Source organism: Corynebacterium sp. HMSC035E02, assembly GCF_001836065.1.
Taxonomy (GTDB): Bacteria; Actinomycetota; Actinomycetes; order Mycobacteriales; family Mycobacteriaceae; genus Corynebacterium; species Corynebacterium hiratae.
Map to the genome: position 1 here is coordinate 1 of NZ_KV827341.1, position 56561 is coordinate 56561.

52 protein-coding genes and 3 tRNA genes (1 of these 55 running past the window's edge) are annotated in these 56561 nt (G+C 61.1%); 30 read left to right on the top strand and 25 right to left on the bottom strand.

All coding sequences use genetic code 11. The annotated features are described in order from the left end of the window. Positions 1-94 precede the first annotated feature (94 nt). From HMPREF2635_RS06510 to HMPREF2635_RS06520, 3 genes are read right to left on the bottom strand one after another with little or no spacing between them, the layout of a single operon-like run. On the bottom strand, positions 95-883 hold the full coding sequence (locus tag HMPREF2635_RS06510; protein ID WP_046648735.1) for an ABC transporter ATP-binding protein: 789 nt from the start codon (positions 881-883) through the stop codon (positions 95-97). Between the two features lie 3 nt (positions 884-886). After that, positions 887-1744 (bottom strand): ABC transporter permease, encoded by an 858-nt coding sequence (locus tag HMPREF2635_RS06515; protein ID WP_046648734.1) that lies wholly within the window; start codon positions 1742-1744, stop codon positions 887-889. Then, positions 1741-2724, bottom strand: a complete 984-nt coding sequence (locus tag HMPREF2635_RS06520) for an ABC transporter substrate-binding protein (protein WP_070821439.1) — start codon at positions 2722-2724, stop codon at positions 1741-1743. The genes HMPREF2635_RS06515 and HMPREF2635_RS06520 overlap by 4 nt, the downstream gene beginning before the upstream one ends. Positions 2725-3155: 431 nt before the next feature. On the opposite strand from HMPREF2635_RS06520, the gene HMPREF2635_RS06525 reads away from it, so the two are divergent. The 6 genes from HMPREF2635_RS06525 to trpA are packed head-to-tail and all read left to right on the top strand — an operon-like array spanning position 3156 to position 9774. Next, positions 3156-4655 (top strand): anthranilate synthase component 1, encoded by a 1500-nt coding sequence (locus HMPREF2635_RS06525; RefSeq protein ID WP_046648732.1) that lies wholly within the window; start codon positions 3156-3158, stop codon positions 4653-4655. Beyond that, the gene (locus tag HMPREF2635_RS06530) at positions 4652-5296 is read left to right on the top strand and encodes an anthranilate synthase component II (RefSeq protein WP_070547213.1); all 645 of its coding nucleotides are present in this window, start codon (positions 4652-4654) and stop codon (positions 5294-5296) included. The genes HMPREF2635_RS06525 and HMPREF2635_RS06530 overlap by 4 nt, the downstream gene beginning before the upstream one ends. Beyond that, positions 5296-6333 (top strand): anthranilate phosphoribosyltransferase, encoded by a 1038-nt coding sequence (trpD, locus tag HMPREF2635_RS06535; RefSeq protein WP_070821440.1) that lies wholly within the window; start codon positions 5296-5298, stop codon positions 6331-6333. Before HMPREF2635_RS06530 ends, trpD begins: the two co-directional genes overlap by 1 nt. Then, entirely contained in the window at positions 6311-7693 is a 1383-nt protein-coding gene (gene trpCF, locus HMPREF2635_RS06540) for a bifunctional indole-3-glycerol-phosphate synthase TrpC/phosphoribosylanthranilate isomerase TrpF (protein ID WP_070821441.1), read from the top strand. The genes trpD and trpCF overlap by 23 nt, the downstream gene beginning before the upstream one ends. 45 nt (positions 7694-7738) lie before the next feature. Further along, a complete protein-coding gene (gene trpB, locus HMPREF2635_RS06545; RefSeq protein ID WP_070821442.1) occupies positions 7739-8953 on the top strand; it encodes a tryptophan synthase subunit beta in 1215 nt (404 codons plus the stop codon). Next, a complete protein-coding gene (gene trpA, locus HMPREF2635_RS06550) occupies positions 8953-9774 on the top strand; it encodes a tryptophan synthase subunit alpha (protein WP_070547217.1) in 822 nt (273 codons plus the stop codon). Before trpB ends, trpA begins: the two co-directional genes overlap by 1 nt. Positions 9775-9887: 113 nt before the next feature. On the opposite strand, the gene HMPREF2635_RS06555 is transcribed toward trpA, so the two are convergent. Both HMPREF2635_RS06555 and HMPREF2635_RS06560 read right to left on the bottom strand, forming a co-directional pair. Continuing rightward, complete coding sequence (locus tag HMPREF2635_RS06555; protein WP_246819111.1) at positions 9888-11093, bottom strand: HNH endonuclease signature motif containing protein; 1206 nt, start codon at positions 11091-11093, stop codon at positions 9888-9890. 360 nt (positions 11094-11453) lie between these two features. After that, entirely contained in the window at positions 11454-12689 is a 1236-nt protein-coding gene (locus tag HMPREF2635_RS06560) for a dicarboxylate/amino acid:cation symporter (RefSeq protein WP_070821443.1), read from the bottom strand. 156 nt (positions 12690-12845) lie between these two features. On the opposite strand from HMPREF2635_RS06560, the gene HMPREF2635_RS06565 reads away from it, so the two are divergent. From HMPREF2635_RS06565 to HMPREF2635_RS06580, 4 genes are all read left to right on the top strand, one after another. Beyond that, entirely contained in the window at positions 12846-13310 is a 465-nt protein-coding gene (locus HMPREF2635_RS06565; protein ID WP_070517670.1) for an SdpI family protein, read from the top strand. A 511-nt stretch (positions 13311-13821) separates the two neighbouring features. Continuing rightward, complete coding sequence (locus tag HMPREF2635_RS06570; protein WP_070821444.1) at positions 13822-14193, top strand: Rieske (2Fe-2S) protein; 372 nt, start codon at positions 13822-13824, stop codon at positions 14191-14193. An 80-nt stretch (positions 14194-14273) separates the two neighbouring features. After that, on the top strand, positions 14274-15233 hold the full coding sequence (locus HMPREF2635_RS06575; RefSeq protein ID WP_049155609.1) for a bile acid:sodium symporter family protein: 960 nt from the start codon (positions 14274-14276) through the stop codon (positions 15231-15233). A 6-nt stretch (positions 15234-15239) separates the two neighbouring features. Continuing rightward, complete coding sequence (locus tag HMPREF2635_RS06580; protein ID WP_049155610.1) at positions 15240-15548, top strand: hypothetical protein; 309 nt, start codon at positions 15240-15242, stop codon at positions 15546-15548. Positions 15549-15558: 10 nt separating this feature from the next. On the opposite strand, the gene HMPREF2635_RS06585 is transcribed toward HMPREF2635_RS06580, so the two are convergent. From HMPREF2635_RS06585 to HMPREF2635_RS06600, 4 genes are read right to left on the bottom strand one after another with little or no spacing between them, the layout of a single operon-like run. Continuing rightward, positions 15559-15891 (bottom strand): branched-chain amino acid transporter permease, encoded by a 333-nt coding sequence (locus HMPREF2635_RS06585; protein WP_070517644.1) that lies wholly within the window; start codon positions 15889-15891, stop codon positions 15559-15561. After that, positions 15876-16592, bottom strand: a complete 717-nt coding sequence (locus HMPREF2635_RS06590; RefSeq protein ID WP_070821445.1) for an AzlC family ABC transporter permease — start codon at positions 16590-16592, stop codon at positions 15876-15878. The genes HMPREF2635_RS06585 and HMPREF2635_RS06590 overlap by 16 nt, the downstream gene beginning before the upstream one ends. A gap of 35 nt (positions 16593-16627) precedes the next feature. Then, positions 16628-17227 carry a YqgE/AlgH family protein gene (locus HMPREF2635_RS06595; protein ID WP_070821446.1) on the bottom strand — a complete coding sequence of 200 codons (600 nt, stop codon included), beginning with the start codon at positions 17225-17227 and terminating at the stop codon, positions 16628-16630. 2 nt (positions 17228-17229) lie between these two features. Continuing rightward, positions 17230-18663 (bottom strand): CCA tRNA nucleotidyltransferase, encoded by a 1434-nt coding sequence (locus HMPREF2635_RS06600; RefSeq protein WP_070821447.1) that lies wholly within the window; start codon positions 18661-18663, stop codon positions 17230-17232. A 28-nt stretch (positions 18664-18691) separates the two neighbouring features. On the opposite strand from HMPREF2635_RS06600, the gene HMPREF2635_RS06605 reads away from it, so the two are divergent. From HMPREF2635_RS06605 to HMPREF2635_RS06645, 9 genes are all read left to right on the top strand, one after another. Further along, positions 18692-19294, top strand: a complete 603-nt coding sequence (locus HMPREF2635_RS06605) for an NUDIX hydrolase (protein ID WP_070681703.1) — start codon at positions 18692-18694, stop codon at positions 19292-19294. Next, the gene (locus tag HMPREF2635_RS06610; protein ID WP_070821448.1) at positions 19291-21432 is read left to right on the top strand and encodes a DUF6049 family protein; all 2142 of its coding nucleotides are present in this window, start codon (positions 19291-19293) and stop codon (positions 21430-21432) included. Before HMPREF2635_RS06605 ends, HMPREF2635_RS06610 begins: the two co-directional genes overlap by 4 nt. A 9-nt stretch (positions 21433-21441) precedes the next feature. Beyond that, positions 21442-24684 carry a murein biosynthesis integral membrane protein MurJ gene (murJ, locus tag HMPREF2635_RS06615; protein ID WP_070821449.1) on the top strand — a complete coding sequence of 1081 codons (3243 nt, stop codon included), beginning with the start codon at positions 21442-21444 and terminating at the stop codon, positions 24682-24684. Between the two features lie 211 nt (positions 24685-24895). Continuing rightward, positions 24896-25429, top strand: coding sequence for a YceI family protein (locus HMPREF2635_RS06620; RefSeq protein ID WP_049155630.1), 534 nt, complete (start codon positions 24896-24898; stop codon positions 25427-25429). A 186-nt stretch (positions 25430-25615) separates the two neighbouring features. Beyond that, positions 25616-28126 (top strand): aminopeptidase N, encoded by a 2511-nt coding sequence (gene pepN, locus HMPREF2635_RS06625; protein ID WP_070821450.1) that lies wholly within the window; start codon positions 25616-25618, stop codon positions 28124-28126. Between the two features lie 105 nt (positions 28127-28231). Then, positions 28232-28807, top strand: coding sequence for an RNA polymerase sigma factor (locus tag HMPREF2635_RS06630; RefSeq protein WP_210384418.1), 576 nt, complete (start codon positions 28232-28234; stop codon positions 28805-28807). Positions 28808-28861: 54 nt separating this feature from the next. Beyond that, positions 28862-29788, top strand: coding sequence for a thioredoxin-disulfide reductase (trxB, locus tag HMPREF2635_RS06635; protein ID WP_049155640.1), 927 nt, complete (start codon positions 28862-28864; stop codon positions 29786-29788). Positions 29789-29795: 7 nt separating this feature from the next. Next, positions 29796-30119, top strand: a complete 324-nt coding sequence (trxA, locus tag HMPREF2635_RS06640; protein WP_046648711.1) for a thioredoxin — start codon at positions 29796-29798, stop codon at positions 30117-30119. Positions 30120-30184: 65 nt separating this feature from the next. Continuing rightward, on the top strand, positions 30185-31369 hold the full coding sequence (locus HMPREF2635_RS06645) for an N-acetylmuramoyl-L-alanine amidase (protein WP_049155642.1): 1185 nt from the start codon (positions 30185-30187) through the stop codon (positions 31367-31369). 158 nt (positions 31370-31527) lie between these two features. Here HMPREF2635_RS06645 and HMPREF2635_RS06650 read toward each other — a convergent pair whose 3' ends face one another. Genes HMPREF2635_RS06650 through rpmH form a run of 8 tightly spaced genes read right to left on the bottom strand, consistent with a single transcriptional unit; the run spans position 31528 to position 36464 of the window. Then, entirely contained in the window at positions 31528-32103 is a 576-nt protein-coding gene (locus HMPREF2635_RS06650) for a hypothetical protein (protein ID WP_070821451.1), read from the bottom strand. A 6-nt stretch (positions 32104-32109) separates the two neighbouring features. Then, complete coding sequence (locus HMPREF2635_RS06655; protein WP_070821452.1) at positions 32110-33165, bottom strand: ParB/RepB/Spo0J family partition protein; 1056 nt, start codon at positions 33163-33165, stop codon at positions 32110-32112. Between the two features lie 6 nt (positions 33166-33171). Next, positions 33172-34020 carry a ParA family protein gene (locus tag HMPREF2635_RS06660; RefSeq protein WP_046648705.1) on the bottom strand — a complete coding sequence of 283 codons (849 nt, stop codon included), beginning with the start codon at positions 34018-34020 and terminating at the stop codon, positions 33172-33174. A gap of 10 nt (positions 34021-34030) precedes the next feature. Next, positions 34031-34660 carry a 16S rRNA (guanine(527)-N(7))-methyltransferase RsmG gene (gene rsmG / locus HMPREF2635_RS06665; protein ID WP_046648704.1) on the bottom strand — a complete coding sequence of 210 codons (630 nt, stop codon included), beginning with the start codon at positions 34658-34660 and terminating at the stop codon, positions 34031-34033. A 23-nt stretch (positions 34661-34683) separates the two neighbouring features. Beyond that, positions 34684-35673 carry a membrane protein insertase YidC gene (yidC, locus tag HMPREF2635_RS06670; RefSeq protein ID WP_070821453.1) on the bottom strand — a complete coding sequence of 330 codons (990 nt, stop codon included), beginning with the start codon at positions 35671-35673 and terminating at the stop codon, positions 34684-34686. A 9-nt stretch (positions 35674-35682) separates the two neighbouring features. Next, positions 35683-35961, bottom strand: coding sequence for a membrane protein insertion efficiency factor YidD (gene yidD / locus HMPREF2635_RS06675; RefSeq protein ID WP_175975006.1), 279 nt, complete (start codon positions 35959-35961; stop codon positions 35683-35685). Further along, complete coding sequence (rnpA, locus tag HMPREF2635_RS06680; RefSeq protein ID WP_046648702.1) at positions 35949-36317, bottom strand: ribonuclease P protein component; 369 nt, start codon at positions 36315-36317, stop codon at positions 35949-35951. The genes yidD and rnpA overlap by 13 nt, the downstream gene beginning before the upstream one ends. A gap of 3 nt (positions 36318-36320) precedes the next feature. After that, complete coding sequence (gene rpmH / locus HMPREF2635_RS06685) at positions 36321-36464, bottom strand: 50S ribosomal protein L34 (RefSeq protein WP_003847033.1); 144 nt, start codon at positions 36462-36464, stop codon at positions 36321-36323. Positions 36465-37260: 796 nt separating this feature from the next. On the opposite strand from rpmH, the gene dnaA reads away from it, so the two are divergent. From dnaA to gyrB, 5 genes are all read left to right on the top strand, one after another. Then, positions 37261-38910, top strand: a complete 1650-nt coding sequence (dnaA, locus tag HMPREF2635_RS06690) for a chromosomal replication initiator protein DnaA (protein ID WP_070821454.1) — start codon at positions 37261-37263, stop codon at positions 38908-38910. Positions 38911-39482: 572 nt separating this feature from the next. Beyond that, complete coding sequence (dnaN, locus tag HMPREF2635_RS06695; RefSeq protein WP_070821455.1) at positions 39483-40664, top strand: DNA polymerase III subunit beta; 1182 nt, start codon at positions 39483-39485, stop codon at positions 40662-40664. 5 nt (positions 40665-40669) lie between these two features. Then, a complete protein-coding gene (gene recF / locus HMPREF2635_RS06700; RefSeq protein ID WP_070821456.1) occupies positions 40670-41848 on the top strand; it encodes a DNA replication/repair protein RecF in 1179 nt (392 codons plus the stop codon). Then, positions 41841-42383: a DciA family protein gene (locus HMPREF2635_RS06705; RefSeq protein ID WP_070754292.1), complete on the top strand. Its 543-nt coding sequence runs from the start codon at positions 41841-41843 to the stop codon at positions 42381-42383. The genes recF and HMPREF2635_RS06705 overlap by 8 nt, the downstream gene beginning before the upstream one ends. A gap of 129 nt (positions 42384-42512) precedes the next feature. Further along, positions 42513-44561, top strand: coding sequence for a DNA topoisomerase (ATP-hydrolyzing) subunit B (gene gyrB, locus HMPREF2635_RS06710; RefSeq protein ID WP_070517653.1), 2049 nt, complete (start codon positions 42513-42515; stop codon positions 44559-44561). 115 nt (positions 44562-44676) lie between these two features. Here gyrB and HMPREF2635_RS06715 read toward each other — a convergent pair whose 3' ends face one another. Genes HMPREF2635_RS06715 through HMPREF2635_RS06730 form a run of 4 tightly spaced genes read right to left on the bottom strand, consistent with a single transcriptional unit; the run spans position 44677 to position 46103 of the window. Then, positions 44677-45123 carry a DUF6918 family protein gene (locus HMPREF2635_RS06715; RefSeq protein ID WP_070517654.1) on the bottom strand — a complete coding sequence of 149 codons (447 nt, stop codon included), beginning with the start codon at positions 45121-45123 and terminating at the stop codon, positions 44677-44679. 10 nt (positions 45124-45133) lie between these two features. Further along, complete coding sequence (locus HMPREF2635_RS06720) at positions 45134-45574, bottom strand: hypothetical protein (protein ID WP_070517655.1); 441 nt, start codon at positions 45572-45574, stop codon at positions 45134-45136. A gap of 50 nt (positions 45575-45624) precedes the next feature. Further along, positions 45625-45885: a cell filamentation protein Fic gene (locus HMPREF2635_RS06725; protein WP_070517656.1), complete on the bottom strand. Its 261-nt coding sequence runs from the start codon at positions 45883-45885 to the stop codon at positions 45625-45627. Beyond that, positions 45882-46103: a CopG family transcriptional regulator gene (locus HMPREF2635_RS06730; protein WP_070754293.1), complete on the bottom strand. Its 222-nt coding sequence runs from the start codon at positions 46101-46103 to the stop codon at positions 45882-45884. Before HMPREF2635_RS06730 ends, HMPREF2635_RS06725 begins: the two co-directional genes overlap by 4 nt. Before the next feature lie 79 nt (positions 46104-46182). Between HMPREF2635_RS06730 and gyrA the strand changes: the two genes are divergently transcribed. The 5 genes from gyrA (at position 46183) to HMPREF2635_RS06755 (ending at position 51656) form a co-directional block, all read left to right on the top strand. Continuing rightward, complete coding sequence (gene gyrA, locus HMPREF2635_RS06735; RefSeq protein WP_070821457.1) at positions 46183-48783, top strand: DNA gyrase subunit A; 2601 nt, start codon at positions 46183-46185, stop codon at positions 48781-48783. A gap of 3 nt (positions 48784-48786) precedes the next feature. Next, on the top strand, positions 48787-49134 hold the full coding sequence (locus HMPREF2635_RS06740; RefSeq protein WP_046648692.1) for a DUF3566 domain-containing protein: 348 nt from the start codon (positions 48787-48789) through the stop codon (positions 49132-49134). 101 nt (positions 49135-49235) lie between these two features. Next, positions 49236-49312, top strand: a tRNA-Ile gene (locus tag HMPREF2635_RS06745). 9 nt (positions 49313-49321) lie between these two features. Continuing rightward, positions 49322-49394: transfer RNA gene (locus HMPREF2635_RS06750), tRNA-Ala, on the top strand. A 492-nt stretch (positions 49395-49886) separates the two neighbouring features. Beyond that, positions 49887-51656: a hypothetical protein gene (locus HMPREF2635_RS06755; protein ID WP_070821458.1), complete on the top strand. Its 1770-nt coding sequence runs from the start codon at positions 49887-49889 to the stop codon at positions 51654-51656. 227 nt (positions 51657-51883) lie between these two features. Here HMPREF2635_RS06755 and HMPREF2635_RS06760 read toward each other — a convergent pair whose 3' ends face one another. Continuing rightward, positions 51884-52798: a polysaccharide deacetylase family protein gene (locus HMPREF2635_RS06760; protein WP_070821459.1), complete on the bottom strand. Its 915-nt coding sequence runs from the start codon at positions 52796-52798 to the stop codon at positions 51884-51886. Between the two features lie 187 nt (positions 52799-52985). Between HMPREF2635_RS06760 and HMPREF2635_RS06765 the strand changes: the two genes are divergently transcribed. Next, a tRNA-Ala gene (locus HMPREF2635_RS06765) sits at positions 52986-53058 on the top strand. 57 nt (positions 53059-53115) lie between these two features. Here the strand turns inward: HMPREF2635_RS06765 and HMPREF2635_RS06770 are convergent. The 3 genes in view from HMPREF2635_RS06770 to HMPREF2635_RS06780 are tightly spaced (at most 18 nt apart) and all read right to left on the bottom strand, a layout consistent with a single transcriptional unit that may run on beyond the window. Next, a complete protein-coding gene (locus HMPREF2635_RS06770) occupies positions 53116-53646 on the bottom strand; it encodes a GNAT family N-acetyltransferase (protein ID WP_070821460.1) in 531 nt (176 codons plus the stop codon). 18 nt (positions 53647-53664) lie between these two features. After that, positions 53665-55461 carry an ABC transporter ATP-binding protein gene (locus tag HMPREF2635_RS06775; protein ID WP_070754297.1) on the bottom strand — a complete coding sequence of 599 codons (1797 nt, stop codon included), beginning with the start codon at positions 55459-55461 and terminating at the stop codon, positions 53665-53667. Continuing rightward, on the bottom strand, positions 55458-56561 hold the 3' portion of the coding sequence (locus HMPREF2635_RS06780) for an ABC transporter transmembrane domain-containing protein (protein ID WP_070821461.1). The gene runs 471 nt beyond the window's last position; 1104 of the gene's 1575 nt are visible here — the last part of the coding sequence; its start codon lies off the right edge, out of view; the stop codon is at positions 55458-55460. The genes HMPREF2635_RS06775 and HMPREF2635_RS06780 overlap by 4 nt, the downstream gene beginning before the upstream one ends.

A 56561-nucleotide genomic window follows, 5' to 3' on the forward strand; every position in this document is an offset into this window, starting at 1 on the left:
TCCATGTCCAAAAACCCTATGGACATAACAAAAGAAACCTAGATGCTGCCGAACACAGCACCTAGGTTTCACGTGAAACAACCTCGCAGGAATGCTACTGCAGCAGCGTCCTATCGGAGGTCGCTCCCTTAATCTTTGCGAACTCCGCCATGAGATCCTCTACCGTGAGCTTCGCCTTCTGCTCGGCGTCAGCGGAATAGATGATCTCTCCCTCATGCATCATGATGAGACGGTTTCCCACTTGCAGCGCTTGCGCCATATTGTGCGTCACCATCAGAGTCGTGAGCTGACCTTGCTCCACAATGCGCTTCGTCAATGTCGTTACCAGCTCGGCGCGCTGCGGGTCGAGGGCCGCCGTGTGCTCATCCAGAAGCATCACCTTCGGGTTAGTAAAGCCGGCCATGAGCAACGACAGCGCCTGGCGCTGACCGCCGGAGAGCAGCCCTACCTTGGTCCCCAGACGCTTCTCTAGGCCGAGCTCGAGGGATTCCAACTGTTCCACGAAGATGGCCCGGCGCGCGGAGTTGAGACCCAAACCGAGGCCACGCTTCTTGCCGCGCAGGTACGCCAAGGAGAGATTCTCCTCAATCGTGAGGTTTGGTGCCGTACCCGCCATGGGGTCCTGAAAGACGCGCCCGACCTTCCTTGCACGCTTGTGCTCCGGCTGGCTCGTCACGTCCTGGCCGTCGATCGAGATCTTTCCCGAATCCGGGATGAGTCGGCCCGCGACGGAGTTCAGCAGTGTCGACTTTCCCGCACCGTTAGAGCCGATGACAGTGACAAAATCGCCGGAGGCAAGTTCCAGGGAGACGTCGCGAAGCGCACGGCGTTCGTTGACCGTACCCGGGAAGAAGGTCTTCGAAATCTTATCTACTTTGAGCATGATCTAGGCCTTCCTCTTCCCGCGCACCTTCGTCATACGCGGCACCAGCAGAGCGACAATAACCAGCAGCGCCGTGATGAGCTTCATGTCATTCGGGTTGAGGCCTACCTGAAGCGCAGCGAAGATGATGAGACGGTAGATCACGGAGCCCAACGCCACCGCAACCACGGCCATCCACAAGCGCGACTGGGGGAGTACCGCCTGTCCCAGGATGACGGATGCCAGACCAACCAGGATGAGTCCGATACCCATCGAAATGTCGGCGAAGCCCTGGTACTGCGCGATGAGCGCACCGCACAGGCCCACCAGGCCATTGGACAGGGCCAGGGTCAGGATCTTGGTGAAATCGGTGGACACGCCAAAGGAGGTGATCATCTGCTGATTGTCACCTGTTGCGCGCAGAGAAAGTCCCAGGTCCGTGGACAGGAACCACACGATCAGCAGGCAGAGCAGCACCGCACCCAGGGCGAGCAAGCCCACCCCGGCCCACGACCCCATTACTGCATCCAGCGGGGTAAACACCGAATCTTGGGAGAGCAACGGAACGTTGGCGCTGCCCATGATGCGCAGGTTGATGGACCACAGACCAATCATCGTGAGGATACCCGCAAGCAAACCGTCGATGCGGCCTTTCGTGTGCAGAAGTCCCGTGATGCAGCCGGCGATAAAGCCGGTGACAAAGCCTGCGGCCGATGCCAGAAAGGGATTAACCCCATTCGTAATGAGCACGCCGGCCGTCGCAGCCCCGGTGGTAAAGGAGCCATCGACGGTCAGGTCCGGGAAGTCAAGGACGCGGAATGTCAGGTAGACGCCCACGGCCATGACCGCATAGATGAGCCCTAGCTCGAGTGCACCAATCACAGCTTCTCAGCCTTCTCCATGATCTCCTTCGGTACCTCAACGCCCTGTGCCTTCACGGCATCCTCGTTAATGACGTAGGTGTACTCAGAGGCGGTTTCTACCGGGGTCTCGGCCGGGTCTGCGCCGTCCTGGAGGATGCGCAGCGCCATCTCACCGGTCTGGCGGCCCAGCTCCTTGTAGTCGATACCGATGGTGGCGGCAGCACCACCTTCAACGGCACCCGAGTCCGCTGCGATGACCGGGATGGTCTTGTCATTCGCTACCTTGATGAGCGAAGAAATGCCGGAAACAACCATGTTGTCGGTCGGCACGTAGATGGCATCGACATCGCCCAGCGCCTCCACGGCCTGCGGGATCTCCGTCACGGAGGTCACCGTCTGCGACTTCACCTCAATGCCCTTCGGCTTAGCGGCCTCTGCCAACTGTTCCACCTGCACCTTGGAGTTGACCTCGGCGGAGGAGTAGACCACGCCGACGGTCTTGGCGTCTGGGACCAGCTGGGTAATCAGCTCAACCTGCTCCTCGATGGGCGCGGCGTCAGAGGTACCAGTGACATTCTTGCCCGGCTTATCCAGGGACTCCACCAGCTCCGCCTCCACGGGGTCCGTCACCGCGGTGAACAGAAGCGGCTTGTCCTTGATGGACTTGCTCATGGCCTGTCCGGCCGGGGTGGCGATTGCCAGGTAGAGGTCGTGGTTAGCGTTTGCCATCTGCTGGGAGATGGACACCGCGGTGCCCTGTTCGCCATTGGCATTCTGGATGTCCCAATCCACGTCCACGCCCGCTTCCTCGAAGGCTTCCTGGAAACCTTCCGCGGCGGCGTCGAGGGAGGGGTGCTGAACCAGCTGGTTGATACCGATGGAGTAGGAGTCTCCACCACCGGAATCACCGCCGGCGTTGTCCGAGGATGAGGAGCACCCCACGAGGGCGGCGGCGCTCAGAGCGAGAGCGGAGAGAGCAGCAGCAGTTTTAGAGAACATAACGGTCCTTTTCTACTCTAGAGTGACTGTTGTGACCGTTATTTAAGCCTCTTTCCATGCGTTTAAGCAGCAGTTTTGTGAATATTTTTCCCGCACGGGGGTACTCTTAGCCCTCCAAAAGCTATACTGTGACAGTTTTAGAGTTCTATATCACATGCTTAAGCTGCATGTTTCCTATATCACCCACCTCGCTGTGGCCCTGCAGCACATAGACCCCACGGGGGTACCCGCTCACATTTATCTGTACGGCAGAAGGTATCGGTGTTAGAGTCAGTGATGTGAAGAACATATCTAACCTTTGGTGGTGGCGCGCGTAACCCGCGGGCCTCGTTGTTCTCCCATATTTAAGGCCCGCAGCTGCGGGCTTTTCGGCGTTTTGCTCTCTTTAAAAGCTCGCGGCAGCACACAACATCGTTAAAGAAAGACACCGTATGCCGTTTACAGCCAAACGCGAGGTCGGGTACACACCCGATGCCAGTGCGCTCTTTTATGCCCTCGCCACGCCGCAAGATTCCCTGCTCTTAGAATCCGCGGACATTGAATCCAAGAAGAACCTCACGTGCATTGCGATCACCAAGGCAGCGCTCAAAGTCGTCTGCCACGGCCAAGAGGTCACCGCTACCGCATTAACATCCGCTGGCCAGCTGCTCCTCGACGAGCTTCGCCAGGACTTCCGCTCCAGGATCAGCCAGGACAGCGAGGAGAGCACCACCTTTAGCTTCGAGCTTTCCACCGAACACGATGAGCGCGCCCGGCTCCGCGCTACCTCCACCGCGGATATCCTGCGCACCTTACAATTCAGCACACTGTATTCCAGCGAATCACTACCCTTCATCGGTGGCGGTTTCGCCTTCGACTACGTCGAGACCTTCGAGAAGCTACCCCCGGTTCCCGACGGACTCAACGGATACCCCGATTATGAGTTTCTCGTCGCCGAGCACGTTCTCACCGTGGACCACCTGACGGAGACCGCGAAGATAGAGGGGTGGGGCGTCGACAAGCAGGCACTTGAGGAGGAGCTCGACCGCGCCGCCCGCACCGATCCCATCACGCCCCAGCCCCCACAGCCACTACCTCACATATCCGCGCGCGCCTCCATCGACGACGCTGCTTTCCGGCGTCACGTGGAGCGCCTGCAAGGCAACGTCCACGCCGGCGATATTTATCAGGTGGTCCCTTCCCGTGCGTTTAGTCTCGACTGCCCCGATGCCTTCGCTGCCTACCGCACACTGCGTGAGACCAACCCCTCGCCGTACATGTTTTACCTGCGCGGCGCCGAGCACGAGCTGTTCGGGGCCTCTCCGGAATCCAACCTGAAGTACACGGCCACCGACCGGCAGGTGCAGCTCTATCCGGTCGCCGGCACCCGCCCGCGCGGCGCGACCCACGAGCTGGACATCCGCAATGAACTCGAGATGCGCACCGATTCCAAGGAGGTCTCCGAGCACATCATGCTGGTGGACCTGGCCCGCAACGACCTCGCCCGCGTCGCCGTCCCCGGCACCCGACAGGTCGCTGATCTGCTCCAAGTGGACCGCTATTCCCGCGTGATGCACCTGGTCTCCCGCGTCGTCGCCACGCTGCACGAGGATTTCGACGCCCTCGACGCCTACCGTGCCTGCATGAACATGGGCACTCTGACCGGCGCGCCGAAATTGCGCGCGATGGAGCTCATCCGCGAAACCGAGGGCACTCGCCGCGGCTCCTTCGGGGGAGCTATCGGTTACCTGCGCGGCGATGGATCCATGGATAACTGCATCGTCATCCGTTCCGCATACGTCAAGGATGGCACGGCCGTCGTCCAGGCCGGCGCGGGGGTCGTGCGCGATTCCATCCCCCAGTCCGAAGCCGATGAAACGGTCCACAAGGCCTACGCGGTGCTCAGTGCCATCGCCCAGGCACACAACGCATCCCTGGAGGTCATCCGATGAACCCACACGTCGTCCTCATTGATAACCACGATTCCTTCGTCTACAACCTCGTCGACGCCCTCGCCGGCTATAACACCACCGTTTTCCGTAATACGGTGCCGGTGGAGGAGGTTCTCGCCGCCCAACCCGACATCATCATCCTCTCTCCCGGCCCCGGCCATCCGCGCGACGCTGGATCGATGATGCAACTTGTCGACGCCTCCCTCGGCCGCATCCCCATCCTCGGCATCTGCCTGGGTTTCCAGGCGCTGCTCGAGCACTTCGGCGGCACCGTCGAGCCCTGCGGCCCAGTCCACGGTTCCTCTGTGCCCATGACGCTGACCGACGCTGGCGCGAAGCACCCGCTCTTCCAAGGGCTCACTACTGATTCCGAGCCAGATAATCCGAACTACGTGGGCCGCCTCGTCCCCGTTGCGCGCTATCACTCCTTGGGCTGCGCGAGCATTCCCACCCAGATGCGCAGCCTCGCGGAGACGGAGACCGACATCGGCCCTGTCACGATGGCGGCGGAAACCGTCGACGGCATGGCCCTCGGCCTTCAGTTCCACCCGGAGTCGGTGCTAACTCCGACCGGCCCCATCATGATCGAACGCTGCATTGAACAACTTTCTTCTCTACCCACCATGGAAGGAGCCAAGTAATGACCAATAACCACGCCCTCAAGACACTGCAGGAATTCCTCGATATCTCCGAACCGACCCTCGAGGAAGCAATCGAGGTCTTCACCCCGCTGACGGTGGGGGAGTATGACGACATCCATATCGCCGCCCTCCTTACCCACATCCGTACGCGCGGCGAGACCTTCGCCGATGTAGCCGGCGCCGCCCGCGCCTTCCTCAACGCCGGCCGCCCCTTCCCGGTTACCGGCAAGGGCCTCATGGATACCGCGGGAACCGGTGGCGATGGCGCGAACACCATCAACGTCACCACCGGCGCATCCCTCGTCGCCTCCGCCGGCGGGGTCAAGATGGTCAAGCACGGCAACCGCTCAGTTTCGTCCAAGTCTGGCTCGGCCGACGTCCTCGAGGCGCTCGGTATCCCGCTTGATCTCGACCCCGACCGCGCAGTCCGCCAGCTCGAGGCCTCGAATTTCACCTTTCTCTTTGCGCCGGCCTATAATCCGGCCGTCGCTCACGTGCAGCCCGTTCGCAAAGGCCTCGGAGTTTCAACCCTCTTCAATACCATGGGCCCGCTCCTGAGCCCCGGCCGTCCCGAGTTCCAGATCATGGGCATCGCTAACCCCGAACAGGGCCAGCTCATTGCTGAGGTGTTCAAGGATCTTGGCCGCACGCGCGCGCTGGTCGTCCACGGTGCGGGCACCGATGAGATCGCCGTACACGGAACCACCCAGGTCTGGGAGCTTCGCGACGGCTCCATTAGCCACTACGAGCTCACCCCGGAAGACCTCGGCATCTCCCGCCACGAGCTCTCCGACCTCGCCGGCGGCAACGGTGAAGAAAACGCAAGGGCCCTCCGGGCGGTCTTCGCCGGCACCGGTAAACCTGCCCACCATGATGCAATCGCCGCGACCGCCGGTGCAATGTTCTACCTCAATGGCACTACCGATTCCATCCACGAGGGCGTCGCGCATGCCGACCAACTCATCAAGGATGGCACCGTGGCCGCATGGCTGAAGAAGCACGAGGAGGCGAACTATGGCTCTGCCGACCGTGCTTGAGGGGATCGTCGCCAAGCGCCGCACGCACCTGGCCGCTATCCGTGAGCGCCTCGCACACGTGGACCTCGCGACGCTTCCGCGTTCGGAGCGCTCCTTCTACGATGCGCTCAACGGGACCAACCGCTTCATCATGGAATGCAAGTCTGCCTCGCCGTCACTGGGGCTGATTCGCGAGCACTACGAGCCCGGGGCCATCGCGCGGGTGTACTCGCGCTACGCTTCGGCCATCTCGGTGCTGTGCGAGCCGGATCGTTTTGGTGGCGACTACGACCACCTGCAGACCGTGGCTCTATCCACGCACCTGCCTGTCTTGTGCAAGGACTTCATCGTTGACCCCATTCAGGTCTACGCCGCTCGCTATTTCGGCGCTGACGCCATTTTGCTCATGATGTCGATCGTCGATGACGACACCTACGCGGAACTTAAGCAGATAGCTGATTCCCTTGGACTTGATGTCCTTACCGAAGCAATCACCGAGGAGGAAGTCGCCCGTGCCACTGCCTTTGGCATCGACGTGATCGGAATTAACAACCGCAACCTCCACGACCTCAGCATCGATCTCACTCGCTCCGAGCGCCTTTCGCACCACGTCCCGTCTGGCAAGGTCATCGTCTCGGAGTCCGGCATCCGCGACAACCAGACCGTTCGCCTCCTGGGTTCTCACGCCAATGCCTTCCTCGTTGGCTCCCAGCTCACTGGCACGCCCGATATCGACCGGGCCGCCCGTGAGCTGGTCTATGGCCAGAACAAGGTCTGCGGCCTCACGACATGGTCAGCGGCTCAGGCCGCCCGTGCCGCCGGTGCCGTCTACGGGGGATTCGTCTTCGAGGAGGCCTCCCCGCGCAATGTTTCACGTGAAACCGCGCTCGACATCATCGCCCACGAACCCGACCTCAACTACGTCGCGGTCTCTCGCCGCACCTCCGGCTGGGAGGAGCTTGCCTTCGACGGCATCGCCGCCCTACAACTCCACGCACCCTTCCAGGGAAGCACCCAGGCCGAGCTCGAACTCATTGAGTCCGTCCGCGCAGTAGCAGGGGAGCGCCAGGTGTGGCGCGCCATCGACATGACCGCACCCCACGGCTCGGCCCTCGCCGCTGCGCTTGCCGACGCCGTCGACCTCCTCATTCTCGACTCCGGCACCGGCGGAACCGGTACCTCCTTCGACTGGACAACTGTCCCGGACGAGGTCAAAGCCAAGTCACTTCTTGCTGGGGGCCTGAATCCAGAGAACCTCACCCAGGCGCTTCGCGTCGGCACCGCCGGATTGGACATCAATTCGGGGGTCGAAGTGAACGGTCGAAAAGACAGTGCACTCATCGCTCGAGCCTTCCATATCATTCGTCACTTTACGTATTAATCCCCAACCCGATCCTTAGCAACAGCCCGAGACAAAAGGACTATCATGACCAACGATCAGGACACCAGGGAGACCATTCTTCCCGCCTACTTCGGTGAGTTTGGCGGACAATTTGTTCCCGAATCACTCATCCCAGCACTCGACCAGCTCGAGCACGCCTTCGTCGACGCCCAGAACGACCCGGCCTTCCGCAAGGAACTTGCCGGCTACCTACGAGACTACCTAGGCCGTCCCACGCCCCTCACCGAAGCCACCAAGCTCGGCGGCAAGGCGCGCGTCTTCCTCAAGAGGGAGGACCTTGTCCACGGCGGCGCGCACAAGACCAACCAGGTGATCGGCCAAGCGCTCTTGGCCAAGCGGATGGGGAAGACCCGCATCATCGCCGAGACCGGCGCCGGCCAGCATGGCACGGCGACCGCCCTCGCCTGTGCTCTGCTTGACCTCGACTGCGTGATCTACATGGGCGCGAAGGACGTCGAGAGGCAGCAGCCCAACGTCTACCGAATGGAACTGATGGGCGCGAAGGTTGTTCCGGTTGATTCCGGTTCCGGCACGCTCAAGGATGCCGTCAACGAAGCTCTCCGTGACTGGACCGCGACCTTCCACGAATCTCACTACCTCCTCGGCACTGCGGCTGGGCCACACCCCTTCCCAACGATCGTTCGCGAGTTCCACAAGGTGATTTCCGAAGAAGCCAAGGCCCAGATGATCGAGCGCACCGGCGGTTTGCCGGATCTCGTCGTCGCGTGCGTCGGCGGCGGTTCGAACGCCATTGGTATGTTCGCTGACTTCATCGATGAGGAATCCGTCGAACTCGTTGGAGCGGAACCCGGGGGAGAGGGACTCGACTCCGGGCACCACGGCGCGACCATCAACAACGGCACCATCGGCATCCTCCACGGCGCCCGGTCCTATCTCATGCGCAATGCCGACGGCCAGGTTGAGGAATCCTATTCCATCTCCGCTGGCCTCGACTACCCGGGCGTCGGTCCACAGCACGCGCACCTCGCTCAGACGGGGCGCGCAACCTATGTCGGCATCACCGACGCAGAAGCCCTCGAAGCCTTCCAGCTCCTTAGCCGCCGCGAGGGCATCATCCCCGCCCTCGAATCCTCACACGCGCTGGCCTACGCACTCAAGCGCAAGGATGAAGACATCACCATCCTCGTTTCCCTTTCTGGGCGCGGCGACAAGGACATCGACCACGTCCGCCGAACCCTTAGCGAGCACCCCGAACTCAAGATCACGGAGGACAAGTAATGAGCCGTTACGAGAAACTCTTCTCCACCCTAGCCGCACGCGGTGAAGGCGCTTTCGTTCCTTTCATCATGCTCAGCGATCCCGATCCCGAGACCGCACTCACCATCGTCCGCGCGGCCGTCGCCGGTGGCGCCGACGCCCTCGAGCTTGGTGTCCCGTTCTCGGATCCTGTCGCCGACGGCCCAACGATCCAGGCCTCCCACATTCGCGCGCTCGCCGGCGGTGCGACGGTGGATTCCGCTATCGAGCAGATCCGTCAGATCCGCAGTGAATTCCCGGACCTGCCCATCGGCATGCTCATCTACGGCAACGTTCCCTTCACCCGCGGGCTCGAGACCTTCTATTCCGAATTTCACGAGGCCGGCGCCGATAGCATCCTGCTTCCCGACGTCCCCGTTCGCGAAGGCGCCCCCTTCGCCGCTGCAGCCGACAAAGCAGGAATCGATCCCATCTTCATCGCACCAGCACAAGCCTCCGAGAAAACCCTCGAGGGCGTCGCGAAGTATTCCAAGGGCTATATCTATGCGATCTCCCGCGACGGCGTTACCGGCACCGAGAAGGAGTCAGAGACACGCGGGCTCGCTGACGTAGTGGACAACGTGAAACGTTTCGGAGGTGCACCGATTCTCCTTGGCTTTGGAATCTCCACCCCGCAACACGTTGCCGACGCCATTGCTGCTGGCGCTGCGGGAACAATCACCGGTTCCGCTCTGGCCAAGGTCGTTGATGCCCACCTCGACGATGACAACCGCCCCAACGACACTCTCGCCGCTGCGGTCACCGACTTCGTATCCACCATGAAGGCAGCCACCAAACAGTAGCCACGAAACAGTAGCCGGCTTCGACAGGCACGCCTCGCAACGGTCTCTTTCCGTCAGAATCCGCGCCTACGCGCGGCAGAGCGGAAGGGGGCCGTTTCACGTGAAACACTTCCCTAGAAGGGAATCTCCTCTCCGCCATTCGTGTAGCGATCTGCCGGATCAGTCATGTCGAATACTTCGACCATGGTTCCGTTATCCATTTCCACCTTCAGAGCCTGCGCGGCTTCGTGCATCTTGCGACGGTGAGCAACGACGTCTTCCGCAATGGTCCGGGCCCACACCTTCGAGGCTGGTGCCAAAGGGCCGGTCGCTTCCGTGACCGCCCAGGTTCCGTCCTCGTACAGCCACACGACATCGCCGGTTGCGGGATCCAGGATGTAAAAGGCCCGCCCATCTGTCTTCATATTGTGATGGTGCTGGCAAAGGGCCACCATGTTATCCGGATGCGTCGGGCCGCCATCCGCGTAGTTAATCCGGTGATCCAACTGGCAGGCCCATGCAGGACGATTACAACCAGGCGCCCGGCATGTGCCGTCGCGGCCTTCGACATACTTTCTCAAGAATTCCGACGGCTGGTAGCCCTGACAAGCTTCCGGGGCAGTGGTGAAATCGCGCCTCACGGTCTTCGAAGCCGGAACGCCCTCGCCGTTCCACCCATGTCCTTGGACATAGACCGGCGCACCCTCGACGTCTTTTGCCTTGTATTCGTGGACGACGACCTTACCCGCCTCTGGCTCGATCTTGCCGGTAATGAGCAGTACCAGCGCATCGGCCATGGAGACGCCATGTTCCTTTGCTGCCAACTTGATGGTTTCGTGGATGACGACACCCACGTTGCTATCCACTTCTAGCTCGATTAACCCACGTTCCCCGCGGGTGAGAAGAGAGTAGCGATTCTTCTTGCGCTTGTCACGGAAGGATACGGAGTCATCGAGCACCTTGCAGATGTCTCGAACCTTGCGCCGTATCTTCTCTACTGAGGGAAAGACTTGATTCGGCTTGGTCGGCGTTAACCAGACGGATAGCTTCTCATCCACTTCCGCTATAACAGCCGCCGTCGGATTGCCAAGCTTTGCCATCACCTGATCGATAGCAACTAGCATCTGCATGTCCAGTAAACAGTCCGCCTTCTGCAGGGCACGGAGCTTCGGCATTTCATCAAGACGGATCAGCGCCATGACATTGCGCGCAACGTGAGCCGGAGATTTTCCGGTCTTTTGCCCGATGCGCATAAAGGCGGTATCGGAGTCCTCATCGAGTGGTGGTTGGACGCCTGACCAGAATTCGTACTCGATTCTGCGCATGAGCTGACCAGCCATGCATTCAGGATCACGCGGATTTGAGTGGGAAAAGTATGCAGTGGGAAGTGACGTAGATGATTGTGCTGTGGTTGCCATGGGTAGCTGCCCCCCTAAATTTGCGGAACAATTCGTTCCCCCACACCCAGCTATAGAATACCTGTTCTAACAATAAAGCGCAAGCCCTCTCCCAAGAAAATGGGGCTTAGGCCCGAACCGCCACGGCCAGAACCGCAGTCTACGCATCGGGCCACTAGCCCCCTACACGGCTGCGCACACTCTCCGAAATTAGGGAAAGAAAAATCCCCCTTCGCCCAACTATCCATCGCGGGTATCATGTCGGAAAAGGGGGAGTAGAAGCTTCAGGGTTTCACGTGAAACTTAGGCCTTGCTGAGCTCTTCGTCAGCAGCCTCGGCATCTGCCTCGGCCTCTAGGCCCTCAATCTTATCGCGCGCGAAGCGGTCGACGATCATGGCGATGGCGCCGTCCCCTGTAACGTTTGCGGCGGTACCCACGGAGTCAATAGCGACGTAGGCGGCAATCATCAATGCGACCATCGAGTTATCAAAGCCCATATTCGCTTGCAGAAGTCCGACCGCGACCATCACCGCGCCACCCGGAACGCCAGGAGCAGCGACCATCATGATGCCCAACAGCAAGATGAAGCCAAGGGCCTTCCCAAGGTCAGCTTCCATACCATCAGCCATGTACACGATCGCGAAAGCGTACAGGGTGAGCTTGATCATCGAACCAGAAAGGTGAATCGTCGCGCAAAGCGGAATCACGAAACCTGCCACCGGCTTGGAGATTCCATTCTTCAGTGCGGCGTCGAGAGTGACCGGAATAGTAGCCGCAGAGGAAGACGTACCCAACGCAGTAAAGTACGCCGGAGCCATGTTCTTCAGTGCAGAGAATGGATTCTTGGCCGCAATCGCGCCAGCGATAATGTACTGCAGCACCAGGTAGACCAAGGTCATCACAACCGCGAGCAGAAGCACCTTAGTGAAGGCGATCAGCACGGTACCGATATTTCCATTCATACCCAAGGAGAGGAACATACCGAAGATGTAGATCGGCAGAAGGGGGATCACGAAACCCCAAATGACCTTGATAACGACGTTCTCAAATTCCTTCGTAAGTGTGTAAAGATTGTCCGACTTCACAGTCGTCATGGCTACGCCGATACAGAAGGACAGCAGCAGCGCCGTCATCACTTCGAAAGGCGCTGGCATCTCAACCGTAAAGTACGGCTCGAGAGCTCCCGCATCGATGTCAGAAACCTCGGTATTGAGCGTTTGTCCGGCCAGCAAAGTGGGGTAGAGGACCTGGGTCAAGCCGTATGCGATAAGCCCTGCCACGATAGTCGAGCCGTAGGCAATTCCCGCAGTAATGCCCAACCACTTACCGGCACCATGCCCAAGGCCTGCGATTGCCGGGGCCACGAGCGCAAGGATAAGGACTGGAATGAAGAAGCCGAGGAAGTTTGAAAACAGGCCGTTATAGGTTGCGAAAGCCCTGCCAAACCATTCCGGGGCAAACTGGCTAACGATGATGCCCAAGACTATCGCGACGATAATCTTGAACAACAGAGAGTTGAGAACACTCTTAAATGTCATGATTGAATCTTTTCTATGGTTGCTACCACGCTGATCAGTTCGCTCGATAATAAAGTCTTTAATATCTACCAAGCGACACGAAATGTATATTACAGCAGCATGCGAATAAATTGAACTGACTTTCTCCCTAACTACGGGGCGGGATAGACTATGGGCATGCTCGTAGTCGGAATCATCTTCCTCATCGTGGCCGCCATCTTTATCGTCGTCGGCGGCCTAGCCTCGCTCCGGAAGCTCCCGGGTAATAGCGTCGTCGGTTTGCGCCTCGCGGAGATCCGCAAGACTAAGGAAGCTTGGGATAATGCCCACGCCGTTGCAGGACCGTTCTGGTTCCTCGCCGGCGTCGCTTTAGTGTTTGGCGGAATCATCGCGCTGCGGGCCGAGGGTTGGATGTGGTTGATCCCAGCACTCACGTTCGTCGTAGCTGTTCTCGCACTCTCGGTCGGTTCCAATATGGGCGCCCGCGCGGCGTATCTCTGGGATCAAGCCCACAAAGAGGATGAGGGTTGCGGTGAATCCTGCAACTGTGGCGACGGTGGGTGCGGGGGAGAGGCACCGACTGTCGACGTCTCCGCGGCCCGTGCTGCCGCAAAACGTGCCGATAACAGCAATCCTCGCTAGCAATCAATAACGTACAGTGACGTTATTATAGTGACATCTTGATTGCTCGCGTTTCGTCACTAACATTATTATTCCAAAGGCCATTCCAATGGTGGGCGATACTCACCATTGGAATGGCCCTTTGTGTGCAGACCCCAGTCTGAAAGATGACTGGGAACTCGACGCCAACTTCGTGGGAAGCCGGCATCGTCTCGTGACAACCTTTAACCTACGGCGCACTATGGATGGCATGAAGAAAAGCGTTAACACCCGAGCAATCCGAATCATCGCCGCAGCCGCACTCAGCATTAGCGTTCTGGGCGCTGGGGCAACCTATGCCTTCACGAATGATTCACGGGGCGGACGACACGTAGCTTCGCCAGGGACCATCTATAGCGATGTCGGTACATCGTACGGATCCTACGATTTCAGCGGCAGTAGGGAAGAAGAGTTACCTGTGTGGGATGGCAAACTCAGTTAAGAACGCTATACCTCACACTATGGAACACGCCGATCAGATAGAGTAAGCACCATGACTACGTGTTCCCGCCGCCTCTTCCTCCTCGGTACTGCCACCACCTTCGCTGGTGCCTATCTCGCCGCCTGCGGCAAAGAACCTACCGCCGAAATAGCCGCGACGGATATACCCGTTGGATCAGCCATCATCGTGGACAAAGTGATCTTTGCTCAACCCACGGAAGGGGAGTTCAAAGCTTACTCCCAAACCTGCCCGCACCAGGGATCCCTCATTACAAAAATCGAGGGCATGACCCCCCCCTGCACCAGCCACTATTCCAGCTTTGACCTCGGCACCGGCGAAGTGACCGGCGGTCCCAGCGCCAAACCGCTCACGGAGTACGGCGTGGAGAATGACGGGGGAACGGTACGCAACGTCACCGCCTAACGCACGGTCGAAGCTTCGGGCCGCTTCGCTCAAACCGATGTTTCACGTGAAACGGTGGGGGTGCGTCTACACTCTGTTATATGCTTGAGCGCCTCAAAAGACTCGATCCCCTCATTGTCCTCATCCTCTGCGCCGTTGCGGTCGCCATCGTTCTTCCCGCGCGAGGCAGCTTTGCAGATACCTTCGACGTCCTCACGAACATCGCGATTGCCCTCCTCTTCTTTCTCTACGGAGCTCGACTGTCAACGCGCGAGGCAATCAACGGCATCAAGCATTGGAAGCTCCATCTGACCATTTTGGTCTTTACCTTCGTGGTGTATCCGATCATCGGTCTCGCACTCCGTCCACTCACGGCTTTCATCCCAACCGATCTATACCTGGGCATTCTTTACCTCACCTTAGTTCCATCAACGGTTCAATCATCGGTAGCCTTTACCTCCATCGCCCGCGGAAACGTTCCCGGCGCAATTGTCTCCGCGTCCGCATCGAATCTGGCCGGCGTCTTTCTCACGCCCCTACTTGTCATGGCGCTCATGGGTGCCGGCGACGGCATCCACATCGATAGCTCCGTCTTCCTAGAGATTTCCGTGCTTCTGCTTCTACCTTTCGTGCTCGGCCAACTCACCAGAAAATGGGTAGGAAAAGTCGCAGCCAGCAAAGCCACCAAAGTGGTGGATCGCGGCTCCATCGCGATGGTGGTGTATGCCGCCTTTTCGAAGGGAATGGTGGACGGGATATGGGCGTCAATTAGCGTCTGGCAGATTCTGTTCCAGATTGTGTTCTCAACTGCATTCGTCTTCTTCATGCTCTGGCTGACCAAAGTGGTGAGCAGAAAGCTGGGCTTCGACAGGGAGGACACCATCGCCATCCAGTTCTGCGGTTCGAAAAAGTCCCTCGCCACGGGTCTGCCCATGGCCTCGGTGATCTTCGCCTCTGGTGGCACGTCTTTGGGGCTCCTTATCCTCCCGCTCATGATCTACCACCAGGTGCAATTGATGATCTGCGCGTCTATGGCGGCTCGCTATTCGCGGGTAGAGTGAGACCACATGAAAAAGCTTTACGTTCGCACCACCATGACTGTCCCGGAGGTCGGCACCGCCATCCACATCGCGGAACTCGAGGAAATCAGCAACGAGGCTTGCTCCATGTTGCGTATGATTGCCCTCGCGCCGAATGACGCCATCGTCGGCGCCGCAACGCCGACCGCCTCGGTGGGTGACGCCAACATCCCACAGCAAGTGGTGCCGCACCCTGACACCTACGACACGTTCCCCGACATCGACGCCGAGCTTATCGACGCCTTCCAGTTCCACTCCCTGTGGACCGAGGCCATCGCGCTATTCGGCGACTTTTAGAGCACCCGCGCTACAGTACGAGATTCACCAGCACCATGTAGAAGGCCGTCCCGCCGAAGATGGAAAGACCGGAATTGCGGCGCCAAAGGTGCAACGCGGCGGTCACAGCGGCGGCTACGAAGGGAGCAACAATGCTTCCCGTATCGCGGGCTTGACCGAATAAGGTATAGACCACCAGAACTGTCATCACGCCGACCGGCATGGTGAACCCGAGCATGCTGATGAACTGGCTACCCTTCAGGGCCTTCACGAAGGCGAAGGGAAGCCAACGCAGCACGACGGTCACAATCCCGACGGGGATCAGCACGGCGAAGATGCTGGCTAGGGTTACTCCGGCTGGCATGACGCCTCCCTCCGCAGAATCAGTGCGCTATCGACGCGAGGGGAGAGGTAGCGCACCACGAGCAACACAAAGTAGGCGGACAGCGCCACCATAAGAAGCTGACCAGGAAACAAGAAGCCCGCGAGAATCCCGAGCACCGCGGCAGACAGCGGAAGCGAGTAGTCCTTGTTGTTCTGGAAGGAATCGATGGCAAGGACGATGAACAGCGCGACGAGGGCGAACTCCAGTCCCTTCACAGAGGGCGGGATTGCCTGACCGGCCACCGCGCCAATGATGCCGGAACCGACCCACAGCACTTGGCAGTAAAACTGCACCGTGAAGACGAAGGCGCCGCTTGGGCGAGAGTCTCGGGGAAAGGCGGAGAGGACGGCATAGGATTCGTCGGTAAGCGCGTAGGTGGAATAGGCGCGGCCGAGGGGACTAGAAATCTGATCACGCGGGAAGGTCAATCCATAAAAGATGTGCCGGAAGTTGACCATGAAACCCGTGAGCGCGGCGACGGCGGGCGTCACACCGCCCGTCACCATGGAAATGGCAAGAAACTCCATCGAGCCAGCGTAAATGACGATGGAAAAGATAGGGGCCCACCACCAGTCGAAGCCGGTCTGGACCATAAGCACGCCGAAAGCGAGGCCCAGCGGCACCACCCCCACGGCGATGGGCATGCAAGTCCGTATAGCCTTGATGATCTCCGCGCGCATGGCAGAGATGTTAGCGCAGGGAGAAGTAAAGAGCTCTAATTATCTTCATCGATGTAGCGCGGGAAGGTCGCAAACAGCGGCAGGGGCATAGCTTGGCGACGCATCACGTCCGACCACGTATCGGTAGAGCCAGAGGAGACCACGTCCTGGGGCAGGGCGGGGGCCACGTACCACTCGCCGCGGTCAATTTCCTCATCCAGCTCGCCCGGGCCCCACTCAAAGAAACCGGCGAAAAAGCGCATGCCCTCCACCAGATCGGCGACATCCTCCGGGCTCACGCGCAGATCGACGAGCGCCACGCGCGGGGCGAGGCGGTTCAGCGAAGGCTGTTTCTCAATGTCCACGCCCTGGCGGGTCAACGCCACACCAATGGCCGCCTGCTGGTTGTGCGGGCCGCCGATGTAGAGGGCCTGCGGCTTAGCCGCTACGGGTACCCACTCCGGCATGACGTTGAAGAGGGCGACCTCGGAGCGGTTGGTTAGATCCACGCCATACGTGCGCCCGGCGTGCTGCTCCGTGATGAGAATGACGGAACGGTTGTAGTGGGGCGTAAGAGTGTCGGGAGCCGCCACAAGGAGCTGGCCAGGGGCGGGATCGTTGCGCTCGAGGGCGTTGAAAAGTCTGTCTGCGTACATCCCTATCTAGAATTCCACCACTCGCGCAGCTTCGCAATAGCAACCTCGCGCTCCAGCGGGCCTTCCTCTAGGCGCAACTCCTTGAGATAAGACCAGGCCTTGCCTACCTCGGGGCCGGGCTCAAGGCCGAGGATCTCCATGATCTCGTTGCCATCGAGATCCGGGCGCACGCGTGCAAGATCCTCCTTGGCGGCGATATCCGCGATGCGCTCCTCCAACTGATCGTACGTGCGCTGGAGGCGGCGGGCCTTGCGCTCATTGCGGGTGGTGCAGTCAGCGCGAACGAGCTTGTGCAGGCGCGGAAGGAGATCGCCGGCATCGGTGACGTAGCGGCGCACAGCGGAATCGGTCCACTGGCAATCCCCGAATCCATGAAAGCGCATGTGGAGGTAGACCAGCTGGCCGATGTCCTCGGTCGTGGCCTTGGGGAACTTCAACTTGCGCAGGCGCTTACGGGTGAGCTTCGCGCCCACCACCTCGTGGTGGTGGAAGCTCACCTTGCCGTCGGTGGTATCGCGGGTATCCGGCTTGCCAATGTCATGGAGCAGGGCGGCCCACCGAAGAATGAGATCGGGACCGTCTTCCTCCTGCTCCATGGCTTGGCGCAGTACGGTCAGCGAGTGCGCGTACACGTCCTTGTGCTGCGCGTGCTCGTCGGGAGCCATGCGCAACGCCGGGATCTCCGGAAAAACATAATCAGCAATCCCGGAGTCAACGAGCAGGTCAATACCCTTCCACGGCGCGACACCGCAGATGAGCTTGTTGAGCTCCACCTGCACGCGCTCCACGGTGATGCGCTGGATTTCGCCCGCCATGTCGGTCATGGCATCGCGCACGCGCTGGGCGACGTCAAACTCCAACTGCGCCGCAAACCGCGCCGCGCGGAGCATGCGCAGGGGATCATCGTGGAAGGAAATCTCCGGCGCATCCGGGGTATCGAGGATGCGGTTCGCTAGATCCTCAAGTCCGCCCATCGGATCGTGGAATTCACGGGTGCCGTCTGGGCGCAGCTCGATGGCCATGGCATTGACCTTGAAATCGCGGCGCACGAGATCGCCCTCGAGGGTGTCGCCGTACACGACCTCGGGGTTGCGAGAATCACCGTCGTAGCTATCAGAGCGGAAGGTGGTGATCTCAATCTGCTGGCCCTTATAAGCCGCCGAGACCGTACCGAAGTCAATGCCGGTATCCCATACGGTCTCCGCCCACTCTTCGAGAATGGAATAGACCACGTCGGGCCGAGCCGGGGTGGTGAAGTCGAGATCGTTGCCCAGACGGCCGAGCAGCGCATCGCGGACAGAGCCGCCGACGAGGTAGAGGGGGGCGTCGTGAAGCGCAAAACGTTCCACCAGGCCGCTTAAGAGGCCACTGAGCCGGGCGACGGTGGCGTCCGCGCGGGCGAGAACGCCGATTAGCTGAGTGTCCTGAAAATTCACGGATCGAAGTCTACTACGATTAGCAGGGATGACTAAGAACACGCCAGGGTCCAAGCGCCGCCGCCGGCGGGGCGCGGGCCACCGGAACCACCGCACGGGACGCCCCCAGCGCACGTCCACCAACCGCATGACCACGCGGGATGAGACCTCCGCCGGCGGACTCGTCGTGTCCGGATTGGCAGAGGCCGTCGACGACAACGGGAATGTAGATCTGTCCCAGATCTACGTGGCGCTCATCGGCAGGCTGGACCGCCGCGGGCGCCTGCTGTGGTCCATGCCGAAGGGGCACGTGGAAAACGGCGAGGCTAAGGAGCTCACCGCCGAGCGCGAGGTGTGGGAGGAAACCGGCATTCACGGCGAGGTCTTCGCGGACCTGGGCATGATTGATTATTGGTTCGTCTCCGACGGCGTGCGCATTCACAAGACCGTGCACCACCATTTGCTGCGTTTTGTCGATGGCATCATGAATGACGAAGACCCAGAGGTCACGGAGGTGTCCTGGATCCCGGTCTCCGAGCTCATCGAGCACTTAGCCTATGCCGACGAGCGCAAGCTGGCGCGCATCGCCCACGACCTTCTTCCGGATCTCGCGCGAAAGGAAGCTGCCGAAGGAAAGGCGACCCCGCGGTGAGCTGGCGCGCAGCGGCGGCCATCGCGGCCTTGGCGGTGAGCTGCACCGTCCCCATGGCCCAGGCACAAACCCCCGACACTGGGATCACCGAATCCCACTATTGGCTCGGCTCCCGTGGCCCTGATGAGCTGGAGCTAAGCCTGCTCAGCGCGAGCGAGGCGCGGGTAGGGGAGAGGCTCGAAGTCCAATTGCGCATCCACAACCCGACAGACGGCGCCGTTGATGATCTTCAGATCACCTCCCGCCGCAGCGATGCCGTGACCTCCACTACACAGGCCCGCCAGGAGCTGGCTGCGGGATCTTTTCCTTATTACGGGGCCTCGCTCGGCGCAGGGGCACTCCAACCGGGGGAGAGCCGCGACGTCACCGTGACGGTGCCGACCGCCCTGGGTGAGGACTCGACCCTGGCCATCACGGAACCTGGCGCCTACCCGCTCCTGTTCACGCTCACCGGCACCCGCGATGGCCAAGCCGCGAGCTTCGCGGAAGAGCGGACGATTCTGGACTTCTCAGGAGACCAGGAAGCTCCCGAAGAGGAGGGTGAGCATTCCTTTTCCCTGGTCTATCCCATCACCACCGAGGTAGACGTGGTGCCGGGGGATACCGGTGGCGAGGAGCTCATCTTAGAAAGCGAGCAGCTGGCCGAGCAGCTCTCGCCGGGCGGGCGCCTCGATCAGCTGCTCGATGCCTACCTGGAGCATGATCTCCACGGCTCCGGTTGCGTGGCGCTAGACCCTGCGCTTATCGACGCCGCCGACCGCATGTCCGCCGGCTACACCGTCAACGAGACCCGCCCCTCTACCGCCAAACGCCCCACCCGCCTGCGCAATTCCTGGTTCACCCAGTCCGATTCCGATCGCGGTGAACCGGGCACGGGTTCCCGGGATGCCGCCGCGTGGCTGGAAAAACTGAAAAAGGTGGACTGCCGCATGCTCATGCCGTGGGCTAACGCGGACACCGACGCCGTTGCCCACGTGGGCAACGAGTGGCTCACCCACGAAGCCTTCGAGCAGGGCGCAGCCACCATCGAGCGCGTTCTCGGTGCACCGCTCAGCACCAAGCTGACCGCGCCGGCCTCTGGAACGAGCGAACATGCAGTGCCCGTCCCGTTGTTGGTGGCGGATAATTCCGAGTGGGCGGGCGAGGCCGCCACCTTTGATGCCTCCCTCGGCGCGCTGTTGGCCCAGACCGGTTCGAAGCCGCAGACCACCGGGTACTCCAACCCGGAGCTGCGCTATGACTTTTCCATGGATTCCGAGCAGGCGCGGGCGCTGACGGCGGGAGCGTCGATAAGCGTGGCGTCTGCGCAAGAGGAGACCGTGGCCAAGCTGCCGAATTACCAAGACCCTGCCGCCGCGCGCGCGGTGATGGAGACCGCGCAGAGGCTCCTCGATTCTGGGCGCCTGCAGCCGCGCCCCGTCACCGCGCTAGACGTGGGGGAGGGCAGCGGTACTCCCGGCAGCCCCTACCCGGATCCCGCGGCCTTTCACGACGCCGAGATCACGCAGGTGACACAGCAGGCGCGCTATACCGACGAGCTGATGTCCATTATGGTTAATGATCCGGGCATCGCCATGACGCGCTATAGCTTCACGGCGCCCCTGCGCCACGATCTGCTCACGGCGCTGAGCGCTACCGACCGCTCCAGCCTGCACGGTTTCACGCCCTCGGTGAAGCAGAGCCGCACGCGACTGGAGAAGAACGCGAATATGCTGCGCGAGCTCCGCGCCTCCGTCTCCCTCATCCCGCCGGGCAACGTCTACACTCGCGTTTCGGAGTCATCGCCGCTGCTCATCGTGGCGGAGAACGGCCTGCCGCTGCCTGTCGACGCCCACTTGGCCTACGACGCCCCCGACGGCGCCACCTTGAACACGCAGGACTTGATTCACATACCGGCCAAGGGATCCATTACCGTGTCCATGACCGCTGACCTGCCGAGCGACGTTGACCAGATGTCGCTGCGCCTGTGGCTAGCAACACCATCTGAGCACCTCATTTCGGATCCAATCGACATTACGGTGCAGACGCGTGCCGGTATCGTTAGCGTCTATGGAGTCGGCGCAATCGCCGCGCTCGCCCTCGTCCTTGCCGCACTGTTCCGGCTGGGTAAGCGGAAGAAAAAGAAGTCTCACGGATAGTTTTTCTCTATGACACATGAACCTATGTCTGGTGCCCGTCGACGCATTGTCACGCCCTCGCCGCCGGCACCGGTCCCGGAAAAGCGCGCGCCGAGTGGCGTCGTTGCTGTCGACGACGAACTCGAGGACCGTTCGGGACTGAAGGGCAAGTCTGCCTCGGCCCCGAGTGAGTCCCCCGGCGAAGAGAACTCCGACCGCGCCGTTGTGCGCGCCACCGGTTCGATGGCCATCGCGACGATGATCTCCCGCATCACGGGATTCATCCGCAACGTTCTCATCGGCTCGTCGCTCGGCCCCGCCATTTCTTCCGCTTTCACCACGGCGAACCAGCTGCCCAACCTCATCACGGAGATCGTGCTGGGCGCGGTGCTCACCTCGCTCGTCGTGCCCGTGCTCGTGCGCGCGGAGAAGGAAGACTCCGACCGCGGCGAGGCCTTCGTCCGCCGCCTCTTCACGCTGGCCTTCTCCCTGCTGGCGACGATCACGGTGCTCTCCTGCATCTTTGCTCCGCAGCTGACGCGCATGATGTTGCCGGAGGACGGCAAGGTCAACGCCGTGCAGGCCACCTCCTTTGCCTATTTGCTGCTACCGCAGATCTTCTTCTACGGGCTCTTCGCGCTCTTCCAAGCGGTGCTCAACACCAAGAACATCTTCGGGCCGGGCGCGTGGGCGCCGGTGGTCAATAACATCATCTCGATCTCGGTGCTCGTGGCCTATCAGCTGGTGCCGGGCAGCCTACATCCCAATGCGCCCTCGCCGATCACGGACGGGCACGTGCTGCTCTTGGCGCTTGGTACCACGGCGGGCGTGGTGGTGCAATGCCTCATCTTGTTCCCGTACCTCAAGAAGGCAGGCATCAACCTCAAGCCGCTCTGGGGCCTAGATGACCGGCTCAAACAGTTCGGTGGCATGGCGTTGGCCATTGTGGCCTACGTGGCCATTTCCCAGCTGGGCTATGTCATCACCTCCCGCGTGGCGGCGCATGCCGATAAAGGCGCGCCCTTTACCTACCAACAGGCCTGGCTGCTCTTGCAGGTGCCCTACGGCGTCATTGGTGTCACCCTGCTGACCGCGATTATGCCGCGACTGTCCCGCAACGCCGCGGACGGTGACGTCAAGGCCGTGGTTCGGGATCTCACGCTGGGCACGAAGCTGACGTTTATCGCCCTGATTCCGATCGTCATCTTCATGACGGGCTTCGGCATCCCGATTGCCCGCGGCCTTTTCCAGTACGGCGCCTTCGACGCGGATGCGGCCGAGTTGCTCGGCCTCACGCTGAGCTTCTCTGCCTTTACGCTGATTCCTTATGCCCTCGTGCTGCTGCACCTGCGCGTGTTCTACGCCCGTGAGGAAGCGTGGACGCCGACGTTCATCATCGCCGGCATCACACTGACCAAGGTGGTGCTTTCCTTGCTGGCCCCGCACGTGGCGGACTCCCCGGAGCGCGTGGTCATCCTGCTGGGTACGGCCAACGGCTTCGGCTTCGTGGCCGGCGCGGTCATCGGCGGCTTCCTGCTCAAGCGCAAGCTGGGCAGCCTGGGCGGCCGCGCGGTCATCGCGACGACTATCTGGTCAGTGCTGGCCTCCATCGTGGGCCTGGTCGTTGCTTACGCCATCAACTACGGCATCAACCTCGTCCTCCCAGCACAGGTGCCGCCGTTTGTGTACCTGCTCAAGCTGGCCGTCGTGGGCCTGGTCTTCGTGATCGTGACCGGCATCGTGCTCTCGCGCTCCAGTCTTCCGGAGGTCATCAACCTGGGCCGCCAGCTGCAGCGCATTCCGGGCATGTCCCGCATCATCAAGATCGAGCATGCCGAGGCCATCGAGGTCGAAGCCCCGGAGCAGCTGGAGTTCCAGCCCATCTTCAGCGTGGATGCCTTCAACTCCTCGCCGGTGCCACCGCCGATGTCCGCCGGTATCGTCCGCGGTCCACGCCTGGTGCCGGGCGCCCCGGTCTCCGATGGCCGCTTCCGTCTCCTCAAGGACTACGGCTCTGCCGCGGGTACCCGCTTCTGGAAGGCCCGCGAGCAGGCCACCGGACGCCTGGTATCGCTGACCTTCGTGGACACCACGGGCGAGGCACCCATGGCTCCGGCCACCCCGGCCGTGGCCGCCCGCCGCTCCGCAGAGGTCTCCCGCGCCACGCGCCGCCTGGCGGAAATGGAGCTGGATGCCGTGGCGGAGAACATCGATATCCTGTCCTACCGCCAGGGCTGCCTCGTCGTGGCGGACTGGGTCGAGGGCACCTCGTTGAAGACGGTGTCGGAAGACAAGGACCTCGATCCGCGCGCCGTGGCCCACGCCTTGGTACCGCTGGTGCGCACCACGGCCGCCGCCCACGCGGCGAACCTCGTGCTGGGTATTGAGAACCGCAACCGCATCCGCATTTCCACCGAGGGCGTTGCCACGCTGGCCTTCCCCGCGGTACTGCACAGCAACGATGAGGAGACGGACCGCTCGGCGCTGGCCTCCGCCATCTCGCTCCTCGTGGAGTCCACCAAGCCCACCCCGGAGGTGCTGCAGGAGATTGCCGCCGATGCCGAAGAGGGCGAGGACTCCGATCTCGAGGACATCGCTCACCGCCTGGCGGCCTTCGCCGGCGATGGCGAAGAGGGCGAGGAAACCCTCCAGGTTCCAGTGGAGGAAACCCCGCGCAAGGAGGATCCGAGCCCCGCACCGGGCTTCGGCGGCCGCGGCTACTCGGGCTCCGGCACCATCGTGCTGGGCGTTCTTGCCACCCTCTTCGTCGTGGCGATGGCCGCGCTGAGCGTGTGGATCCTCTCCCAGGTGGGTAACGAAAAGACTTCCCCGGTGGTGACCAAGAGCGAAGCCTCGACGGAGGCCACGTTCCCCAACGTCCCGCCGGTCTTGTTCAAGGACGTCAAGAGCACGTCCGTTCCGGAGGGCAAGGAGGTCACGGGCGAATGGACCACGAAGGAAGCAGAATCCGGACTTCTGCTCAGCATTGACAAGCCCACGCAGCTGCACGTGCTACCGCTGGAACAGAAGGATTCCATCGGCGCGAAGTACGTGGTCTACGGGGTGGATACCAAGGATTTCGATCCCACGGATCCGGAATCCGGCACGCTCACCGAACTCGCGCACGGCACCCTGACCAGCGCACGCCAGGACATCGAGCTGAAGAAGAAGCCCGTGGCCTTCGACGGCGCCCTCATCCTCTTTACTGACATGCCCAAGTCCGGTTCCGTCACGCTGGAGGAGGCCACCCTGGTGGGCATCCCCACCAACTAACGCACCTCCTCACGCATTTCCCCAGACCTCGATCCCGCAACTCCCTGCTCGCTGACTCAGATGTGCAACGCGCTTGACGACGCCCACCTGCAGGTTTCGGGTTGCAGGTCTGGGGCTTTGTAGTTCTTGCGCTCTCTTCCCTTGACAGATAAGGGGAGGGGCGTATAATTGTTGTTGTCACGTCAACAAACTAGAGAACTGAGGAACCCCCATGACTATCACTGCAGGAACGTACGCACTGGACCCGGCACACACCACCATCGGCTTTGTCGCCCGCCACGCCATGATCACCAAGGTGCGCGGCAACTTCAACGAGTTCGACGGCACCTTGACCGTAGGGGAGAACATTGCTGACTCCGCCGCCACCGCCACGGTGAAGACCGCATCCATCGACACCAAGAGCGCTGACCGCGATGCCCACGTGAAGGGCGAGGACTTCTTCGACGTTGAGAAGTTCCCAGAGATGACCTTCACCGCGACCAAGTTCGACGTTAACGAGGCAGGCGAGGGCACCGTCACCGGTGAACTCACCATCAAGGGCACCACCAAGTCTGTCGACTTCAAGGTAGACGAGGCCGGCGTCGCCGAGGATCCCTTCGGCAACACCCGCCTGGGCTTCGAGGCCAAGACCTCCATTAACCGCCTCGACTTCGGCATCGACTTCAACGCCCCGCTGAAGACCGGCGGCGTGCTCGTCTCCGAGGAGATCAAGATCGAGCTTGAGGTCTCTGCCATCAAGCAGTAAGCCATAAAGCGCGAAACCTCACCGTAGGAAGTAGTTCTAAGTTGTTGCCCGTAGTGCCCATTTCGGTACTGCGGGCAACAACTTTTTAACAACTAGAGGGACAACAATGGAGTAATAAACAACTCTGAAACAACTCCGGGCGGCTTACCTGTGATACGCACCGCAGCGACGTTTAAGATGTAGCGCATGACTACCGAAAACCTCACCCATGCAGAAGCTTCCGCACGCAGCGCCGCGCTGCGCCTGAGCACCTACGAGTTGCACCTCGACGTCACGAGCGCACCAACCGACGCTGATTCCTACGAGGTCACCTCACGTATTACATTCACCACCACTGAACCCGAGACCTTCGTGGACTACCTGGGCAAGGCCGTGCACTCAGTGCGCGTCAACGGCGAGGAGGTAGAGAACACCTTCGACGGCGGACGCGTCTACCTGCGCAATCTTCCAGTGGGGGAGGAGCTCACCGTGGAGATCACCGGCTCCTCCTATTACTCCCGCACCGGCCAGGGCCTGCACCGCATGCACGACCAAGCCGATGACACAACCTACCTCTACTCGCACCTCGAGCCTTCTGATGCCCGCCGCATCTTCCCCTGCTTTGACCAGCCGGACCTCAAGGCCAGCTACGAGGTGCACCTCACCGGCCCGGAAGGCTGGCAGCTCTTAAGCAACCAGCCGGAGGTTGGCCGCGAGAAGACCGAGGGCAGGGAAGTAGCGCACTTCGCGCCGACGCCTCTGCTGTCGACGTATTTGACGGCGTTTGCGGCGGGGCCGTACGTCGAGAAGCACAGCACCTGGTCCGCACCCGATGGAACCTTAAGCGTCGAGCTGCGCGCCTTTGCCCGCGCCTCCATGGTGGAGTACCTGGATGATGAGATCCTGCAGGTCACCGCGCAGGGCATGGACTTCTTCCACAGCAATTACGGCTACCCCTACCCGTGGGGCAAGTACGATTCCATCTTCGTGCCGGAGTACAACCTGGGTGCGATGGAGAACCCCGGCCTGGTGACCTTTACGGAGCATTACCTCTTCCGTTCCGCCGCCACCCGCGCGCAGCATGCCGGGCGCACGAACACCATCCTGCACGAGATGTCGCACATGTGGTTCGGAGACCTAGTCACCCCGCAGTGGTGGGATGACCTGTGGCTCAAGGAGTCCTTCGCGGAGTTCATGGGCGCGGATTCCTCGGTGCATGCCACCGACTACACCGAGGCATGGGTCAACTTCGCAGGCCAGCGCAAGAACTGGGCCTACCTGCAGGATCAGCTGCCCACCACGCACCCGATCAAGGCCGAGATCCCGGACGTGGATGCCGCGCGCCAGAACTTCGACGGCATTACTTATGCCAAGGGAGCGGCGGTGCTCAAGCAGCTGGTGCACTACGTGGGCCGCGAGAACTTCTACGCCGGCGCGCGCGACTACTTCCAGGAGCACGCCTTTGCTGCCGCCACCTTCGACGACCTCCTCAAGGCGCTGAAGAAGCACACCGACCGCGACCTCGATGCCTGGTCCACCGCCTGGCTGCGCACGTGGGGCCCGGATACGCTGACCCCGGAACTGCACACGGACGGCGACAAGATTCACGAGCTCGCCATCGTGGTCGAGGCCGAAGACACCACGCGCCCGCACCGCCTCAACGTGACGCTATTCGATGACTCCCTGAACAAATACGCCACCCTTGACGTCGATCTGGAGGGCGAGCGCACCATCCTCGACGAGGCATCTGGACTTCAGGCGCCGGCGTTGCTGCTGCTGAACGACGGCGACCACACCTACGCCAAGGTCCGCTTCGACGAGACCTCCTTGGAGACCATTCGCACGCGCCTGTCTGAAGTTCCGGATGAGCTCTCCCGCGCGGTTATCTGGACCTCCCTGTGGAACCTCACCCGCGATGGCGAGTGGCCGGTGCGCTCCTACCTCGACACCGTGCTGAAGCACGCCCCGGCGGAGTCCAACCCGACGCTTCTGACCACGGCCTTTGCCAATGCAGGATATGCCATCGACCACTTCGTGAGCGAGGAGGCTCGCGAGGAGATTCGCGCCGACTACGCCGAGCGCCTCTGGGAGGTGCTACAGCAAGCACCGGCAGGCTCCGACGCACAGCTCACCGTCGCCCGCGCCGCCATCCAGGCACTTGCCGCCACCCCGGCGGAGTCCGGCACGCAGCGCCTGCGCGCGCTTTACGACGGCTCCCTCGACGGCCTCGCCCTCGACCCGGACATCCGCTGGGCCATCTTGCGCGCGCTGGCCGCCCGCGATGCCGTCAGCGCCGAGGAGCTCGAGGCGGAGAAGGAGCGCGATAACACGCTCACCGGTGCCGCCGCCTACCTGGGCGCCTCCCACGCCTTCCCGTCTGCCGAGCTCAAGCGCGAAGTCTTCGACCTCGTGCGCACGCCGGGTAAGTACTCCAACGCGGAGGTGGATTCCCTGCTCGCGGCGTTCAACGCGCCGCGCTCGGCCCACCTCACCGAGGCCTTTGCCCAGGAATACTTCGACTCGTTGTCTCAGCTGTGGGAGGAGCACCCCATCGAGATTGCCAACCGCCTCGTGCGTGGGCTCTACCCGGATCTCGCGATGGCCGACGCCGCCACCAGCGAATTCCTGAGCAAAGAACGTCCGCGGGCACTGCGCCGCGTGCTGTTGGAATGCCAGGATGCGCTGCGTCGTGCACGCCGCGTCCGTGCCGCGCAATAAGCGCTTCGCGTAGCGGACAGAAGAATCTTCCCGTAAACTCGCAGACACATTAACGGGGGGACAATCACAAACCATCGGCTTCGGCTGGGGGCTGTGTTGACCCAAATGTCATTGCTCAAGTTTCCGGGGGGATTCTTCTTGTCAGCACAGCCGACCGATCGTGAACTCGTCGACGCCTTCATTGGCGGAGATACTAAGGCCTTTTCGGCAATCGTCGAGAAGCACCGCGCGCGCCTGACCGCCATGGCGCGACGCTACACGCGCAACGATGATGATGCGCAGGACATCGTGCAGGAGGCGCTGCTCAAGGCCAGCTGCAACATGGCCTCCTACCGGCACGACGCCACCCTGAGTACGTGGCTGCACCGGCTGGTGATGAACTCCGGCTATGACTTCCTCAACCACCGATCGAACCGAGAGAACGCATCCCTGGATGCGGAGATCATTGAGGATGACCGCAACTATGCGCTCGCACACAACCCCAGCGAAAACCTGGCGGAACGCATCACGGTGGCCCAAGCGATGGAAACCTTGCGCGAGGACCAGCGCGAGGCGCTGTACCTCACCGACGTGGCTGGCTATCCCATCGATACCGTGGCCAAGGTGCAGGGGGTTGCGCCGGGCACGGTGAAGTCGCGCCGAGCCCGGGCTCGGCAAGTGTTGCGTGCGGCGATAGACTGAGGGCGAGTAGAATCTGAGTCTTACTTAAAAATTATCGTTTCAAGGGAGTTTTTAGTGACTATCCACGATGTCGCCATCGTCGGCTCCGGCCCCGCCGGCTACACCGCAGCGCTCTACGCAGCACGCGCCGAGCTCAATCCCATCGTCTTCGAGGGCTTTGAATACGGTGGCGAACTCATGAACACCACCGAGGTAGAGAACTACCCGGGCTTCCAGAAGGGAATCATGGGCCCTGAGCTCATGGAAGAGATGCGCGCCCAGGCCATCCGCTTCGGTGCCGACCTGCGCATGGAAGTCGTAGATTCCGTCGAGCTCGAAGGCGAGGTGAAGAAGCTGCACGTGGGCGACGAGGTTTATGAAGCCCGTGCTGTCATCCTCGCTACCGGTGCCGCTCCGCGCTACCTGGGTATTCCGGGCGAATCGGAGCTGACCGGCCGCGGCGTGTCCGCATGTGCCACCTGCGATGGCTTCTTCTTCAAGGACCACAACATCGCCGTCGTCGGCGGCGGCGATTCCGCCATGGAGGAGGCTACCTTCCTCACCAAGTTCGCCGAGACCGTCACCATTATTCACCGCTCGGAGAACTTCCGCGCCTCCAAGATCATGCTGGAGCGCGCCAAGGACAATCCAAAGATTAAGTGGCTGACCAACACCACCGTCGAGCGCGTCCTGGAGAAGGATGGCAAGGTCGGTGCCCTCGAGGTAAAAAACGTGCTGACCGGTGAGACCAGTGAACTCGACCTGACCGCCATGTTCGTGGCCATTGGCCACGATCCGCGCTCCGGCTTCCTTAACGGCCAGGTAGAGACCGATGAAGCTGGCTACGTGGTGGTAGAGCAGCCGTCCACCAAGACCTCGCTGCCAGGTGTCTTTGCCTGTGGTGACTTGGTGGATGACCACTACCAGCAGGCCATCACCGCTGCGGGCTCCGGCTGCCGCGCGGCCATTGATGCGGAACATTTCCTCGCCGAGAACCGTTAGTGATCACATGAGCAACATTAAAAACGTCACTACTGATTCCTTCCGCGCCGACGTCGTGGAGGCAGGCAAGCCCGTCGTCGTGGACTTCTGGGCCGAATGGTGTGGGCCGTGCAAGAAGCTGTCCCCGATCCTCGAGGAGGTCGCCGAGGAGCTCGGTGATGACGTCTCCGTGGTCAAGGTCAACGTGGATGAAGAGCGCACTTTGGGTGCCATGTTCCAGATCATGTCCATTCCCTCCGTCCTGATTTTCAAGAACGGCGAGAAGGTCGATGAGTTCGTTGGCCTGCGTTCTAAGGCCGACATCGTGGCACAGGTAAAGAAGCAGCTCTAACTGGTAGTCTTTAACTCGTTGACGGCGCACTAAGGTGCGCCTCCTTGATCACGAAAGGGGTAGGTGTGAACCGCGTTTTACGTGTAGGTGACCAGAGCGTTCGGGTCGCCGAAGCACGCGCAACCCTTGCCCGCCTCGGCCTGATGACTGACTACCAGGGGACCTTGTCCGACTGGAAGAAGCAGAAGTATTCCGAAGCCGATAAGTACTTTGATAACGAGCTGGCGCAAGTGCTCAAAGCCTTCCAGCAATCCCGCGGCATCGTGCCCAGCGGCGATATTGATGACCTTACTTTGCGTGAGCTGCGTCAGGCTTCCTACACCTTAGGCGCGCGGGTACTGGCTTATGAACCGGGCAACGTGCAGGTGGGAGATGATGTATCCCAGCTGCAGCAACAGCTCCAGGAACTCGGCTTCTACCAAGAACGCATCGATGGCCATTTTGGGGCCCGCACCTACGCGGCGCTGGCGGAATACCAACTGAACTCCGGCCTGCGCAGCGATGGCATTTGCGGCCCGGCCACCATCAACGCGCTCAATCTGCTGGGTCGGCGGATCACGGGCGGCTCGGCGCACAATATCCAAGAGCGCGAGCGCGTGCGCAACGCGGGGCCCAAGCTGGCGGGCAAGCGCGTGGTGATCGACCCCAGCCTCGGCGGCTTCAACAAGGGCCGCACGGTCAGGGGCCGCTATGGCGACATCACGGAAGAAGAGATCCTCTGGGATCTGGCCGAGCGTGTTGCCGGCCGCATGATTGCCGCCGGCATGGAGACCATCATCTCCCGCCCGCGTACCGATGATCCCTCCATCCACGATCGCGCCGACATTGCCAATGCCTTTGGCGCTGACTTGGTCATTTCACTCGCCTGCGATGAGTACCCCACGGAAAAAGCCAATGGCGTAGCCACCTTCTACTTCGGTTCTGAGTCCGGCAATTCCTCCCTCATTGGGGAGACGCTCTCCGGCTTCATCCAGCGCGAAATCGTTGCCCGTACCGAGCTGGGCAACTGCCGCAACCACGGCCGCACGTGGGCGCTGCTGCGCTTGACGCAGATGCCGGTGGTGCAGGTAGTTCTGGGTTACCTGACCAGCCCGAAGGACGTGGCGATTCTGACTAACCCAGAGTGCCGCGATGACATCGCCGAGGCCATCGTCGTCTCCGTCAAGCGCCTCTACCTCCTCGACGACGACACCGCCGTGACCGGCACGTACCGCTTCGACGAGCTCCTGCGCGCGGAGCGCTCTTCCTAATGGAGCCTAGGGGGTGCCGTCCCAGACGGTTCCCCTCAAATGGTTCCAGTCAAACGGTTTCCTTGCCCCCAAACAAACCTTCTAGGACTTTCCAAAAGGTTCCCTTGCCCCCAACAGAACCGTTTGAGTAGAACCTTCTTACTAGAACCATCCTGTATCTAGGCCAAGGCGCGGGCGAGGAGGTCTTCCACGGCGGCTGCGGTCAGCAGATCGAAGGCAGGCGGCAGCTCGAGGCGCAGGCGCGGCGTGATGGGGTGATCGCGCTCCACCCTGAAACCGGCGGATTCCAGCGTTTCTACCGGTAGTAGGCCGATACGGCCGGGCTTATCCCGCAAAAGATTCTCGGCGGCGCGGGCATCACGGTAACCAAAGGCCTCAACGGCGCTGGCTTCGCGGGAGGTGAGATGCATGATGGTGGCGTCGAGAAGCACTGCCTCGAGGCCCTTCGCCGCACGGTGCGACTTCACGAACAGGGAGGACACCAGCACCGCGTCCTCCGAAACAGGGGAGGTGGGCAGCTTGGCGGCACCGGGGGCAAGATCGGGCGGGCAGAAGAACACGGTGGCTTCATCACCCACGGTAAAACCGCACTCGCCGCAGCGCAGCAGCGTGGAGCTGATCCATGCTTCCTTCTCGAAAGCCGGATCAGCGACCGTGGTCTTCAGCTCCCAGAAGATGGATCGGGCCGCCAAGGGGTTGATGGCAACACCTTCCTTGACGGCTTGGACAAGCATGGTCAGCTAGCTGCTTTCCTTGCCCTCAATGAGGGCCAGAATGCGCTCGAAGTCTTCCTGGTCGCCGAATTCGACGACCATCTTGCCCTTGCGCTTGCCCATGGTGACGGTGACCTTGGTGTCAAAGCGATCGGCCAGACGTTCAGCGGAATCGGTAAAGAACTGCGGCTGCGGGGCGGCAGGCTTCTTGCTTGGCTCGGCCGGCTTGCCGTCGCGCTTGTATAGGGTGACGGCTTCCTCCGTGGCGCGCACGGACAGGCCCTCAGCCACGATGCGATTCGCAATGAGCTCCATGGCCTCGGCATCCGGCAGACCCAGCAGCGCGCGGGCATGGCCACCGGACAAGGTGCCAGCGGCGACGCGCTTCTGCACGCTGACTGGCAGCTTCAGTAGGCGAATCATGTTGGTGACCTGCGGGCGGGAGCGGCCGATGCGATCAGCCAGCTCGTTCTGGGTCACGCCGAATTCCTCCAGCAGCTGCTGGTAGGCGTGGGCCTCTTCCAGCGGGTTGAGCTGCACGCGGTGGATGTTCTCCAAAAGCGCATCCCGCAGCAGATCATCATCCTTGGTATCGCGCACAATAGCCGGGATGGTGGCCAGGCCCGCCTTGGAGGAGGCGCGCCAGCGGCGCTCACCCATGATGAGCTCGAAGCCGCCCTCCTCGGCGGGGCGCACAACGACCGGCTGCAGCAGGCCAAACTCCTTGATGGAGTGGACCAGCTCCGCCAACTCATCTTCGTCGAAGACAGAACGCGGCTGCTTCGGGTTGGGCATGATGTCCCCGACGGAGATCTCCCGGTACGTCGCACCAATCACCGAAGGTTTCGCCTGCCGCTTCTTCGAGCCAGTGGACTGCTGGATGGTCGGCGCACCCTGCACCTTCTTTGCCGCAGAGCCCTGAGCCCCGCCGGTCGAAGCGCCGAGGATAATGTCAGCCGCCGAATCCCCAAGACGCGGCTTGCGGGAGGGAGCACCCGGGCCAGACGGAATGAGAGCGGCCAGTCCCTTGCCTAGTCCGCCCTGGCGCTGCTCCGGCTTCCGGTCTGCCTTCTTATCTGCCATGGTGTCCTATCCTTCCAATTCCGCGAAAATCTCTGGGCTCACGCCGATGGCACCCGTGGTGGGGTGCGGCGTGTAGTCTCCGCGCTTGTCCAGCTCGCGTGCGGCGGCGGAGTAGGCGCGGGCGCCTGTCGACGACGGGTCATAAGCGATAACCGTCTTACCATAGCCCGGCGCCTCCGAAACGCGCACGGAACGCGGGATGACGTTGCCCAAAACGACGGCGCCGAATTGCTCACGCACCTCGTTGGCCACCTGCTCAGCCAGCTTGGTGCGGGCATCGAACATGGTGAGCAGCACGCCGGAGATATGGAGGTCCTCGTTGAGGTGCTCTCGAATCATCGAGATATTGCCCAACAGCTGGCCCACGCCCTCCAGCGCGTAGTACTCGCACTGGATGGGGATGATGACTTCCTCCGCACACGTCATCGCATTGATGGTGAGCAGGCCCAGGGAGGGCGGGCAGTCGATGAAGACGTAGTCGAAGCCGTGCTCCTCAAGAAAACCGTTGTGCAGGGCGTCATAAAGGCGGAACTCGCGGCGGACCAGAGAAACCATTTCGATCTCAGCGCCGGCCAGATCAATGGTGGCCGGGATGCAGTAGAGGTTCTCATCGTCGGGGCAGTGCTGCATTGCTTCGTCCGCGCTGCAGTCACCCAAAAGGACCTCATAGCTGGATTTGGTGCCGGAGGTATGCTCCGCGCCTACCGCGGTGGAGGCGTTGCCCTGCGGGTCCAAGTCGATCACCAAGACCTTCTTGCCGGCCTCAGCGAGCGCGGCGGCAAGGTTGACGGCGGAGGTGGTTTTACCCACGCCACCTTTCTGGTTCGCGATGGTGATAAGACGAGGATGAGTCATGCCGTCTACTTTAGTTCACGCGCGGGACACGGATAATCGTGGTGCCGTGGATGGTCATGACCTCGGCTTTTCCGCCACCCGCGCGCTTGATATCGGCAGCGTCGCGCTCCAGCTCCTCATGCACTGAGGAGCCCTTGAGAGCGATCATCTCGCCGCCTTTACGCACCAGCGGCAAGGACCACTTGGCCAGCTTGCCCAGCGGGGCCACCGCGCGGGAGGTCACGATGTCGGCGCCCTGCACCTGCTTTTTCACGGGGCCTTCCTCGGCGCGGCCGCGGATGACGGTGACGTTATCCAGACCCAGCAGGTCGACGACCTCGTTGAGGTAGGTCGAGCGCTTGAGCAACGGCTCGATGAGAGTGATCTTCAGGTCAGGGCGCGCGATGGCAAGCGGGATGCCGGGCAGGCCGGCGCCACTGCCGACGTCGATAAGCGTGGCGCCCTGCGGCATCACCTCCGCGACCACGGCACAGTTGATGAGGTGGCGTTCCCACAGGCGCGGGACCTCGCGGGGGCCAATAAAACCACGAGTGGACCCGTCCGTGGCGAGCGAATCGTGATACTTCTGCGCGAGCGGCAGACGCGATCCGAAGACGTCAGACGGGTCCAGTGGCACAGTGTCGGACACAGATTCAGTCACTGTGAAAACTCCTGGGTTAATTTCTAGTTATTGTTCTTGCGGCGCTGCTTCTTGGAGCGATTGTCCTTCTTGCGTGCACCCGGCTTCGGCGCGGAGGTGCGCTTGAGCTCAGCCTTGGCGGCTGCCTCTTCTTCTTCCTCGCGGTCCATCTTGGCGTAGACGATGCGAGTCTGGAAGAAGGTCCACACGGTGTTAGCCAGCATGTAGAAGAGCAGACCGATGGGCCAAATGAAGCCGGAGAAGACCAGCATGGCCGGCATGAACCACAGCATCATCTTGTTCATCATGGCCATCTGCTGCTGCATCATTTCCGCGTTCTGGCCCTGCGGGGTAGCGGTCTTGCCGGCGGCGCGGCGTGCCTCCTGGCGGTTGAGGGACATGCGGGCGTTGAAGTGCGTGAGCACCGCAATGATGGCGATGAGCGGCACGATAATAACGGCCGCCTGCATGGTGGTGGTTTCCTTAACGATCTCCAGACCGGAGTTCAGGCCCAGGTTGGCCACCAGCGGCACGCCGAAGATCTTCGCATCCACGAACTGCTTCACCAGCTCGGGCTTGAAGATGTAGTTGGCGATGGAGGCGTTCATTTCCTCTGACATCGCCTCACCGGCCGGGTGCCCGATACCACCGGCGACGGCCACAGTACGGTCGAAGGAACGCAGCACGTGGAAGAGACCAATGAACATGGGGATCTGCGCGAACATGGGCAGGCAGCCCGCCACGGGACGCACGCCGGCTTCCTTGTAGATGCGCTGCATCTCCTGCGCCGCCTTGGTCTGGTCATTGGCGTACTTGGTGCGCAGCTCTTGGATTTGCGGCTGGATCTCCTGCATCTTGCGTGAAGAGCGCAGCTGGGTGATGGTCGGCTTGACCATGATGGCCTTGAGCGTCCACGTCAGCAGGACGATGGCGATGATCCAGGTTCCGCCCCATGCGGAATCGAGGACGAAGCTCAAGAGCCAATGCCAGAACCACAAGACGGCTGAAATTGGCCAATAGATGAAATTAAGCACGAGAGTTGTTTACCTCAGTTGTTGTTTGGTCGGTACCGGATCAAACCCACCCGGGTGCCAGGGACCGCACTTGCATAACCTGGCGAGCGCCATGCCCGTTCCCTTGAAGGCTCCATGGATGGAGATGGCTTCGAGGGCATAGGCACTGCACGTCGGTTCAAAACGACAGGTGGAGACCATCTTAAGGCCTGACACATGCTTTTGGTAGAAGCGCACCCCGTAAACCAAGACCCTGCCGAACCCGCGGGCTTCGGGGATCTCTTGGCCTTGGGAGTTCAGATATCCCATGTGCTTAACGCTTTGCGGATATCACGCTCAAGACGCTGGCTGGTGGCCTCGCTGCTGGCGGGCAGCGCACGAATAACGATGTCGACATTGGCGGGTAAAGCTTTCCCGTTGACTCCATCGCGCATGAGCGACATGCACACATGACGAAGCCGCCGGGAGGTGCGGTGGCGAACCACGGCATTCCCGACGGCTTTCGACACAATGAGGCCGAACCGCGGCCCAGTGGCCGCGATGTCGTCTTCACCGTCATTAAAGCGCAAATGCACGACGGCAGTGCGCGTGCCCGCCCGGCGCCCGCCCTTGATGGTCCGCCGAAACTGCCTCGGGGACGTGAGCTTGTGCTGGGCTGGAAGCATGAATTAAGCGGTGAGCTTAGCGCGACCCTTCTTGCGACGAGCGGCGACGATAGCGCGGCCGGCGCGGGTGCTCATGCGGGTACGGAAGCCGTGCTTGCGAGCGCGACGACGGTTGTTCGGCTGGAAGGTACGCTTACCCTTTGCCACGATTAACTCCTTGAAGTTGTTGGTGGATGGCACAGCCCAGCGCCGCCGGCGCTCAGGCTTAAACATCCACTGATGAATGGTGTACGTGGGGATGAGGCTTCGCACTTGAAGCGCCATGAGGCGTGGCGAGGCATTCCCACATGCAACATGTGCACCATGCACTGTTGCGATAGACCATCACAGGTTACGTGACAGGTAGCGCGCTAAACAAATCGACACACTGGGTGTCCCCGAAATTACAAGGATGTTTTTATCCGCAGCTAGAGCGCCACTTTTCACCCACATGCTGCGCGGTCAACGCCTCCTCCCACCGACCGTGGCGCGGTCGAGCCGCGGTCGCGCCAGGCGTGCAAAGAAGTGCGTTAGACAGCATCCCCATAACGCGGTACAACTGAGGAATCTAATTCCACAGCCGCCCACAGGGTGTGGATAACTCTCAATCATGACTTGAGACTTTTGCTATTTGAGCAGGTCAACTGCATTAAGGAGCCGATGTAAAGTTATCCACAGCCATGAGATAGGCTGTGGATAAACCACCTATTCACACCTGTGGATAACTTTGTGGAATCCGAGGTTACACACTAAAACATCGTGTGGAATCCCCGGTGGAAATCACAAGAAATTGGAATTTCCGCATCCCCGTCTCTTCCTCATCCGTCCATCCGTCCCCGATCCAACCCACGTTCACGCAGTACATACTGCGGCCCTGAAGCCTCTCTTTCAGGCACGTAAGTAGCTGTGGCCGGCCCCACCCGCCGGCACCGCGTGGCCGTGAAGCACACAGAAGGTAGGCGTTTTGTCTGATCCGCAAGCAGCCCTAAGGGCCAGCTGGAAAGCTGTGGTCAGTGATTTGCTGGCACAGTCCGAACAACCGAACTCGGACGTTCCCAACTTCACCCACAGCCAACGCCTCAACCTCCAGCTCGTAGAGCCCATCATGATCGGGGATGGCTACGCGTTGATCGCCGCCCCGCACGAGAATGCCAAGAGTGTTATTGAGACTGAGCTGGGGGAGTACATCACCCGCGCTCTGTCGCAGCACATGGGCCGGCCGTGTTCCTTGGCTGTGACCATTGCCGCGCCCCCGCAGCCTGCTCCGCAGGAAGAGACCGAAGCTCCCGCCCCTCAGCGCCCCATTCAGACCGAGGCACCGGAGTACGGCATGGGCCACCAGGCTCAGTCTTTCCAGCAAGCCATGCCGCCCACGCCACCGGCCCAACCGGCCCAGTCGGCCCAACCCGCTCATCATCAGCCGCGCTCGTGGGATGCCGCGCATTCCCCGGCCAGCCTGGATGAGTTGGCGCAGCACTACAGCGAACAGCAACACACCGCTCCCAGCGGCTACCCGGACTACTCGGAGGCAGCCGGCGCGCGCATTCCGCGCGAGGAACCCGCGCACAACCCAAACCACGAAAAATCTCTCAACCCGAAGCACACTTTTGAAAACTTCGTCATCGGGTCCTCCAACCGTTTTGCCAACGGTGCCGCCGTGGCCGTGGCCGAAAACCCCGCCCGCGCCTATAACCCACTGTTCATTTGGGGCGGCTCCGGGCTGGGCAAGACGCACCTGTTGCACGCGGCCGGCAATTACGCCCAGGTCCTGCACCCGGGCCTGCGGGTGAAATATGTGTCCTCGGAGGAATTCACCAACGATTACATCAACTCGCTGCGTGATGACCGCCAGGAATCCTTCAAGCGCCGCTACCGCAACCTGGACATCCTCATGGTCGATGACATTCAGTTCTTGGAAGGCAAGGAATCCACGCAGGAAGAGTTCTTCCACACCTTCAATGCCCTGCACCAGGCCAACAAGCAGATCATTTTGTCTTCCGACCGCCCGCCGAAGCAGCTGACGACCCTGGAGGATCGCCTCCGCACCCGTTTCGAGGGTGGTCTGATTACGGATATTCAGCCGCCAGACCTGGAAACGCGCATCGCCATCCTCATGAAGAAGGCTTCTGCGGACGGCACAGACGTCGATCGCTCGGTACTCGAGCTCATCGCCTCCCGCTTCGAATCATCAATTCGCGAGCTCGAGGGCGCGCTCATCCGTGTTTCTGCGTATTCTTCCCTGGTCAATGAACCAATCAGCTTGGAGATGGCGGAGATTGCCCTGCACGATTTGGCTCCTGATTCTGCCGATCGCCAGATCACCGCGGCGGCCATCATCGAGGTCACGGCGGACTACTTCAACATCGACGTGGACACCCTGCGCGGTTCCGGTAAGAAGCGCGCCGTCGCCCACGCCCGCCAGCTGGCGATGTACCTGTGCCGCGAGCTCACCGAACTGTCCCTGCCGAAGATCGGTGATCAGTTCGGCGGCAAGGACCACACCACCGTCATCTATGCCGACCGCAAGATCCGCAAGGAAATGACAGAAAACCGCAACACCTACGACGAGATCCAGGCGCTGACCCAGCGCGTGAAGAACCACAACCAGCGTTAGCACCACGCAGCGCTTGGCGACGTCCCCTCCCACCCCGCACAACCTCCGCGCGGGCGTGGGCCGGGGCGTCTTTTTGATCGGTGAAGACTTATCCACATAGTTATTCACAGCTGTGTAATTTCACTGTTGTAATTTGTAGATCCTCGTCACGTTTTCTTCTTCCACAGCAGATCAGCAGCCTCTTCAGCCTTGTGAGCAACCCTGTGATCAGCGGCGATAGATCTGGGGATGGATTGTGGATAACTTCGGCCCCGACCGAGTTACTCACATTTCTTGTCATTTGATCACAGTGATCCCACACCCTCACTCACAGATCGGTTCGCGGCTGAGAGCTTGGCCTTTGCTGGGTTGTCCACAGATCCCACAGCGCTTATTACTACTCCTATTTTGTTTTCTCCCTAACTAAGAAGAAAAAGGATGTGTGTGATTCGCCGGCGCCCAGCCTGGCCGCACGGTCTCATCGAGGGCCGAAGAGGCGAATGACAAAACTCCTGTGGTTCGGTGCTGATCCTGTAAGTTGGAGTGAGCTTGCAAGAATCTTCCATCCGGAACTAGAGGAGCGTCTCACCATCATGGAGCAGTCCGTGTCATTTCGCGTTGCCAAAGATGATCTCGCTAACGCCGTAGCGTGGGTCGCGCGCAGCCTTCCTTCGAAGGTCACCCAACCAGTACTGCGCGCCATGCTGATCACCGCGGATGACAATGGTTTGGAATTCACGGGCTTCGACTACGAGGTGTCGACTCGCGTGCGCATCGCCGGCATGGTCGATGAGCCGGGCCGCATCGCCGTGGCCGGTAGATTGCTCTCCGACATCGTGGCTTCCTTGCCCAACAAGGAAATTGAGATGACCCAGGAGGACAACAAGGTTCTCCTGGTTTGTGGTTCCTCCCGCTTCGAGCTGCCGCTCATCCCGCTGGATGATTACCCGCAGTTGCCGGTCCTTCCGGAGGTCACCGGCACGATCAACCCGCAGCTTTTCGTGGAAGCCATCAGCCAAGTTGTCGCCGCTGCCGGCAAGGATGACACCCTGCCCATGCTCACCGGCGTGCACATCGATATCAATGGCTCCCACGTGCAGATGACGGCGACGGACCGCTTCCGCCTGGCCATGCGCACCTTCGAGTGGGATCCGGTATCCCCCGACGTGGAGGCCAAGCTCTTGGTCCCGGCCAAGACGCTGCAGGAGACCGGCCGCTCCCTCGACACACACCTCAACATCCCAGTGGAGATCGCCGTAGGCACGGGTGAGAACATCGCTGCGGAAGGTTTATTCGGCCTGCATGCCGATAACCGCGAGACCACCACGCGCATGCTCGATGCAGATTTCCCGAATGTGGCACCCCTGCTGCCGAAGACCCACACGGCCATGGCCAGCATTGAGGTCGCACCGCTGCAGGAAGCCATCCGCCGCGTATCCCTGCTGACGGACCGCAACGCTCAGATCCGCATGGAGTTCAGCGAAGGTGAAGTGACCTTGGCCGCCGGCGCCGATTCCGGCCGCGCAAGCGAGTCCCTGCCCTGTGCTTTCAACGGCCGCGACAACTTCGTCATTGCGTTTAACCCGTCCTACCTCAAGGATGGTTTGGCCGTGGTCCACACGGACCGCGTGGTCTTCGGCTTTACCGAGCCCTCGCGCCCGGCGATTATGATTCCGGAGCCGGAGGAGCTGCCGGAGGCCAACGAGGATGGCTCTTTCCCCACCCCGGAGACTGACTTCACCTACCTGCTGATGCCAGTGCGCTTGCCGGGCTAGGCCATATGTTTATTCGCGATCTCGATGTCAGGGACTTTCGCTCCTGGCCCGAGCTCACTCTCAGGCTGCAACCGGGGATTACCCTTTTTATCGGCCGCAACGGTTTTGGCAAGACCAATATCGTCGAAGCCATCGGCTATGTTGCCCACCTGTCCTCGCACCGCGTCGCCCACGACGCCCCCCTCGTGCGCCACGGCGCAACCAACGCCCGCATTTCCGCCACGGCGGTCAACCAGGGGCGCGAGCTCACCGCGCACCTGCTCATCAAACCCCATGCAGCTAACCAGGCACAGATCAACCGCACGCGCCTGAAATCCCCGCGGGAGCTGCTCGGCGTGGTGCAAACCGTGCTCTTTTCCCCGGAGGATTTATCTCTCGTGCGGGGCGAACCGGCAACGCGCCGCCAGTATTTGGATGACATCATTGCCTCCCGCACTCCGCGCCTGGCGGGTATCAAGGCCGACTATGACAAGGTGCTCAAGCAGCGCAACGCGCTGTTGAAGTCGGCGTCACCGAGCCTGCGCCGCGGCTACAACGACAGCGACGGCGCCTCAGCGCTGGCAACCCTCGACGTGTGGGATACGCAGTTGTCTTCGCTCGGCGCGAAGGTGATCCAGGCACGCCTGGCGCTTGTCGACGAACTCCGCGAGCTCATCCCCGCCGCCTATGCCGGCCTGGCCCCGGAATCGCGCCCGGCGGCCATCGAGTACAAGTCCACGGTGGATACCTCCGACCGCGAGGTTATCGAGGCCATGATGCTCACCGAGCTAGCAAATAAACGCCAGCGCGAGATCGAGCGTGGCATCTCGCTCGTCGGCCCGCACCGCGATGACCTCATTCTCAACCTGGGGACGAGGCCTGCTAAGGGTTTTGCCAGCCACGGTGAGACTTGGTCTTATGCCATCTCCTTGCGCCTAGCGGAGTTCAACCTGCTGCGCCAGGATGGCACGGATCCGATCCTCATCCTTGACGATGTCTTTGCTGAGCTCGATGCCAAGCGCCGCGAGAAGCTCGTCCATCTCGCCACAGGTGCGGAACAGGTACTCATCACCGCGGCGGTGGATGAGGATTTGCCCGGCAACCTGCAGCCCATTGAGCGCTTCACCGTCAGCGTGCGCGATACCGACGAGGGCCGGGTATCAGAGGTCGCACCGTACGATGCGGGCGGTGAAAGCGATGACTGAGCAGGAATTTGATCCGGTCAAAGCGCTCTTTGAGCGCACCCGAAACACGTCGAAAAATCCGCCGAAGCTCAATAAACCGGCCCCCAAGATGAACCTGGCGGCTACATCGAATGACCAGCAGCCGAAGCCTTTTCGGCGCGGGCGTCCCAGCGGCCCCGACGGTCGCCGCCGGCGCCGGAGCCTCGAGATCCCTAGCCTGGGCGCGCAGATCCAACGCGAGATTGGCAAGCGCGGCTGGGAGCACGAATTAGCTCATGGCTGGGTCATGGGCAATTGGGAAAACCTCGTGGGCGAGCGCATCGCCGCGCATACCCAGCCGCAGAACATCAAGGAGCAGGTTGTTTACGTGGCGTGCGATTCCTCCAGCTGGGCCACCGAGCTGCGCTACCTGCAGCGGCCCATCTTGCAGAAGATCGCCGACCGCCTAGGTCCGGACGTGGTGGTTAAGCTCCACATTCAAGGGCCTAAGCAGCACCGCAACTATGAGGGCCGCCAATGGGTCAAGCCGCAAGGCTCACAGGATACGTACGGCTGATCGGGGCGATCGCGAAATTCACGCAAATTTGGGGCTCTCACGGGCGTGCACTGTCCTTGCGTGGGGGGACACAGTGTAGAATGGCTAAAGTCTTAGATTTAGCTCTAGCCAAAAGGAGTACACGAATCCGTGGCTGAACAACACGCATATGATGCGGGGTCAATTACGATTCTGGAGGGCCTTGAGGCCGTCCGTAAGCGCCCCGGTATGTACATCGGTTCCACCGGTGCCCGCGGCCTGCACCACCTGATCTGGGAGATCGTCGACAACTCCGTCGATGAGGCAATGGCGGGCTATGCCGACAAGGTCATTGTCACCCTCCGTGAGGACGGGGGCATCGAGGTCATCGATAACGGCCGTGGTATCCCGGTCGAAATGCACGCCTCCGGTATCCCTACCGTCCAGGTGGTTATGACCCAGCTGCATGCCGGCGGTAAGTTCGACTCTGAATCTTATGCCGTGTCCGGTGGTCTGCACGGCGTGGGTATCTCCGTGGTCAACGCCCTGTCCACCCGCGTCGAGGCGGACATCAAACGCGATGGCAAGCACTGGTACCAGAACTTCAACAACGCTATCCCCGATGAGCTGGTGGAGGGCGATAATGCCCGCGGCACCGGCACCACCATCCGCTTCTGGCCGGACCCGGAGATCTTTGAAACCGTCGAGTTTAACTACGACACCATCGCTCGCCGCCTGCAGGAGATGGCCTTCCTGAACAAGGGTCTGACCATTGTTCTGCGTGACGAGCGCGCCATCTCCAAGGAGCAGGCCGAGCTCGAGGAGATCGCCGAGGCCGGCGATTCCGCCGTCAGCCTGAGCTCCCTGGATAACAAGGACGAAGCCGGCCAGGAGGGCGAGGACGGCGAGGGCAAGACTTCCAAGAAGAAGAAGGAAGTCACCTACCACTACCCGAACGGTCTGCAGGACTACGTTGCGCACCTCAACAAGAATAAGTCCGCCATCCACCCCACCATCGTTGCCTTCGACGTTAAGGGTGAGGACCATGAGGTGGAAATAGCGCTGCAGTGGAACCAGGGCTACAAGCAGTCCGTCCACACTTTCGCCAACACCATTAACACTCACGAAGGCGGCACGCACGAGGAAGGCTTCCGCGCGGCTCTGACCACCCTGATGAACCGCTACGCCAAGGAGCACAAGCTCCTCAAGGAAAAGGATGGCAACCTCTCCGGCGATGACTGCCGTGAAGGCCTTGCTGCCGTTATTTCCGTGAAGGTGGCGGATCCGCAGTTCGAGGGCCAGACCAAGACCAAACTCGGTAACTCGGAGATCCGTGGCTTTGTCCAGCGCTCTGTCAACGAGCACCTCAACGATTGGTTCGACGCCAACCCGGCTGAGGCCAAGGTCATTATCAACAAGGCCGTGTCCTCCGCACACGCCCGCGTAGCCGCGCGTAAGGCACGTGAGTTGGTGCGTCGTAAGTCCGCCGGCGACCTCGGTGGCCTGCCCGGCAAGCTGGCGGATTGCCGCTCCAAGGATTCGAAGCTTTCTGAGCTTTACATCGTGGAGGGTGACTCCGCAGGTGGTTCCGCGAAGGGCGGCCGCGATTCCATGTTCCAGGCCATCCTGCCGCTGCGCGGCAAGATCCTCAACGTGGAAAAGGCCCGCATGGACAAGGTTCTCAAGAACGCTGAGGTCCAGGCCATCATCACCGCCCTGGGCACCGGTATCCACGAAGAGTTCGATATTTCCAAGCTGCGCTACGACAAGATCGTGCTCATGGCCGATGCCGACGTGGACGGCCAGCACATCGCCACGCTGCTTCTGACCCTGCTCTTCCGCTTCATGCCGCAGCTGGTCGAGGATGGTCACGTGTACCTGGCGAATCCGCCGCTGTACAAGCTGAAGTGGGGCAAGGGCCAGCCGGGCTACGCCTTCTCCGATGCTGAGCGTGACAAGCTGCTTGCCGAAGGCTTGGAGCAGGGACGCAAGATCAACAAGGACGACGGCATCCAGCGCTACAAGGGTCTGGGTGAGATGAACGCCTCCGAGCTCTGGGAGACCACCCTGGATCCGACGACCCGCGTCCTGCGCCGCGTGGACCTCGAAGATGCGCAGCGCGCCGATGAGCTCTTCTCCATCCTCATGGGTGATGACGTGGCCGCCCGCCGCTCCTTCATTACTCGCCGCGCGAAGGACGTTCGTTTCCTCGACGTCTAAGACGTCTCAAAGCACGAGCCCACAGGGGAACAAGAGAAAGCAAGAAAAAGACCAGCCCTCAGAAAGAGGTGCTGGTCTTTTTTGTCGGTGCCTACGGCACGGAGAGTTAATCCACTTATACGGTATCCATGTGGCGCTGCAGAACACGGCCGATGGTTGCCACGTTGGGCTCCAAGATGGAGGAGGCCTTGCCGCGCAGCGACTTGTAGGTGCGCGCGATGCCGGGGGCCTTAATGTCCTTGGCGGCCCTATCAGCTGCAGCCATGATGGCCTCGGTAACTTCGCCGCTGCGTCCGTCGAGGTAGGTGCCGAAATCGGACTGCTCAGAGCCTTCAAATTCCTTCCAGTAGGAATCCAGGGTGTTGAGCAGCTCCGGCAGCATCTGGTTGATTCCCTTGGACAGAACCTTGGAATCCGCCTTCTTTGCGGCCACTAGGGCGCCCTTGAAGGCCATGCCGGTGATACCAGTCAGCGATGCTACGGCGTCATCTGCTGCCGTGGACAAGTCCGCCACCACGGCGTTGCGGGTAGGGGACTGGAGGAGTTGGGAGAGGTTTGTCATACAGGCGAGCTTACTGTGCCGGGGCGCTGGAGCCTGCCTTGAGCGCGGCAATCTGGTCAGCAATCTCTGGGAAACCATTGGTGCGGGCCAGGCGCTCGAGGTCGAAGTCGAGACCACCCTCGTAGAGGCGGTTGTGCTCGGACGAACCGGAGGAGCCTGCCATGCCGATCTGCGCGGCGAATTCATCGGCTTGGGCGCGTAGAGCAGGGTTGTTATCCACGACGAGCTTGAGCAGCGCCATCGCAGCAGCAATGGAACCGCCGATGATGAGCGTCATGTCGATGGGCGTGGAGCCGGTAAGGGAGGAGCCGGCTTCGCCCTGCTGGAAGTCGGGGTTGGTGGGCCAGTTATTATCGGCGGTCGTAGCGCTCGCGGCGGGGGCTACGGCAGTGGTGAGGGTGGTAGCCACAACGCCGGCGGCGAGGAACTTCTTCAAGGACATGGAGGACATAGGGAATTCCTTTCTCAGAAGGGAATAGAGACTTCTTTATCACGTTTAACTTACATAACTTCTGCAACAGAAAGATAGACCTGCGCGCACAATCGCGCGAATTCTTCATTCTTTCCGCTCAACGCGGGCACTGAGCACAAAACCTTCTCCAGCGACTGTGCCGCTGCAGCGCGGCTGCCATGCACTGCAATCCCCTCGACGGAGGCCGTGCTCGCGGCAGCTGCCGCAGCCAAGGCGGCGAAGTCAGTAATCCGTACGCGATATACCCGGCAGAACTCCCGTGCAATTAAGACCAGCTGCTCAACATTCACTGACGCACCCCTCGTGCCCGGCGGATCTCCGCCTCCAATTCCGAGCGCCCGGGCAACAACCTGCGTGCGGTGTCTTGCACGGCGGCATCCGACAAGGTCCGCGCGGCGGCCGCGACGACGGCGCGGACCACCGCCTCGTGCTTGGAAGTACCTTGCGCGGAAGCCAATAAGGTCAGCGCGTGGTCTTGCTCTGGGGTCAGGCGCAGTGTCATAGCCATGGTGGGAATGGTATCACTGTGATACCACTACTGCGCCAGAAACAGCCTCAGAGGTCCTTAAACGGTACGATAGGGCCTTATGAGTGATAACAACGGTGATCTCTTCGATCGCATCCAACCAATTGACATCAATGAGGAGATGGAGTCGAGCTACATCGACTACGCCATGTCCGTCATCGTCGGCCGCGCCCTGCCGGAGGTGCGCGACGGCCTCAAGCCGGTTCACCGCCGCATCCTCTACGCCATGTATGACTCCGGCTACCGCCCAGACCGTGGCTATGTAAAGTCCGCCCGCCCGGTCTCGGACACGATGGGTCAGTTCCACCCGCACGGTGACATCGCCATCTACGACACCCTCGTGCGCCTTGCACAGCCGTGGAACATGCGCTACCCGCTGGTCGACGGCCAAGGTAACTTCGGCTCCCGCGGTAATGACGGCCCGGCAGCTATGCGTTACACCGAGTGCCGCATGACGCCGCTGGCCATGGAGATGGTCCGCGATATCCGCGAAAACACCGTCGATTTCGCGCCGAACTACGACGGCAAGACGCAGGAACCAACGATTCTGCCCTCCCGCGTTCCGAACCTGCTGATGAACGGCTCCGGCGGTATCGCCGTCGGTATGGCCACCAATATCCCGCCGCACAACCTTAACGAGTTGGCGGATGCCATCTACTGGTTGCTGGATAACCCGAATGCTTCCGAGGAAGAAGCTTTGGCTGCTTGCATGGAGCGCGTCAAGGGCCCGGATTTCCCGACTGCGGGACTCATCGTAGGTGACCAGGGCATCAAGGATGCCTACACCACCGGCCGCGGCTCCATCCGGATGCGCGGCGTGACCTCCATTGAGGAGGTGGGCAACCGCCAGACCATCGTTATCACTGAGCTGCCCTACCAGGTCAACCCGGACAACATGATCTCCAATATCGCGGAGTCTGTGGTCAACGGCAAGATCGCCGGAATCGCCAAGATCGAGGACGAGTCCTCTGACCGCGTGGGTATGCGCATTGTGGTCACCCTCAAGCGAGACGCCGTAGCACGCGTTGTCCTTAATAACCTGTACAAGCACTCCCAGCTGCAGACCTCCTTCGGCGCCAACATGCTTTCCATCGTGGATGGCGTGCCGCGCACCCTGCGCCTGGATCAGATGCTGAGCTACTACGTGGCCCACCAGATCGAGGTAATCGTCCGCCGTACCCAGTTCCGCCTCGATGAAGCCGAAAAGCGCGCCCACATTCTGCGCGGTCTGGTCAAGGCGCTCGACATGCTCGATGAGGTCATCGCGCTCATCCGCCGTTCCCCCACGGTTGATGAGGCACGTGAGGGCCTGAAGGCGCTTCTTGACGTCGACGATGTCCAGGCCGATGCCATCCTTGCCATGCAGCTGCGCCGCCTGGCCGCGCTGGAGCGCCAGAAGATTATCGATGAGTTGGCGGAGATCGAGGAGATCATCGCGGACCTCAAGGACATCCTGGCCCGTGAGGAGCGCCAGCGTCAGATCGTCCACGATGAGCTGGAGGAGATCGTCGAAAAATACGGCGATGAGCGCCGCACCCAAATCGTTGCCGCTTCCGGCGACGTCAGCGATGAGGACCTCATCGCCCGCGAGAACGTCGTGGTCACCATTACCGCTACTGGCTACGCCAAGCGCACCAAGGTCGATGCTTACAAGGCACAGAAGCGCGGCGGCAAGGGCGTGCGCGGCGCGGAGCTGAAGCAGGACGATATTGTCAAGAACTTCTTCGTCTGCTCCACGCACGACTGGATCCTGTTCTTCACCAACTTCGGCCGCGTCTACCGCCTCAAGGCCTACGAACTCCCGGAGGCGGGCCGCACCGCTCGTGGCCAGCACGTGGCTAACCTGCTGGAGTTCCAGCCAGAGGAGAAAATTGCCCAGGTCATTCAGATCCAGTCCTACGAGGACGCCCCATACCTGGTTCTTGCTACCCAGCAGGGCCGCGTGAAGAAGTCCCGCCTGACCGACTACGAGTCCGCACGTTCCGCAGGGCTTATCGCCATCAACCTCAATGAGGGCGATGCGCTGATCGGTGCACAGCTGGTCAACGAGGGCGATGACATCCTGCTGACCTCTGAGCAGGGTCAGGCAATCCGCTTCACCGCGGACGATGACCAGCTGCGCCCGATGGGCCGCGCTACCGCCGGCGTGAAGGGCATGCGCTTCCGCGGCGATGACCAGCTGCTGTCCATGTCCGTGGTCAATGACGGCCAGTTCCTCCTGGTAGCTACCTCCGGCGGTTACGGCAAGCGCACCGCCATTGAGGAGTACACCCCGCAGGGCCGCGGTGGCCTCGGCGTGATGACCTTCAAGTACACGCCAAAGCGCGGCAAGCTCATTGCAGCAATCGCCGTCGACGAGGACGACGAGATCTTTGCCATCACCTCTGCAGGTGGTGTTGTCCGCACCGAAGTCAACCAGATTCGCCCGAGCTCCCGCGCCACCATGGGCGTGCGCTTGGTCAACCTGGCCGACGACGTCGAGCTGCTGGCCATCGACCGCAACGTTGAGGACGACGGCGAAGAAGACGCCCAGGCAGTTGCCAAGGGTGAAAAGTCCGTTGAGGACGTCAAGCCCGAGCACCTCAAGCTTGGAGAAGACTCCAAGCAGTCGAAGGATGCGACCAAGGGCGAAGACAAGGACTCCGATAAGGACGAGGAGTAACCCATGATTGGACGAGAGCTTCAACTAGCCCGGATTTCGCCCATGTCGGCGTTCCGCGTTGGCTTGGCCATGTCCCTCGTCGGCCTCGTGGCCTGGATCATCGCCGTGTGCCTGCTGTACATCGGCCTTGACCAGGCGGGCATCTGGGATTCCCTCAACAGCCTTGTTGGCGGTGTCGGCGGCGGATTTGAGGTCTCCTTCGGATTGGTCGTCTCTGCAGCCGCCCTGTTCGGCGCCATCATCGCCGTCCTGATGACGATCCTGGCGCCGCTCATGGCTGTTATATATAACGCCATCGTGGACGTCTTCGGTGGATTCAAGATCCGCCTGCAAGATGAGCCGCATCAATAGCGATACAAAGTGAAGTAAAACCAGCTTCAAATACTGCATATGACCAGGCGATTTGTAATAAATCGCCGGTCCTATGTAGAGTAACTACTCGTTCCGGTCAAGGGCCTATAGCTCAGTCGGTTAGAGCGCATCGCTGATAACGATGAGGTCGCTGGTTCGATTCCAGCTAGGCCCACCACGGAACAATGGGGCATTAGCTCAATTGGTAGAGCATCTGCTTTGCAAGCAGAAGGTCAGGAGTTCGATTCTCCTATGCTCCACAATATAAATAAGGAAAGACGCTCAGCGACGACAACGAAGCTGGGTGTCTTTCCTTTTTCCACTTAAGCCCCACGAAGGCCCACAGGAACCACCCGTTCCAGGTATCAGGGGGAGTGAGGGGTGAAAATTGGGCCGACACCCTAGCAAGTGCAATGACATTCGTGTAATTATTACCCAGATAGGGGTAGTTCATTCACAGCTGTCACAAAGGTTCGAAATAGTTTCAATTTCAACTCCTGTATAGAAGAAGGCCATCTACCAGCAAAAATGCGAGGCATCGCCGCCAGCTGGTTGGAAAAACTTTAAAAATAAGTTGTGTTTGACTGGAAAGACCCGCCAGACTTCGATAATCTTGCTGCAGCGACAAAAGCTGCACTACTCGTTGAGAATGTGAAGATCATTCATGAAGAACGATTGCTAGCGTCGCCCTACACGACGGTTATCGTAAGATAATTTTCACAGTCCGACCTCAACTCTCATAGGGGAATTACATGTTCAAGAACCGTGTTCGCACCGCTGCTCTCGCAGGTGCTATCGCAGTTGCCACCGGTGTCTCCGGTGTTGCAGTCCCGGCTTTCGCTCAGGACACCAACACTTCCAACATCCAGGGCGGCGGCTTCAACGAGCCGGACGCATCCCTGGCCAAGGATGTAGAAGCTAAGAACGTCACCGAGGCTGAGCTCCGCGACCGCGTAGCTGCAACCGACCACTACATCGTCAACAACAACCAGTTCCGCGAGCTCTACGAAGCTGCCGCTGCTGCTAACACCGACGGTCTTGACCGCTCCGAGCAGGCAGACCACAAGGCTTACCAGGCTGCTGCCAACGAGGCTACCAAGCAGCTCGCACAGGCTGAGAAGAACGTTCAGGACGCTCGCGCTTCCGTAGCTTACGCTCTGCAGAACGACAAGGGTGCTGACAAGGCTTGGGCTAACTACGAAGAGAAGGCCTTCGACTACAACAACACCGTTACCAACGCCGCTGGCGGCCAGCGCTACGGTAAGGACGAGTCCAAGCTCGGTCTGCTGGAGAGCGACCTGAACAAGGTGAACGATCAGGTAGGTAACAAGGTCAACGACGAGGACGAGACCGGCCTCCCGAAGCTTGAGGCTCCGAAGCTCAGCCCGGTTGACCCGGAGAACTTCGAGTCTGTCCAGAAGACCCCGGCGAAGAACATCAAGATCTTCGAGGACACCATCAAGACCTACAAGGAGCGCTTGGACTACATCGGCTGGCGCGGTGCTGACAAGGGTGAGGATAGCTACGTCACCCGTGACTACGAGCCCCTCCTTAAGCAGCTGATCGCTGACGCTGAGATGCTGCTCGAGCAGCTCAAGGCTGACGGCGCTGAGCTGGAAGAGGCTCGCAAGGCTGCCCTCGAGGCTTCCCGTGGCGCTCAGGCTACCGACATCCTGGTTCGCCAGGGCTACCTGGACCAGGCACACGCACAGGTTCGCGTCCTGCGCGCAATGGAGGCTGAGTTCGCTATCGGCGCTCGCGTCCTCGAGCTGCGTGAGTCCGACGAGAACGGCACCGTTGTTGTCAACGAGAAGCAGCAGACTCTGCGTGAGGCTTACGCTGCTCTCATCGCTCACGAGAACGGCATCGTCTCCAAGGCTAAGCAGAAGAACATGGAGGTCTACGAGGAGCAGGTTCGCAACTTCAAGGGCTTCAAGGCCTGGGCTTCCGACGAGGCTAACTTCGACGGCAACCGCATCTGGACCCCGCAGATCCCGGCTGATTTCGCTAACCCGGAGAGCCCGTGGGGCAACACCCTGGTTGCTGTCTGGGACGGCGACACTGACCAGGAGCGCCTCGACTACCTGGCAATGAAGGTTGCTGCACAGCAGCTCTGGTTCGGACCGAACAACTACAACCTCGAGTACGAAGAGGCTTACCGCGAGGTTGTGAACGCTGACAACGGTGTTAAGAAGCAGATCGCTGACTCCAAGGCTGCTGAGGAGCAGGCCAAGGCTGAGCGCGAGCGCGCTGAGCAGGAGGCTAAGGACCGTCAGCGTATCGCTGACGCCCTCGAGAACCTGGCTGGCGGCAACAAGGGCGGCGACAACGGTTCCGCCGACAACAACAAGGGCGGCGACAACAACAAGGACGACAAGTCCTCCGACATCAAGGACAAGCTGTCCAACGATGGCAAGCCGACCCCGCTCGCTATCTTCGGCATCGTCGCTGGTGTTCTGGCCGCAATCGCAGCTGCTTTCCCGGCAATTGCTAAGGCTCTGAACATCAAGCTCCCCTTCTAATTCAAGCTAGCTTGAATCGGCTTCGCCCCTAACGGAGCCAGACCTTAGGAAGCACCCCACCATTTGGTGGGGTGCTTTTTGGCTTGTTAGGCAGACACCAGCTCGGAAAAGGGTACACGGCGAGTTGCGACTTCAGACGGACTCGCGCAATGAAAATGCCGTAGAGCAAGCTATTGTCTTAGCTTGGTCCTACGGCATGAGCTGGTTTTGGGCTGCTTATTTGTGGTCTACCTTTTGAGGTACTGGCGCCCAGGTTGTGAGTTCGGGATCAGGGTGTCAAGCGATACTGGCTCTAGCCCTTTGGCACGGAGGCCGTCAATAACGCATGGGGCGGCCTCAACAGTCGTGGCGTGAATGTCATGCATGAGAATGATGTCGCCTGCTTGGGCGCCGTCCACGGCTGCTGAGCAAACATGGTCGGAGTTGCGGTCCTTCCAATCTAGGGTGTCAACGCTCCATAGGGCTTGCGCGTGTCCGTTGTTCTTGGCCGCGTTGGCGACTGTCTGGTTTGTTGCACCATAGGGCGGTCGCACCCAACGAGGGCTTTCGCCTGTTGCTGCCTCGATGGCAGCTGCGCCGGCCTTGATTTCGGCGTCAACCTCATTCGCGGGAAGCTTGCTCAGTTCGCGGTGTGTGTCGGTGTGGTTGCCCACGGTGTGCTCTTCCGCCTTCATGCGGCGAAGGAGGTCGGGATGGGCATAAGCATGAGGAGCTAGGACCATGAAGCTGGCGCGGGCGTCCTTGGCCTTCAAGGTGTCGAGAAGCTGGCCCGTCAATGCATCTGGGCCATCGTCGTAAGTGATGGCTACGCAATTGGAGCAGGTGTCGTCCGCTATCGATTGGGATTTCGCCTTCTCAGTCTGGTCGGGCTTGTCTGCTCGTGGCTTGCCGCTCTGAGTCGCCGCCGGGCGTGAGGACCCGGCGAAAACTGGATTGTCCTGTAGCTCCTTGGGCAGGGCCTTGTAGGCCTCGTATTCAATGCGGTCTACTTCTTTGCGCATGTCCTGCACAGTCGGAATCGTTGGCTGCGGGATGGATGGCTGCGGCAGTGCAGGAAGCTGTTGGGCAGTTGCCTGCTGTGGGACCGTGACGGTGGCAGCCAACGTGAGTGCGGCTACGGAGCGGAGGAATATTCGGCGCATGACGACCTTCCACTAAAGTTTCAGAGACGACTCATTGTCCCTCTTTCGCGTGCTGTTTTCTCAGGTGACACGCAACTAAAGAGAAGAGAGTTAATTAAAGTGATGAATGTTACCGCGGCACGGCGGGACTATTCTGCCGGTCATGATTTCGTAGACGGGCGCACAAGGAGTACGCTATGTAGCTGCTGGGGCATTAGCTCAATTGGTAGAGCATCTGCTTTGCAAGCAGAAGGTCAGGAGTTCGATTCTCCTATGCTCCACAAGGCGCTCACTGTGTGAGCGCCTTTTAGGTTTTCTGGTCTTTCTGGTCTTGTTGATCAGTTGTCTTCTGATGTGGCCTTGTCGATGTCTTTGGCATCGGCGTTGCTGTCGAAGCGCTTGACTAAGACGATGTGGCCGTCCCTCTCGCTCACTGGCTCGAAGCCCAGATGGAGATACAGGCGGTGTGCGCGGTCGTTGTCTTTAGCCACTGAGAGCGAAATGCCCGGGGCGCCCATCTCCCGGGAGAGGTTAGTGGCGGCGTCGATCAGCAGGGTGCCAACACCCTGGCCCCGGAAGCGGGGCTCCACGGCCAATGCGAGCTCTGGAATACCTTCCGCCACGTGGCCAAATCCATGGCGTTCAGCCGTACCCCAGTTCAGCCACACGCCACCGGCGGGGACGTGGCCCTCCCAAGCGATGAAACCTCCGCGGGAAGGCTCCCAACCACCGAGGTAATAGTCGAAACCTTCCTCGAAACCTTCAGGAAGTTCCTTGTGCTCATCGCCGAAAGTATCGGCAAGGAAGTTGATACGGGCCAGATAGGTGCGGTCGGCTTCAGTAAGGGAAAGAAGATGCATGAGCTCCATGGTAGGCGCGGAGAAGACCTATTTCCCATGCTCCCATTGGGCATAGGCCGAGGCATAGCGCCCGCCCAGAGCGATGAGGTCGGCGTGGGTGCCATCCTCGACGATCTGGCCTTGTTCCATGACGATGATGCGGTCGGCCTCGCGGGCTTGGTCCAAGCGGTGGGCAACGACGAGTGAGGTGCGGTCCTTGGTGACGGCCTTGGCGGCGTGTTCGAGTACCTCGGCGTGCTCGGAGCCGGCCTCGGAGGTGGCCTCATCCATGATGAGTACTGGCGGTTGGCGCAGGATCATGCGGGCCAGTGAGAGCTGTTGCTCGGCCTCCGCGCCGATCTCTTCGTTACCGGCGCCGATGAGCGTGTCTAGGCCTTGGGGAAGCCAGCGCGAATTCTCATCAAGGCCCACGGTGTTGAGCGCGCGCCAGAGTTCCTCATCGCTGGCATCGGGCTTGGCCAACAGCAGGTCGCTGCGCAGCGTGCCGGAGAAGAGATGGACTTCCTGAGTAATGAGGGCGACGTGCTCGGTGATCCAGGTATTCGGCACCGTGGCGGTATCGATGCCGTCGAGCCTGATGGTTCCCTTCGTGGGGTACTGCAGGCCCGCCACGAGGGAGGCGAGGGTGGATTTGCCCGCGCCGGAGGTGCCCACGAGGGCGGTGGTGGTGCCGGCGGTGAGGGTCAGGGAGACGTCGTTAAGCACTGGCGCCCCACCGGGGTAAGCGTAGGAGAGGTGCTCGATGGTGATGGTGGGGGCGTCGCTAAGCCGGGGAGTGTCCTTCAGTTTCGCGCTGGTGTGCGCGCTGTCCTCGAGGGTGGCCAGGGCGACGGCGCGGCCGAGGGAGGTCACGGAATGCTGAATCTCACCGGCGAAGAAGAGGATGTTGAAGACGTGGATCTCTAGGCGCATGACCAAGAGCACGGCGGCGGTGGCCTCACCAGGGGTAAGCCAGCCCCAGATCACCATGGGCACGGACATGAGGACCGATCCCAGCAGCAGCACCGCGAAGGCGAGGGCACCCTGGCCAACGATGCGGTTGATGAGCGGAACCTTGTCACCCCAGGCCTGTACCGTGTCCCAGGAGTAGCGCTCCATGCGCGCGTGTGCCCAGTCTTTGAGGGAGAACTGGCGGAGGGTCTCCAGTGCGCGGATGGTGTCCAGCAGCACGTTGTTGCGGTAGGCCTCCACCGAGGAGACCTCGTTGGCGATGGCGGGGATATCCCGCATGGTGCCGCGGATGAAGGGGTAGAGCAGGCAGCTCACCGCGATGAAGAGCAGGGCGTAGGCGGGGTGGATGAAGATCATCATGAGCGCGGTCAGCGGCAGCATGAAGAGGGTGAGCACCAGGCGGTCACCCATCATGGAGATGGCCATGACCACGGTGTCGATATCCTTGGACAGGCGCGTGATGATGTTGCCGGTACCTAGTTCCATGACGGCCGGTACGGGGGCACCGAGGGTGGAATCCAGCGCTGAGGTGCGCAGATCTACCGAGAGGCGGCGGGTGGTGGAGGTGACCAGGTAGCGGCCCAGGGTGCGGCCGGTGACCTCCACGAGGAAGCCCACCGCGATGACGATGAGTGCGCCGACCATGGCTGTGCGTCCCGTGCCAAGGACGGGGAGCTCCACGCCCTGGATGATGTCGACGACGCGGCCGAGCACCTGGGAGACCAGGTTCATCATGATGACGGTGACGGTAAACAGGCCGAAAAAGAGGGCGATGCCGAGCCTGCTGGGGGCACTGGGCAGGGACTTCAGAAAACGCAGGCACTCCTGTGGGGAGGCGGGCGCTAAGGCATCCGCGCGATCCTGTTGGCTCATAGCTCCACCACCTCATCGGCGTTGGCGGCCCACGTGGAGGCGGAGGTGATGACCACGGTGGTCTTGTCGGCGCGCAGTTCGCGCACGCGCTTGGCGACGTCCGCCAGGGTCAACGAATCCAACCCCGTCGTGGGGTTGTCCAGGACGAGAACGTCGGGATCGAGTGCGAGTGCGCGGGCCAGGGCGACGCGCTGGCGCTGGCCGCCGGAGAGGTTGAGACCGGCCTCACCAATGGGTGCGGTGGGAAGTTCGCCGCCCGGGCCTAGCCCGCCTAGGCGGATAACAATGTCCTCGCAGGCGGAGGCGTGCAAGGCGTCGTGGGTTTGGGTTTGGGTTGCCGCGCGCAGCGGATCGACGTTGTCCTGCAGGGTTCCTTCCAGCACGGAGATGCGGTGCGGCGGGCACAAAGCGCCGTTGTCGTTGAGGTAGCGCACCCAGGAATCCACGGTGCTGCGACCCGCGGCGGTCGTGGGCATCCACACGTGCAGGCCAGGGGAGAGCTCGATAGGCGTGCCGGTTGTCTTCTCGGTAGTGGTATCGAGCTGGCCCAGCAGCTCGCCAACGCGCTCCACGGAGGCGCGCGCCCGGGCCCAGTTCTCGGTGAGCAGGCCCAGCGATACGCCGAGCGCGGTCAATGCCGGGGGTGCGAGCATGGTAATCGCCATCATGCCGCCGGGGGCAATGTGGCCTTCGAAGGTTTCCCAGGAGGTCCAGGCCAGGATGCCTACCGCGAAGGAGGCGGGGACCATCTGCCGCACCCAGGCCATGAGGGAGGACAGCTTGGCCTCGTGGAGCATGGTGGTTAGGGCTTCGTGAGCGGCGTCGGAAAAGCGCTGGCGGGCAATGTCCTTGGCGCCCAGGCCTTTGATAACGCGGGAACCTTGGGCGAAGTCCGTGGCGAGTGACAACGCGGTGTTTTCCAGCTGGCGGCGGCGCGCAGCAACCTTGGTCAGCGGCTTAGTGGTGGCCCACGAGGCCAGCGCGGTGGCGAGGGCACCGATCAGTAGGGCGGCGGAGACCTGCCAGGAAACCGGGGAGAGGCTGACCACGGCGCCTAAGAGGTAGCCCACCATGACGAGTGGGAAGTTGAGGATCTGCTT

Excerpts from the sequence above, each read along its gene's own strand:
- HMPREF2635_RS06510 (WP_046648735.1), bottom strand. The coding sequence starts at position 883 with ATGCTCAAAGTAGATAAGATTTCGAAGACCTTCTTCCCGGGTACGGTC.
- HMPREF2635_RS06520 (WP_070821439.1), bottom strand. The coding sequence starts at position 2,724 with ATGTTCTCTAAAACTGCTGCTGCTCTCTCCGCTCTCGCTCTGAGCGCC.
- HMPREF2635_RS06525 (WP_046648732.1), top strand. The coding sequence starts at position 3,156 with ATGCCGTTTACAGCCAAACGCGAGGTCGGGTACACACCCGATGCCAGT.
- HMPREF2635_RS06530 (WP_070547213.1), top strand. The coding sequence starts at position 4,652 with ATGAACCCACACGTCGTCCTCATTGATAACCACGATTCCTTCGTCTAC.
- trpD (WP_070821440.1), top strand. The coding sequence starts at position 5,296 with ATGACCAATAACCACGCCCTCAAGACACTGCAGGAATTCCTCGATATC.
- trpCF (WP_070821441.1), top strand. The coding sequence starts at position 6,311 with ATGGCTCTGCCGACCGTGCTTGAGGGGATCGTCGCCAAGCGCCGCACG.
- trpB (WP_070821442.1), top strand. The coding sequence starts at position 7,739 with ATGACCAACGATCAGGACACCAGGGAGACCATTCTTCCCGCCTACTTC.
- trpA (WP_070547217.1), top strand. The coding sequence starts at position 8,953 with ATGAGCCGTTACGAGAAACTCTTCTCCACCCTAGCCGCACGCGGTGAA.
- HMPREF2635_RS06555 (WP_246819111.1), bottom strand. The coding sequence starts at position 11,093 with ATGGCTGGTCAGCTCATGCGCAGAATCGAGTACGAATTCTGGTCAGGC.
- HMPREF2635_RS06560 (WP_070821443.1), bottom strand. The coding sequence starts at position 12,689 with ATGACATTTAAGAGTGTTCTCAACTCTCTGTTGTTCAAGATTATCGTC.
- HMPREF2635_RS06565 (WP_070517670.1), top strand. The coding sequence starts at position 12,846 with ATGCTCGTAGTCGGAATCATCTTCCTCATCGTGGCCGCCATCTTTATC.
- HMPREF2635_RS06570 (WP_070821444.1), top strand. The coding sequence starts at position 13,822 with ATGACTACGTGTTCCCGCCGCCTCTTCCTCCTCGGTACTGCCACCACC.
- HMPREF2635_RS06575 (WP_049155609.1), top strand. The coding sequence starts at position 14,274 with ATGCTTGAGCGCCTCAAAAGACTCGATCCCCTCATTGTCCTCATCCTC.
- HMPREF2635_RS06580 (WP_049155610.1), top strand. The coding sequence starts at position 15,240 with ATGAAAAAGCTTTACGTTCGCACCACCATGACTGTCCCGGAGGTCGGC.
- HMPREF2635_RS06585 (WP_070517644.1), bottom strand. The coding sequence starts at position 15,891 with ATGCCAGCCGGAGTAACCCTAGCCAGCATCTTCGCCGTGCTGATCCCC.
- HMPREF2635_RS06590 (WP_070821445.1), bottom strand. The coding sequence starts at position 16,592 with ATGCGCGCGGAGATCATCAAGGCTATACGGACTTGCATGCCCATCGCC.
- HMPREF2635_RS06595 (WP_070821446.1), bottom strand. The coding sequence starts at position 17,227 with ATGTACGCAGACAGACTTTTCAACGCCCTCGAGCGCAACGATCCCGCC.
- HMPREF2635_RS06605 (WP_070681703.1), top strand. The coding sequence starts at position 18,692 with ATGACTAAGAACACGCCAGGGTCCAAGCGCCGCCGCCGGCGGGGCGCG.
- murJ (WP_070821449.1), top strand. The coding sequence starts at position 21,442 with ATGACACATGAACCTATGTCTGGTGCCCGTCGACGCATTGTCACGCCC.
- HMPREF2635_RS06620 (WP_049155630.1), top strand. The coding sequence starts at position 24,896 with ATGACTATCACTGCAGGAACGTACGCACTGGACCCGGCACACACCACC.
- pepN (WP_070821450.1), top strand. The coding sequence starts at position 25,616 with ATGACTACCGAAAACCTCACCCATGCAGAAGCTTCCGCACGCAGCGCC.
- HMPREF2635_RS06630 (WP_210384418.1), top strand. The coding sequence starts at position 28,232 with ATGTCATTGCTCAAGTTTCCGGGGGGATTCTTCTTGTCAGCACAGCCG.
- trxA (WP_046648711.1), top strand. The coding sequence starts at position 29,796 with ATGAGCAACATTAAAAACGTCACTACTGATTCCTTCCGCGCCGACGTC.
- HMPREF2635_RS06650 (WP_070821451.1), bottom strand. The coding sequence starts at position 32,103 with ATGCTTGTCCAAGCCGTCAAGGAAGGTGTTGCCATCAACCCCTTGGCG.
- HMPREF2635_RS06655 (WP_070821452.1), bottom strand. The coding sequence starts at position 33,165 with ATGGCAGATAAGAAGGCAGACCGGAAGCCGGAGCAGCGCCAGGGCGGA.
- HMPREF2635_RS06660 (WP_046648705.1), bottom strand. The coding sequence starts at position 34,020 with ATGACTCATCCTCGTCTTATCACCATCGCGAACCAGAAAGGTGGCGTG.
- yidD (WP_175975006.1), bottom strand. The coding sequence starts at position 35,961 with ATGGGATATCTGAACTCCCAAGGCCAAGAGATCCCCGAAGCCCGCGGG.
- rnpA (WP_046648702.1), bottom strand. The coding sequence starts at position 36,317 with ATGCTTCCAGCCCAGCACAAGCTCACGTCCCCGAGGCAGTTTCGGCGG.
- dnaN (WP_070821455.1), top strand. The coding sequence starts at position 39,483 with ATGGAGCAGTCCGTGTCATTTCGCGTTGCCAAAGATGATCTCGCTAAC.
- recF (WP_070821456.1), top strand. The coding sequence starts at position 40,670 with ATGTTTATTCGCGATCTCGATGTCAGGGACTTTCGCTCCTGGCCCGAG.
- HMPREF2635_RS06705 (WP_070754292.1), top strand. The coding sequence starts at position 41,841 with ATGACTGAGCAGGAATTTGATCCGGTCAAAGCGCTCTTTGAGCGCACC.
- HMPREF2635_RS06715 (WP_070517654.1), bottom strand. The coding sequence starts at position 45,123 with ATGACAAACCTCTCCCAACTCCTCCAGTCCCCTACCCGCAACGCCGTG.
- HMPREF2635_RS06720 (WP_070517655.1), bottom strand. The coding sequence starts at position 45,574 with ATGTCCTCCATGTCCTTGAAGAAGTTCCTCGCCGCCGGCGTTGTGGCT.
- HMPREF2635_RS06730 (WP_070754293.1), bottom strand. The coding sequence starts at position 46,103 with ATGGCTATGACACTGCGCCTGACCCCAGAGCAAGACCACGCGCTGACC.
- gyrA (WP_070821457.1), top strand. The coding sequence starts at position 46,183 with ATGAGTGATAACAACGGTGATCTCTTCGATCGCATCCAACCAATTGAC.
- HMPREF2635_RS06740 (WP_046648692.1), top strand. The coding sequence starts at position 48,787 with ATGATTGGACGAGAGCTTCAACTAGCCCGGATTTCGCCCATGTCGGCG.
- HMPREF2635_RS06755 (WP_070821458.1), top strand. The coding sequence starts at position 49,887 with ATGTTCAAGAACCGTGTTCGCACCGCTGCTCTCGCAGGTGCTATCGCA.
- HMPREF2635_RS06760 (WP_070821459.1), bottom strand. The coding sequence starts at position 52,798 with ATGCGCCGAATATTCCTCCGCTCCGTAGCCGCACTCACGTTGGCTGCC.
- HMPREF2635_RS06770 (WP_070821460.1), bottom strand. The coding sequence starts at position 53,646 with ATGGAGCTCATGCATCTTCTTTCCCTTACTGAAGCCGACCGCACCTAT.
- HMPREF2635_RS06775 (WP_070754297.1), bottom strand. The coding sequence starts at position 55,461 with ATGAGCCAACAGGATCGCGCGGATGCCTTAGCGCCCGCCTCCCCACAG.